This is a genomic window from Falsiroseomonas sp. (genome assembly GCF_051859025.1).
Classification (GTDB): Bacteria; Pseudomonadota; Alphaproteobacteria; order Acetobacterales; family Acetobacteraceae; genus Falsiroseomonas.
This window is the reverse complement of record NZ_JBHYGL010000003.1, coordinates 1-55,801: the sequence shown is the minus strand read 5'-3', so window position 1 is coordinate 55,801 and position 55,801 is coordinate 1. Positions and strand designations below refer to the sequence as shown.

Genomic DNA, 55,801 nt, shown 5'->3' with positions numbered 1-55,801 from the left:
AGAGGCGGCGCATTGCCACATCGGGGCTGACGATCTGACCGTCAACAATGCCCTGTCGAACGTCGAGCATCACCTGCTCGCGCTGTCCCTTGATCGATGTCGGCACGGCCTTCTCTAACGGTTCACCTCGCCAATCCCGCAGTCCTCGCGCTTCTATGACTACAACCTTCTTCCGACTCTCCAGGCGGATGTCGCGGGCAATCAGTGCCACCCCGAGCAGGACGACGAGAGTGGCGATAAGGAATACGCCCCAGCTCAGCGCGGCCGAGCCGCCACTGGACGTGTCCCAGCTGAAGGCGAAGGGACCATTTGCTGTGGGGATGGTCACGCCGATGGTTAGGCCCAATAGCACCAGGCCGAAGAGCGGAAGACCTAGCTTAATGAGCGTGACGCCGACGGACCGACGCCTGAAGACCCAGTCGATGAACGAGCGAACGAAGTAGCTGAGCAAGTTCATTCTTCCAATATCTCGACGGGTGAGGGACGGAGGTCTCTGCGGAATAGCGTGCAAGAGCTGACGATCGTCCACCACCAGTGCAGCCTGACGATCAGAAGGACGGCAAAGTCGATGCCCCGTTCGCCATGGACGAGCTCGTCCATCGACGCGGCATCCTGGACACTCGGCATCACCGGAAAACCGGGGTGCGAATGCCACTCGCCGAGATAGTTGAATCGGCTGTATTCGTTGCCGGTGCGCTGGAAGAACGCGTCCAGCGCGCCGGCATGCGCCTCAGGACTGCGGACGAAATGGGCGCGGCCACCGGTATCCTTGTCGATCGACAGTTCGACGACGCGAAAGTGGCCGGGTTCGATCTGCTCGCCCATGAGCACACCGCCGATCTCACGGCGGCCGGCGGCACGCAATGCCCGCCGCAGCCTTGCTCGCACTTCCCCTGAGATCTCAACCCGCATCGATCTTTCCTGGAAGTAGATCGGCCAGAAGCTGCTTGAGCGCATCAACGTCGCCGGGCTTGGGTTCCGCGGTCCACGCGTCGCTTTCGCCAAGATCGATCGGGCGCACGTCGAACGGAGCGGTGAAGATCCACCTCTCGGCAAGACCGATCAAATAGGCCGAGTACGGGAAGATCGTCGCGCCCGGGCGCGCGAGAAGGTCGATGGCGAGGCGCGACAAATGCGAGGCGATGACTGAGACGTCGGCATCATCTGCGATGAGCGGTACTCCCGCACCGCTGGTCTCGGCATAGGGCTGCGAGGACCCGTCGTCGGGCCACTCTACCCCCTGCTCCGCGTACCAGCCCTCGATGCGCTGCCGGGCGGTGAGCGGGGTGGGGTCGACCTTGGGCCTCAGCCTGACGACGACGCCGCCGGCACCTCCGCCAAACACCTGCGCCCAGCACATCGCCCTTTCCGCCCGTCGTGCGATGGCCGCGCAGAGATTGAACACGCCAGCGTCTGCCGTCGCGTCGATGATAAGATCGCATTCCTCGATGGCGCTCATGGTCGCCGAGATCGTGCCGCTGCTCTCCTGGCCGCCCATGACGGTCGTTCGGGTGCTGACGGCGCAGTCCGAGCTGACCTCCTTGAGCCGGGCGCCGAGCGCGGGGGCCTTGTGGATTCCGACGGCTCGCCAGTCTAGCTCGTTGCGTACCAAGTTCCCCGAGGCTAACACGTCACCATCGACCAGCACGAAGCTGCCCACACCGGATCGGGCAAGCTGGACGGCCACCTTCGAGCCGACCGAGCCGCATCCGACAACCGCGACCTTGGCCCCGCGGAGCAGCGCATACTCAGGATCCAGGCGTACGCCATCGATCTCGGCGAACACGGCGTCGTAGCTGATCAGCGAACGCGACCCGCTTCCGCCGAACAACATTGGAACATGAAGATTGCTGCCATCGAATAGGATGACGCCGACCCAGTCGGAGGCGTTTGACAGATCCGTTGCGAGAGTGGCGAAACCGTGCGTCTGGAGTAGTACCTCGAGTTCGTTGAAGTTCTTGCACCTGCGGCTGGCCCCGGCGGGTAGGCGGACGATCACCGCCCTAAGCTTGCGTGGGTCGCCGCCGCGCTTCCTTCGTTCCGACCAGACCGGCCCGTCGGCAGGTCCGATGTGCGACAGTTGCGCGACGTAGAAGCCGGCGGCGTCGTGCTCCTGGAGCTCTGCACCGGCGCTCTGCCCCTCCTCGACCATGGACATGCCCGCCCAGGACTCGCGGGAATAGAGGAACCGCAGGCTTGCGCTACGCGACCGCTGCGACGGCAGGTCCCGATGGTCGGACGGCGCTGGCTGCCCGGTCTCCTGCTCGAACGAGAGCAAGCGGTGCGCACTCTCTATCATCATCGCGCCCGTGATGCCGGGCGTCCAGTTGTCGGGGCGATGCTCCAGACACAGTTCCCCCGCCGCACCATATTGGTGACCGGATAGGCGAACGCCGTCGCGCGGAAGGACAGAGGGTGGCGTGTCGGGGAAATAATCCGGATAGACTAGTGTCAAAGGAATCATTCGCCCATCGATCTCGATGTCGATATCGGCGGCGAGCTGTAGGTTCGCCGCCAGGCGCCAGGTTACGTTCACGAGCCATTCGTTGCGGTTGGCGAGATGCCCGATAGCATTGCGCTCAGACTGCGCCCTGGTGGGCTGGTCTGCCCACCAGATCAAGCGAAGCCCTTGGGCGAAGTCGGTTCACGTCGGGTGTTCGGAAAGGCGGGCGCGCTCGACGCGGCAGCGCCAACCGCCGCTGGCGCTGTGGGGGGACGCAACATGCTTCCAGGCGGTGGCCCGAGGCGGGCGGCGGCCCTGTCCGCCACGGCACCCATGCGGGGCTGGACACTCTCGACGAGCCGGCGGCGGTCGACTTGCCGCGCGAGTTCGCCGAAGTCGATGCGGGCCTGCGCCAACCATTGGAAGAACGCTCGTTGCCGTTCGGGATGCTGGGGCCACTTATCCGCAAAGTTCTCGAGCGGGTCGGACGGGTTGCGGATTATGCACCGTTGTCCGTCGTGCTCGATGAATTGATCCATGCGCGTGAGTATCGAGTATAGTGCATCCGCGATCTTCTCCTCGCCATTGTACGCATGGGCGGCGAGGGTGGTGATGATGACGGAGATCGGGCGCTCGTCGTACCGGTTGACGAACATACCGTCGCGGTGCCGCTTCAGGATCATGATGGCGGACTGGAGCGGGGTCCTCACGCGATAGTCGGGGATGTCCTCGACACTAGCCTTGATAGCTTCGGCGAGAGCGCGCCTGCGCCGCTCGAACACCGCGCCCATCCGCAGTCTGAACCACTCGGCGTAACCTTTTGGATTTGACCGCTGCCAGTCGTCCGAGATGTACTCATATACAGGCGAACGGATGTCCGTGATGACGATTGCCGTGTCCGACCACCGGAGGTCGAGCCCACGGGCCTCTAGCATTAGGCGCTGCCGCGCAGCGTTGGGAACGGCCGGCACGATATCCATGTGGAACATGGCGCCATCGGCATAGGAGAGCACCCAGCACCGACGCCCCTCGCGGACGGGCTTCACCATATTCTGGGCGCGGCGGTAGGCCTTGATCTCATCGCCCACGAGCGTCTTCAGCTGCTTCTGACTAAGCTCGCTCGTGCCGAGGCTACGAAGCACACAGACCGAGTCGACATCGTACTCCTCCTCGTCGCTTAGGGGGCGGATGGCGGTGCCCAGGCGAAAGGAACCCTGAACATAGATCTGCGGATCATATTCAAGAACATCAGAATCGGGTCGGTTCAGCCACGCGCCCAGAGACGCGTAGCTGCGGCACGCCTCGTCATATCGCGTCTCGCTGATTGTGAGTTCTTCAGCCAGCGCAGCTAGATAATCTTCGGCGGTCTTCGTAGGCATCATCGATAGCCCCGGCTTTCCCTATTTTTTGTGCAAGCACTCTGACGCTACAGATCTGCGCAGAATATGCTGTCGACACGAAGTAAGGGCAGTTTCTGTGTTCGGTGGCCTGAAAACAGCCCGACAGCCACCGGCCAGACCCGCCGAACAACGCCAGTGGCGAGGCAAGAGTCGCATATTGATACATGGATTGGGGTCAGCAGCAAAACTACGTTCTCCGGTTTCCTCCGCCCGAGCGGTTGGATTCCTGAAATGTCCCAAGCTTGGCCCGGCTTAAATCAAGAAAAATCAATGGGATAAAGCTTGAGGGTCAAATCGGGCTACTCCCGAGCTTCGGAGACGTTTGGTCGTCCGGAGAGAATTCCTTGGAGTCGTTGCGCTCTCCAACCATCAAGCCGAATCGGCGGAACCCCAGGAAACCTGCGGTTCACGGCGCCGTCGACGAGGTAGAAATGTGAGGTTGGGAAACCGACTGGAGCAGCGGTGGGGACCGGGGAACGAATTTCTCTGGGCGCACGAGACAGCCAACAGGGAGTAGACCGAACGGCCGCACGCCTAGGATGCTGCCGCTTCGCTCTTGGCGACAGAGCCCCGCCAGGATGGGCATGGCAGCGAACTTGTCCGGATAGGAATATGTCGGCAGCATCGGCGGCGGAACGTCCGGGAAAGACACATGCTGCCGCTGAACGGGCTCACGCCTCTGCTCGCGCCCTCCGCGAGGGTTTGGCAGGGATCGGGCTTGCTGGCGCGCGCGGGTGAGGTCGCGCGGGCGGCGGGTTGGCGGCGCGTACTGATCGTCACCGATCCCGGCCTGGCGCGTCTGCCCCTGCTGGCACGGCTGCGGGGTTCGCTGCAGGCTGTCGACTTGAATACCGACCTGTTCGCAAGCGTCGTCGCCGATCCGCCGGTCGCAACGGTCGAGGCAGCGCTCGCCCGGTTTGGTACGCCGGAAGCCGTGGTGAGCCTTGGTGGCGGCTCCTCCATCGACACCGCGAAGGCCTTGGCCGCTTGCTTCGCCGAGGATCGTAGCCCGACGAGCCTCACTGAGATGCCGCCGAAGCGCGCGCTGCCGCATCTCGCCGTGCCGACCACGGCAGGCACGGGGGCGGAGGCATCGAATAGCGCGATCCTGACGGATGCGGCAGGACGCAAGCGCGCCATTATCGCGGAGTGTCTGCCGCCCGGCTTCGTGCTGCTCGATCCTGATGTACTCACGGGGCAGCCGCGTGAGCTGCTGGTGGCCTGCGGGCTGGATGCGCTGAGCCACGGGCTGGAATCGCTGGTCTCGAAGCAGGCCGGCGCGGCCAGCCGCATGTTCTCGCGGGAGTGCATCCGCCTCGTCGCGCAGGCGTTGCCGCGCGTGCTGGCATCGCCCGACGATGCGGAGGCGCGGTCGTCCCTGCAACTTGGCGCGCATCTCGGCGGTGCGGCTCTGCGCTTGGCTCGTCTTGGCTACATGCATGCGATCGCCCACGCCGTCGCCGAGTTCCGGCACCTGCCTCACGGCCTCCTAATCGCCCGCGCGCTGCCGGCGGTCGTCGCATTTAATACGCCCGTCGCCAGGGCGCTCTACGACGAGGCGGCACAAATGGCAGGGCACGCCGGCATGCCCGCTTTGATCACCGACCTCATAGGGGAATGCGGCGTCACGCCCGGCTATGCGGACCTCGCCCTCACGGCCGACGAGCGCGCAGCGATCGTCGCGCGCTGCGTTGGCGGTCCGTTCCACACCTGGAACCCGCGCCGCGCTGAAGCCGCCGACTTCGCGCGCCTGCTCGATGCAACCTGACACGACGGGGAGAAACGACGATGCGATTCACGCGCCGCACAGCCCTTGCACTGGTGGCCGCGCCGGGCCTCGCCCGGGCCCAGCCCCTTCCCGCGCGGCCGGTCCGCATCGTCGTCCCGTTCCCGCCGGGCGGCCCGACGGATTTCGCCGCGCGCCTGGTCGGCGATGGCATGCAAACCGCGCTGGGCCAGCCCGTCGTTATCGACAATCGTCCCGGCGGTGCTGGCAACATCGCGGCCGAATACGTGGTGCGGAGCACGCCAGACGGAACGACGCTCCTGTTCTCGGGCTCCGGTCTCGGCATCAATGCCGCGCTGATGGACCGCCTGCCGTTCGACGCCGGGCGCGACCTGGCGCCCGTGGTGCTGGTCTCCTCTTCACCCAACCTGCTGACCGCAGGGCCACGGCTTAACATTGCCGATATCGCCGGCCTGATCGCCGAGGCCAAGCGGCGGCCGGGCGAGATCAGCGTCGCCGTCGGCTCCCTCGGCACGACGCAGCACATGGCGGTCGAGCTACTGAAGATGCGCGCCGGCGTGGATGTGACAATCGTGCCCTACCGGGGCGCCGCCCAGGCCATGAACGACCTACTGGCCGGCACCGTAGATGCACTATCGGACGGGATCACCTCCTCCCTCCCGCAGGTGCGGCAGGGTCGGGTCAAGGCTCTAGGTGTGACCTCGCTCCAGCGCAGCAGTTCCGCCCCCGAGATACCCGCCATCGCCGAGACCTTGCCGGGCTTCGACGCCGTCGCCTGGTTCGGGCTGCACGCCCCGGCCGGGACGCCCGAGCCTGCGCTGGCGGCGCTGAACGCCGCGGCCAACGCGGCCTTGGCGCGTGAGGACGTCCGTGGGCGCTTCGCCGATGGCGGCGCGCGCGTCCTCGGCGGCAGCGTGGCGGAGGCGCGGGCCCATCTGGCGAACGATGTCGGCCGCTGGACTGAGGTCGTGCGCCGCACCGGCGCCAGGGTCCAGTGACCGCCGACAGCCTCGTCGAACCGCCGCGCCGCACGCCGATCCTGGCGCGGCCGGAGGTGCTTGTGGTTGGCGGCGGCATCGCCGGCCTCGCGGCGGCGGCCGCTGCCGCGAGGGAGGGCGCGGAGACGCTCCTGGTCGAGAAGCTCGGCTTCCTTGGTGGCACGGTGTCGGCGGTGACGCTGGGCGGCCTGTGCGGCGCGTTCCGCCATGTCGGGCCCGAGCAGGAACTGCGCCCTGTGGTAGGCGGGCTGTGGAATGAGCTGCGCGAGCGGCTCCTCGCGCGCGACGCGCTCGGCCCGCCGCGCAGGTCCGTCCTGGTGCGCGGGGTTCACGGCCTGCCCTACGATCCCGAGCGCTTCAAGATCGTCGCCGACGAGATGCTGGCGGCATGCGGCGTGCGTGTGCTGACCGGTGCCACCGTGGCGGGCACGACCCGGGAGGGATCACGCGTCACGGCGGTGTTCGTGGAGACGGTGGGCGGGCGGTACGCAATCGTGCCGAAGCAGATCGTCGATGCGTCCGGTGATGCCGAGATCGTGGCTCGTTCGGGCGGCGCCTTTCATGTCTCGCCGCAGGTGCAGGCCCCCTCCGCCATGGTGCGGATGGCGCCCGTGGACCGTGCGACATTCAGCACCGTCCCCCGCGCGGCCGTGAACGCCGCCCTTGAAGGGGCGGTGGAAGCCGGCTTCGAGTTGCCGCGCACGATGGTGGCCGTGTTCCCCTACCTCGCCGACCACGAAGTGCATGTGAACGCCACGCGCGTATTCAAACCTGGCGGCACGCCCTTCGACACCTCCGACCCCTGGGATCGCGCCGCGGCCGAGGCGGAGGGCCGTCGCCAGGCCTTCCTCTACGAAGCTGCGATGCGTGCCAGCCTGCCCGGCTTCGATCGGGCGCGCGTCGCCGGGATCGGCCCGGTGCTCGGCGTGCGGGAAAGCCGGCTCATCGCCGGGCAGGCCGTGCTGCGTGAAGCCGACGTGATGGCCGGGGTGGCACCGGTGGACACCATCGCGTGTTGCGCTTGGCCAATCGAAGACCATGCACCCGGTCGCGCCACGATCTGGCGGCCCCTGCCCGATGGCGCCTGGTACGGGATCCCGTTTGGCAGCCTGGTACCGCTAGGCTTCGAGAACCTTCTGGTCGCCGGGCGATGCCTGTCCGCAGAGCACGGTGCCCAGGCTTCCGCGCGAATCTCTCTCGCCTGTCTTGCGATGGGGGAGGCAGCAGGCATGGCAGCGGCGACGGGCATGCCGCAAGTCGCTGTGTTGCAGGCGAGGCTGCGCGAGCGAGGCGTCATCTTGCATGCGGGATGAAAGATGCGATCGCACGCTGACGACCCGATCAGCTGGAGGGAGTGCTCCCGGATTCGAACCGTCGCTGGCAGGCTGTGAAGTGCGGTGGACGTGCGCTCGGATTCGAGCCTTCGTCCCATTGATCCGCCGTTTGCTGGCGTGCCACGCTTGTCTTGGACCTCGAAGAAGCAGTCGGCGAGCCATGGCGGCGTATCGCCGCTTCTTGGGCGAGAGCCAGGTGAAGCTGCCTAGCATTCGCCAGACGCACACCCACACGGTGATGGAGGAGGTCAAAAGCAGCAGCGACCTGCCGATCTGAGGTCCTACCCGGCCCTGCCTCGGCCCAGCCGCCGATTGAGTGCCGCCACCTGCGAACGCCCAGCTGTCGCCACCAGGCCGGCAAAGGCCTGCACGATGCGGGACCGGGTCTGCCACACCGGAAACAGCAGTCCGTAGGGCAAGGGAATGGCGGGCCGGAAGCGCCGCATCACATATCCGGTGGCCCCGCTGGACAGGGCGACAAAAGGGTCGGCCACGGCAATGCCCAAGCCCATGGCAGCCAGCTGGCAGGCAACGGCGCCGCTGCTGGTTTCCAGCCGAACCATCGGCTTCAGCCCGGCGTCGCGGCATAGCTGGTCGAGATGCTGGCGGATCAATGACCTTGGGTGGGTGACCACCAGGTCCTGCCCGGCCAAATCAGCCAGGCTCACGCTGGCCCGATCGGCCAGGGGATGGCCATGGTGCATGACCACCACGGCGTCGGTGCGGCAGAATTCCTCCACCTCTACCGCCGGATGCGTCAGCGGCAACACGGTGACACCGAGGTCGAAGGCCTCCTGCCCGAGCCAGCTCTCGATATCGAGCCGCACGCGCGGTTCGATGGCCGCGGTGAACCCCGGCGTATTGAGGACCATGCGGGCCAGCGGGGCGCCCAGCAGCGCGCCGATGCTCTGCGGCGCGACCAGCACGCGCAGGTGGCTGTCCTGGCGTTTCGCGCGGATCTCGCTCGCCAAGCGTTCCAGCCCGGCGTGGCCCGCGAGGATGCGTTCCACCTGGGCGTAGAACCGGGCTCCATCGGCGGTCAGCGTCAGGCGGCGGTTGCGGCGATCGAACAGCGGAAAACCCACCTCGTTCTCGAGCGCCGCCAGCAGCCGCCCCACCTGGGGCTGGGTGCGGCCGAGCCGCACGGCCGCCTCCGAAACCGATCCGCCTTCCATGAAGGCGCGCAGCACTTCGAGAGACCGCGAATGCAGCATCGCCACCCCCAATAATATGCGAAAAGCGCACAGAAACCACCCGATTAAGCATTTGACGCAGGAAAGGCCGCGGCCGCAACGTCCTGCGTGTCACGCAGCGCCGAGATCGTCGGCGCCACGCAAGGGATTGAGGGCAGGATGGCGGACAGCGATGGCGACAGCCCGGCTTGGCAGGTGGCCCCCGGCGACTACATGGCGCGCCGCGAGGCCGACTTCACGCTGCCGCCCGTCCCGCAATCACGCTACCTGAGGATGCGCGACGGGTGCCGCATCGCTGTCGACCTGTGGCTGCCGCATGAACCGGAAGGCGCGCCGGCGGCGGGCCCGGTGCCAACCGTCCTGATCCTGACCCCCTACTACCGGCGCTTCAGCCTGCGCCCCGGCGGCAGTGGCGACGCCACGCCGAATGCTGGCAAGTTCATCAACCTTCTGGTCCCGCGCGGCTACGCGGTGGTGGTGGTGGATGTGCGCGGTACAGGCGCCAGCTTCGGCACCCGCGACAGCTTCCGCTCGCCCAAGGAACGGGAGGACAGCCGGGAGATCGCGGACTGGATCGTGGCGCAGCCCTGGTCCGATGGCCGCATCGGCGCCACAGGCATCTCCTACCCCGGCGCGGCGTCCGACTTCCTCGCCAGCACAGGGCACCCCGCCGTGCGCGCCATCGCGCCCTTGTTCGCGGTGTGGGACACCTATGCCGACAACTACTACCCCGGCGGCATCCTACTGAAGCAGCTGGCGAAGTCCTACGACGACCTGATGCTCGCCATGGACCATGACCGCCGCGACCTGCTTCGGAACTACATCTACTACGCCAACCCCGACCTCGCCGGGCCGCATCCCGTCGATGAGGATGCGGACGGCGCGCTGCTGGGGCAGGCGCTGGTGGAGCACCTCGGCAATTTCCGGCAGCCGGATTTCATGGGGGAATTCCGCTTCCGCGAAGACCCGCTGCCCTACGATGCGTCCTTCAGCTCCGCCTCCTTCAGCCCCTATTCCGTGCGGGACGGGATCGCGAAGGACGTCGCGGTGCTGGCCTGTTCCGGCTGGATGGACGGGGCGGGCTATGCCAATGGCGCGATCGCCCGGTTCCTGACGCTGCGCGAAAACCCCGTGCATCTGCTGCTCGGCCCCTGGGACCATGGCGCGCGCTGCAACGTCTCCCCCTGGCGCAATCAGGTGGCGCCGGAATTCGCCTTGATGGGGGAGGTGCTGCGCTTCTTCGACCACTACCTCATGGGCCGCGCCACCGGGCTGGGTCAGGAAGCGCGCGTCCACTACTTCAGCCTGCATGGGGAGGCCTGGCGCGCCGCCGCCGCCTGGCCGCCAGTGGCGGAAACGCAGCGCCTCCATCTCGCGCCCGATGCCGTGCTGGCGCCGGCTGTGCCGGCCGAAGCCGGGCGGGATACGGTACGTGCGGATTTCGCCGCGGGCACCGGCAATGGCACACGCTACGAACGCATCGCCGGCATCAACAGCACCGACTACCACGCCGATTGGGGCGACCGGCAGGCGCGCCTCATCGGCTGGACTTCCGCGCCGCTGGCGGAGGCGATGGAGATGACCGGCCACGCCATCGCGGACCTCTGGATCGCGTCGAGCGAGCCGGATGCCGCGATCTTCGCCTATCTCTCGGAGGTCGAGGCCGATGGCACGGTGCGCTACGTCACCGAAGGCCTGCTGCGCGCCCTGCATCGCAAGGAGAGCCCCGCGCCCGACGCCTACCGCACCACCTGGCCCTTCCGCAGCTTCCGGCGGGAAGACGCCGCGCCGCTGGTGCCTGGCCAGGCCGAGCGCATTCGCATCCCGCTGCTGCCGACCTCCTGGGTGTTCAGCGCCGGCAGCCGCATCCGCCTTTCCATCGCGGGTGCGGATGCCGACCATTGCGTGCAGGTGCCGCATGGCAGGCCGCCGCTGCTGACGCTGCTGCGCGGCGGAGACCATGCCTCCGCGCTCAATCTGCCGCTGCGGCCGTTGCGATGAGCGGGACGTCGCCCGACCTGTTCGCGCCCCTGGCGGCGGCGCTGGCGCAACCCGACCAGCCGGAGGCCACTTTCGTGGCGCTGGACCAGGTGCTCGCCCAGGCCATCGGCCACCGCTTCCTCTCCATGCTGGTCTATCGCTGGCAGGAAGGCGTGGCGGAGCGCATCTACAGCAGCCGGCCGGAGGTCTATCCCCGCCACGGCCGCAAGGCCTTCACGGAAGCGCCTACGCAGCGCCGGGTGGCGGAGGGCATGCAGCCCTATATCGGCCGGGACGCCGCCGACATCCGCCGCGACTTTCCCGACCACGACAGGATCTTCGCCCTGGGCTGCGAGAGCATCCTGAACATGCCCGTCATCTGGGCGGGGCGCGCGATCGGCCAGGTGAACCTGCTGCATGAGGCCCGCCATTACGGGCCCGACCATCTGCCGCTGGTGCGGTGCCTGGCGCAGATGGCCATCCCCGCCTTCCTCGCTGCCGCATCCCAGAACGGAGAGACCAGCCCATGAGCCTGTTCCGCACCGGCCGTCGCCGGCTGCTCGCCTCCGGCCTTGGCCTGCTGCCCGCGGCGGGTGCCGCGGCCCAGACTGCTCCCGCCTGGCCGCGCCAGGGGCCTATCCGCCTCATCGTGCCCTTCGGCAGCGGCGGGGCCACGGACATCGTCTCCCGCGTCGTGGCGGAGGCGATGTCCCGCCAGCTTGGCCAGACCATCGTGGTGGACAACCGCCCGGGCGCGGGTGCGACCATCGGCACCACCGCCGCGGCGCGGTCGCCGGCGGATGGCTATACGCTGGTGGTTGCCACCATCAGCGGCATGGCGGTGGGGCAGACGCTCTACCGGGATCGCATCAATTGGGACGCCGATCGCGACTTCGCCCATATCGGCATGATCCTGCAGACGCCCTGGATGCTCTGCGTGAAGCCGGGCGGTGCCACGCGGACGCTGGCGGATTGGCTGGCGGAAGCGCGACGCACCAACGGGCTCGCCTATGGCACCACTGGCGTCGGCTCCGTCGCGCATCTCGTCGGCGTGCTGCTGGCGCAGGCCGCCGGGGTGCCGATGGAGCACGTGCCCTATCGCAGCCTGACGCAATCCGGCGCCGACCTGATGAGCGGCACCATCCCCGGCATCATCGAGAGCCTGACCGCCACCAGTAGCTTCATCCGCGCCGGCACCATGCTGCCCCTCGCCAGTTCCGCCGCCGAACGGTCGCCGCTGTTCCCCGATGTGCCCACCTTCCGGGAGCTTGGATTCCCCACGGTGGTCGCGGATGGCTGGGCGGGGCTCGCGGCGCCCGCGGGCACGCCCTCGCCCATCCTTGATGCCCTGGCCGCCGCGCTGCGGGCCGCGCAGGCGGAGCCGGGGGTGCAGCGGCGCCTGGCGGAGCTGTCCAGCACGCCGGGGCTTCTCTACCGCGCCGATGCCCAGGCCTTCGTGCGCCAGCAGGTGGTGGATTGGGCGCAGGTGGTGCGCGCATCCGGCGCCACGCCCGACTGATCGCCGCCCAGCGCCTTCATGGAACGAAACCGATGACGCATGCTTCCATCGGCCGCCGCGCGGCCGCTGTCCTGGCCTTCAACCTCGTCGCGCTGGGTGCCGGAAGGGCGGGCGCGCAGGCCGGGTTTCCCAGCCAGCCGGTCCGGCTGGTGGTGCCGCAATCCGCGGGCTCGGGCGGCGACGTCGTCGCCCGGCTTCTGGCGGAACCGATGGGCCAGGCGCTCGGCCAGCCCATCATCGTTGACAACCGGCCCGGCGCCAATGGCGTGACCGCCACCGGCTACCTGAAGCAGCAGCGCGCGGACGGGTACACGCTGATGCTGCCGGGCGTGTCGATGATGAGCTTCAACCCGCATCTATACCGCGGCCTGCCCTATGACCCGTTGCGTGACTTCACCTACATCTCGCCCGTGGTCGATACGCCATTCGTGGTGGTCGCGAGCCGCAGGAGCGGCATCGCGAGCCTTGCCCAGTTTATCGAGCGGGCGAAGGCGCGGCCGGGCGAGCTCACCTTCGCCAGCGCAGGGGTCGGCAACTCCACCCATCTCTCGACCGAGATGATGGCGGACCGCGCAGGGATCCGCCTGCTGCACGTGCCCTACAACGGCTCGGGCCCGGCGCTGACCAGCGTGGTGTCCGGCGAGACAGACCTGATGACCAGCGTGCTCGGCACCGCTTTGCCGCTGATCCGCGGCGGCCAGGTGACCGCGCTCGCGGTGGTGCGGCGCGAGCGGGCGTCACAATTGCCCACGGTGCCGACCCTGCAGGAAGCGGGCATCGACGCGCCCATCATGCCGGGCTGGTTCGCCCTGGTCGGGCCGGCCGACCTGCCGGAAGCCGTCGTGGCGCGGCTGAACGGGGCCATGCGCGCGGCGCTGGCAGCACCCGCCGTGCAGCGCCGCCTGGCGGAGATGGATCTCGAGCCGGTGGCCGGCAGCCCCGCGAGTATCCGACAGAGCGTGGAGCAGGACAGTACGGTCTGGGGCGACTTCATCCAGCAGCGCAATCTGCGTCTGGAGTGACGCGCTGCCCGGTCCCGAACTGGACCGGCGTTCCCTTCGCTCCTTCTGTCGGTTTCAAAGTAGCGCTCAGGCCTGCCAAGCGTAGGCATGGTTCAACGTACATTCGACCTGTCAGCCAAAGGTTAGCGGGACTTGCGGCCACTGTTAGCGAGGCTTGAGCTGACCCTTGGTAAGCGCTCAGCTTTAACCAACCGACCAGGTCACGGCACGCGCCGCTTCACGACGCCCACCAAAAGCGTCGCGGCCACCAAATCGTATGTCGAGACCGAGATGTTGCGCGCCATCACCCGGACCGTGTTGTTCGACCACACGGCAGCGTCGAGCTCGATGAACCGCGTCGACGATACCAGTGACGCCTTCGCCATGTTGCCTGCAACAAAAGCCGCCATGTAATTCCAGACTTCGCTTGGCTACCGCGCGCCGTAGAGCGAAGTGTCCGTTACGCGGAAAGCGAGACGGAGACGGTGGTGACGAAGCAGGAAGCCAACCAGCAGCGCAGCCTGGACGCCTTCATGGCGAGGAAGGCTGAGTTCGACGCGATGCTCACCGAACTGCAGCAGGCCAGTGCCGAGCACTTCGGCGCCGACCCTGATGCGGTGCTCTGGGGCGAGGCGGTCTGGCTCGGCAACGCCACCGCGAAGCTCAAGGACATCGCGGACCAGCACTTCCGGCGCGGTGAATACGCGCCCTGAAGCGGCGCTGATCCCGCCACGCCCCGACAGGCCAGGCCTGCGGGGCTCGGGCTCGTAGCACCCGGATGGTCGGGTGCGGCACGAGGACCGAGACGATGAAGCTCTCCGATACGCAGATGCAGATCCTGGCCGCGGCGGCGGCGCACCCGCTGCGGCTTGTAGTCCCGCCCGCCAAGCTGCCCGTCGCCGCCCGCGAGGCGGTGCGCAAGAGCCTCCTGGCCAAGGGGCTGATCGAGGCGGCGGAGGTCGATGCTGCCGATGCGCATGAGGCCTGGGCGACCGACGCCGGGCCGGCGACCTACCGCTCGGTGGCGCAGGAGCCCGCAGAAGGCGCTACGGCAGCCGTGGAGGCCGGTGAGGCCGCCGGCGGCCGCAACGGTGCGGCGGACGCGACACCGCCCCACACGGCGCCCACAGAGTCGCTGGAAGCCTCCCTGCCGCAGCGCCGCCCCGGTGGTCTGCGCTACGCCACCACGGCCGTCCTGGCCGCCTGGGCGGCCCGCAGCGAGGACCCCAACGCGCTGAAGGTCGCCATCGCTTCGCTGCACGCGGCCCTGGCCGGCAAGGCTGCCCGACCGGCCCGCGAGCCGGGCGCTTCCCGCCCACCGCGTCAAGGCACGAAGCAGGAGCAGGTGCTGGCCCTGCTGCGCCGACCTGAGGGCGCCACGGTCGCGCAGGTGATGGAGGCCACCGGCTGGCAGCAGCACACGGTCCGCGGATTCTTCGCCGGCCTGAAGAAGCGCCAGGGCATCGCGGTGGAGGTCATGGAGCGGGTGCGCCAGGTGGGACCGAACAACACCGGCGCCAAGGGCTCCTACAGCATCTACCGCATCGCCGAGGCCGGCTGATGCGGCATGGTCCTGCGCCGCCGCGCTACGCGGTCGGGCTCTACCGGGTCTCGACCGCTGAGCAGGGGCAGAGCGGGCTCGGGCTCGAGGCGCAGGCCGCCTCCGTCCGGGCCTTCGCGGCGAGCCAGGGCTGGTCCCTGGTCGCAGAGTATTCCGACATCGCCAGCGGCAAGGACGATCGCCGGCCGGGCTTCCAGGCAGCGCTGACCCGTTGCCGGCAGCTGGGCGCGGCGCTGGTGGCGGCGCGGCTCGATCGGATCACCCGGCGCGCCCACACGCTGTCGCAGCTGCTGGAGGACGGCGTCTCCATCCGTGCGGCGGACATGCCGGGCGCCGACGACCTGATGATGCGGGTCTATGCAGCGATGGCGCAGAAGGAGAGGGAGCTGATCGCCGAGCGAACCAGGGCGGCGCTGGCGGCCGCCAAGGCGCGTGGGCGGCTGCTGGGCGGCGACCGGGGCTACCGGCCTGCCGCGGGACCGGACGCCGCTGCGGCGGCCCTGGCGCGGCGTGAGGCGGCGGAACGAGCTGCGCATCGGCTGGTGCTGGAGGTGGAGCGGCTGCGGGCCGAGGGTGTCGAAGGCCAAGCCGCCATGGCGCGGGCGCTGAACGAGCGCGGGGTGCCGACGCCGCAGGGGAAGGGCGCCTGGACGCACACGACGGTGGCGCGGGTGATGGCGCGGAGCGGCTGTGCGTAGGTCACCACGCCGTGCTTGCCATCGGCGACGAGTTCTGTTTTTGTTCCTGTGCTGCCTGAACCGCAGGAAGACCTGGCATGCCGGACCCATCGACCCCACCGGCCCACAGAGTGCCGCCGCTCATCTCGCCCGTCGTATGGCATGCCATCCGGGCCGCGCGCGACGCTGCCCTGGCCGCCGGCGCCAGCCCGCCAGATGCTCTCGAGGCAGCCCGCCAGCTGGCCCTGGCCGTGTTTCCTGCGCTGCCGAGACCGCACCTGCGTCAGGCGCTCGACGCGCTGGCCGCAGCGCCCTCTGTGCCCGCGGGGACGGGACGCCTTGGCCATGGCGCGGGGCAGCCAGTGACGTTCCGCCTCACACCGCACCCTGATCGACGCTGGCATGCTGATTGGCTCGCCAGCCGCTACGCCGGTCCCTGCTTCGTCAGCGCCGCCGATGAGGATGGCGCACGGGGCCTCGCGGCCAGACACTTCCGTGCGTCGCGAGAGACGCCCTTAGGCGGTGATCCGTGGCGGCGCTGGGACCTCGTGGATGCTGCGGTCGGCGGGAAGCTGCCGCCGCTGCCGTATGGGATGGTGGTGCCTATGGCGGGACGGCTGGGCGGAGGAGAGCGGCCGTCCGTGTGACCCAGCCTCGCCCTACTTCAGCTGGCTGTCCTTGCTGCCCCTGCGATTGATGCCGAAAGCTGCTGGGCGACGATCCCGCGCGGCCTGGCACCCGACACAGGTGAGGACACCGGGAACAGCACGGCGCCGCGCTTCCGGGATCTCGTCGCCGCATTCGACGCAGTGCGTTTCGCCGGCACCGGCGGGCATGGCGGCGCGAGCGCGCAGGACGCCATCTGCAACGGTGTCGTCGATCTGATCTTGCACAGCTCCATCCGGAGCCCAGCCGCTTGCCATTGACGCTGCCCTGTTGACCTTCGCTCGTCCCTCCGGAGAGATGGGAGTTTGCGCTGCCCGTTCCAAGCGCAGGGCGGTGGACGCCGAGCCGTGCGCGCGGGACGTGCCCTTCGGCGGTCATTCGTTGCAGCGGCCAGACCTGACGGACGCTTCGGTAGAGGGGAAGTGGCCGCCGTTGCCGTATAAGATGGTGGTGCCGATGGCTTGGCAGCTGGGCGCGGCCCGCCCTGGTTCACGCAGACTGCTACGTCGATCCATGTTCATGTTGCCTCAAGCTCATCGAGACAAATCGACATGCGGCGGCGTCGCCGGGTAACGCGCGTGAGGAATTGCGAACCGCAGCAACGCTGTCATACGACGATGAAGGCGAATAAAGGAGCGGAGCGCGTCGCTGCCTGAAGCCGAGGCGTCATGAGAGTTGAGCGGCAGCGCGATCGAAGGATACGCGATTCCAGCTTGCTCAGACACAGTGTAGAGAAGCCAACACGCGTTTGACGAGGAGCCAAGTGGCCGTTTGTGGAGGAAAGTGTTTCGGTAATCAGTCAACTCTTTTAGCCACGGGTCCAGGTCCGCAGGGTCGTATGCGCGTAGCACCGCTGCTACGAGGGGAGCAGTTCGTAGGTGTGCCCGACTTGGGGCGTCCAGCCATTCGGCGAAGCGGTTCATCGCGTCGATTTTTTCCGGAGCGCCAAGGCAGTAAGCAAGCAGGGCAGCCAAATAGTCTCGGGCGCTGGCAAGCTCCGAGAGGACTGAGTGGAATGCCAACTGCAAGTCACTCAAAGGGATATTGCTGAATCGGAGTCCAGGCGTTCTCTTATCAGCTATCGCCGAAAGTAGCTGGTCGCGGTAGTGATCGGACGCGTCGCGTAGGCGAATGCCGGCCGCGCGCAAACTGAAAGCCATGTGTTCTGAGAATTCGGCGTAGCGTTGATCGCCTGCCCTAGTGCTACTGTGTCATAAAGAACGACGTTGGGTGAGGCGTTGGCAGCACGGACATCGTGGCATGGCGCGCGCGAGTTCACGGGCGATGCGCATGCGCAGGGTGGCGATGGAGTTTTCGACGTGGCGTTCAGGCCGGATCGGCGGTGCCTCGCGGTCGGTAGTTGTCGGGAACGCCAGGTGCTTGGAGGAATGGCGTACGGGGTTCTGCTGAGGGGGGAATCGTCGCCCGTTCGGCGATCAGGAACCCGTAGGCGGCGATGCAAAGGGTGGCGTGGTGATGGAATCCGCGCCAGCCGCGGCCCTCGTAGTGGCCGAGCCCGATCGCTTGCTTCATCTCCTGGTAGTCGCGTTCGATGCGCCAGCGCAGCATGGCGTGGCGGACGAGGCTGGTGCGACTTGTGGTGGCAGGCAGGGTGGAGAGCCAGAACTTGGTGGGCTCGGTCTCCCCGGTCGGCCAGTCGACGAGGCACCACTCCTCGGGCCTTGGCGTGGCGGCGTTGTAGTCCCGGTGGGCGGGGCGGACGCGGATGGCGGCAAAGCGCGAGCTCAGCGGCGCATTCGTCCCCTGGCGCCAGGTGACCCGGCGCCAGGCGTCCCTGGGCAGACTGGCGGCGAGGTCCTTGGCCGATACCGGCTTGTGGTCGGCGCTGCGCCCGACACGGCTCGTCGGGCGCCCCCGCCCGCTCCAGGGCTTGACCGGTAGCGGCTCCTGGCCCGGCGGCCAGAGGCTGGCGGATGACTGGATGCCGACGACATAGGTCAGGCCGAGCGCGGTGATGCCGTCGCGGAAATCGGTATCCACGCCATAGCCCGCATCGGCCAGCACGGTGCCGGGCGGGATGCCATCCCTCTGCGCGTGGCGGATCTGCTCGAGGGCAATCTGCGGCTTGGTGGCGAAGCGCAGATCCTCCGGCACGCCGGCCTTGGCGCGCCGCGCCGCATCCTCGGCCCAGACCTTCGGCAGATACAGTCTGTAGGCCACGGGCAGGCTGGCATGTTGGTTGGCGACCGAGAGGCTGACGGCGACCTGGCAGTTCTCCTGCTTGCCGAGCTGGCCGCAGTACTGGCGTGCGACGCCGACGGAGTGCACGCCCTTCTTGGGGAAGCCGGTGTCGTCGATGATCCACGCCTGGATCGGGCCGCGTTGCTGTATCGCCGGCAAGACTTCGGCGCGGATGGCGGCCAGCACCGCCGCGTCGGACCAGTCGGCCTTGGCAATTAGGTGGTGCAGTGACTGGTGAGCTGCCTGGACCCGACCAGGCTCAACGCGGGCGGCCATGGGCTCAATGCTCTTGCGGTCGCCCGGCAGCAGCAAGCCGGCGCAGTAGTTGCGAAGCGGGACGATGCGGTCAGCATGGCCCAGAGCCACGCCAAGCGCCTCGACATAGGCTGCGAAGCGCGATTCACTGTCGCCCGATGAGGATGAACGAGCCACCCGGCCCCTCCGTGCGCGAGAATCTCCATGCATACGAAAACGCTGCCGAATCGCTCAAGCTTTTTATGACACAGTAGTACTAAGAGGCTGCGGAAATTCGCCGCTACGGGCCTGATTTGTCGTTGTTGTGATGGCGGTCATGTAGCGGAGGCAGAGTCTTTGTGCTGGGTTTGCGGCGGCTATCTGCCGCAAACTATGGTTCCCTGCCTCTATTCTGCGGCCGTCAGGCTGGCGCGGCCAGCAGCTTCGGCAGGCGGATCAGGTTGTAGGCCGCCACCCGCAGCGTGAAGCTCCATCCGACCCGCTCGAGGCCGCGCAGCAAGGTCCGGCGCATGCCACCGATCTCCTTGCCCCAACCGAACACCTCCTCGATCCGCTTACGGATGCGCTGGCTGACCGCATAGCCGGGGTGGCGTGGGGTCCGACCGTCAATCGCTGAGCGGCGGCCATTCGCGTGCTGGGCCACATGCGGCGTCACGCCCAGGCCGCGCATCGCCGCCACGAAGTCCCGCGTGTCGTAGTTCTTGTCAGCGCCCAGCGTGCTCCGCGGTGCGCGATCCAGCTCCGCCATCATCGCCTCGCCAGCATCTCGCTCGGCGGTGCCGGTCGCCCGCGTTGTGGTTGCCGCCACGGCCAGGCCGTGCCGGTTCTCCATGACCACATGCCCGGCATAACAGAGCTTCGAGGCCTGTCCGTTCGACTGCCGCGCCAGCCGCGCATCGGGATCGGTCTTCGAGGCGTGGGTGTCGTTGCTGCGCTTCTCGCCGTGGAAGTCACGCTCACCGTTGCGGCCGGGGCCAGGCGGCGCGCCCGAGCCGTCCTTGGGCCGAAAGCTCTTCATCGAGGCCCAGGCCTCGATCAGCGTGCCATCCACGGAGAAATGCTCGCGCGACAGCAGCGGCTTGACCTGCGGGTCGGCCAGCACGGCCGCGAAGAACTTGGCCGCCACCTCGCCCCGCAGCAGTCGGTCCCGGTTCTTCGTGAACACCGTCACGTCCCAGACCGGGGCATCCATCGACAGCCCGATGAACCAGCGGAACAGCATGTTGTAGGTCGCCTGCTCCATCAGCCGCCGCTCGGACCGGACCGAGTAGAAGGCCTGCAACAGCAGTGCCCGAAGCAGCTTCTCCGGCGCAATCGAGTCGCGCCCGCCGGCGGCGTAGAGCGCATCGAAGTCGCCCGACAGCCGCTCCAGCGCTGCATTCACCAGCAGCCGGATCGCCCGCAGCGGATGATCCGGCGGCACCAGCGCCTCCGGGCTCACATAGCTGAACATCGACCCCGTCTGCCGATCCGACCCACGCATTGCCCAACCCGCCGCCGCCCAACGCCGACACAGCGAATCAGGTCACAGCCGGTCTGAACAGCCAAATTTCCGCAGCCTGCTAAAGCCGTCTCGCGCGCCCATGCGCCATAGGTGAGGTCGCCGAGGCTGCCATCGGCTGCTACGTCGATGGCTTCCACAATCCCGTCCGGCGCCATTCCGCGCTCGACTTCACAAGCCCAGCGCAGTTCGATAGAATGCCGATACGTGATTCAATGCCCCTCGACAAAAGCAGGGCAAGTCCAAGTCCAGGGAGACATCCGCGCTGGCGGCATCACCCAACCCGAAAGCCTCAGGCCAACTCGGGGCGGTTCACTCCGTGGCATCGCTCTTTGCCTGCCGCGTGACGCGGTCGCGCTGCCGAGCAACGAGTGCGGTAGCCGCCCGAGTTCGCTCGATCTCGCGGTGCATCAGCAGATCACGAATTGCCAAGAAGGTGTCCACGTCCCAGAGGCCGCGATACTCGTCAAGCTTGACGAGGGCGTCGCGAACGGTAATTGCGGTATCGATCTCTCGAGCCGCTACCACCCTTGCACCAGCAACCTTCGCCTGCGCCTCAGCAGCGCGGTGCCGCCAGGCACCGAAAGGCCGAGCCGGCGGCGTCCCGTTAGCCAGCGTTGAAGCGAAAGGGCACGGGGGCGTTCGCCAGTTCCTCCTGGCCCATCCACTCGACGATCGGAAGAAGAGCCTCCGCGGCACCGACCGCGAAGCGACGAATGCGTTCCATGGAACGGGCCGCCTCGCCCCAGGTAAAGCCGTAGACCTCAATTAGCTGGTCGTCGGTGATCCTCGACAACGTCGACAAGGGATGCTCGGTGATGCGAGCCGCCGCCTTATGCTTCAACGCGGGCACCTGGATGACCTGAACATCAGATCGCTTACGTAACTCATGGTAGCTGGACGGCGCCGCGACGAACTCGCCGTCCCGCAGGTTCTCGATCAACCAGATCTTCGCCTGGGGGAACGCCTGTCGGATTGCCTCAACAGTTCCTGGCGCTGCCTTGGCGGCATACTGTTCCGCCGTGGCCACCACAGCGAAGCCCAGGTCCTTACCACCATCCAGTCGCTTCGCCGCCAAGCTGACATGCCATGCATCAACGGCCTGACTCATGACGTTCGCCGCGGTGTCGAAGAGGACGCCTCCCTCGATCAGATCCTCCTGGAACACACTGTCCCAGAACTTCGCAGCATCAAAATCGTCGTTTCGGTAATCCTCAGCACGATACCCAGACGCGCGATGATCGATCTGCCCCCGCGGCACCACGCCTTCCAAAATGTCAGCCAACCGCGCCACATGCTCGTATTCGACGATCCGGGGAATCATCCCCAGTTCCCGAAAAACGGTAGCCAAAGCGGCGGTGACGAACGTCTTGCCGCTACCGCCACGATCGGCGCCAACAATGACCGACCGACGACGCTTCTTCACATTCATCTCGCTTCTCCGTTAGTCCCTAGCGCCGCTCCACCCGGAGGCAACGCCGACATGTCTCGCTGAAGAATTCGGCGCTCGCGCGCCCTCCGCTCCGCATCTTCCTGATCAGCCCGTTGTCGGATCTCGTCGGCAGACGACAGAGTGCGCACCTGGACAGGCCTCAACGGCGGCGGCGGTCTCCATCCCTCCATGTACGCAGGGACAGTCCCCGGCACTGCTGGCACATCGGAGATCGCCGGCGCGATCTCGCGAGCCGAAGTCACTCGAAGCGGCGTTGCCGCAGCCGCCGACTTTCTCACTGGCGCTGACACACTCTGACGGGCCACCCTCGCCAGAACGGAAAGACGCGAGCGAGCCAATGCGCGGATGGGCTTCAGCCGATCGAGCACTCGGCCCAGCATTCCCGGCACCGGCGCCTCGCCGCAAACCCCGGATCGGGCGAGCGCACGCTCTAGCGCTGCGGCCGCGACTGGCCTCCTGCCATCGCGACCCACCGCGCCAGGCGCGGCACGGAGATGCCCGTGATCCACACCGTCCACCAGCGCCACCCGCTCGCGAGCTCCAGCGCCCAACAAACGTGACGTCTGGCACCTATAGTTCCGGACGGTCTGATAAGCGAGCTTAATGCCGCGTCGCGCCAGCGGGGCCGTCAAGGCCGCAACAATTGCCCGCTGGCCCACACCAGCCGCGATCATCCGGTCAAGCCAATCCGTCAGTGCAGCGTAAGCGTCCGGTGATGAGGCGATCGACCGTCAGGTTGCCGCGGCTTTTGCGTCCCTTGGCAAGTTCCAGGGCAGGAGCTCGGCGACCCGGCTGACGGGATGGTCGGCGATGCGCTCCAGCACGCGGCGGAGATAGGCTTCCGGATCGAGACCGTTGAGCTTGGCGGTGGCGATCAGCGAGGCGATCGCCGCGGCACGCTGGCCGCCGGTGTTGGAGCCCGCGAACAGCCAGTTCTTCCGGCCGAGGGCGAGCGGCCGGATCGCCCGCTCGACCGGGTTGTTGTCGATCTCCAGCCGCCCGTCGGCGACGTAGCGCGTCAGCGCCTCCCACCGCGACAGCGCATAGCGGATGGCCACGGCCAGATCGCTGCGGCCGGAGACCCGGGCGAGGGTCTCGTCGAGCCAGGCGCGCAGGTTCTCGAGGATCGGCCCGGCCCTGGCCCGGCGCTGCTTGGCTCGCGTGTCGGGCGGCTGGCCGCGGATGTCCGGCTCGATGGCATAGAGCAGGCCGATGCGGCGCACCGCCTCGGTTGCCAGCGGCGCCTGGCCGGTGGCGTGCAACTCGAAGAAGTAGCGCCGGACATGCGCCCAGCACGCTGCCTCCCGCACCTGGCCGCCGTCGTACAGGCCGTCGAACCCGCTGTAGCCGTCGGCCTGCAGCACGCCGCGGAACCCGGCGAGATGCGCCTTGGGATGCTCGGCCCGGCGGTCCGGGCTGTAGCGATAGAGCACGGCGGGTGGGATTGTGCTGCCGTGCGGCCGCTCGTCGCGCAGATAGGCCCAGAGCCTGCCGGTGCTGGTCTTGCCGAGGCCGGGCGCGAGGACCGGCACCGGGGTGTCGTCGGCATGCAGGACGGCGCCCGCCAGGACATGCCGGGCCAGCGCATCGATCAGCGGCCGCAGCAGCGCCGCCGACTGGCCGACCCAATCGGCGAGCGTCGAGCGCTGCAGTTCGAGGCCTGCCCGGGCATAGATCTCGCTCTGGCGGTACAGCGGCAGGTGGTCGGCGTACTTGGCCACCAGGACATGCGCGAGCAGCCCCGCCGTGGCGCGGCCGCGGCGGATCGGCAGGCTCGGCGCCGGGGCCTGGGTGACGGCCTCGCAGCCGCGGCAGGAGAACTTGGGCCGGACATGCCGGAGCACGCGAAACCGGCCCGGCAGGTAGTCCAGCACCTCGGTCACGTCCTCGCCGAGGCGGCGCAGCGTACCCCCGCAGGCCGCGCATCCCTGCGCCCCGGCGCCGTGCTCGACCACCTCGCGCGGCAGGTGCTCCGGCAGCGGGCGGCGGGCAGGCTTGCGGCGCTCCGGCCTGGCCGCGGTATCCGTGGGATCCTCGGCGGGTGCAGGGAGGGGCGCCTCGGTTTCCAACTCCTCGAGCGCCAACTCGAGCTGATCGGCCTCGGCCGCCAGCCGCTCCGATGAACGGCCGAACTGCATTCGCCGCAGCCGGGCCAGCTGCCGCCGGAGCCGCTCGATCAGCGCGCGTTGGTCGGACAGCGCCGCGGCCTGCGCCAGCACTATGGCGCGCAGCGCTTGGGCGTCGTCAGGCAGGGCGGCGAGATCGATGACCACGACGGCATGATCCTCGAGCCGACGAAGCACCTGGGGACCAAGGCCGCAGCCCTGGAAGCCCAGGGCTATGCCACCGCGGCCGGCCAAACCAATTCCGGCGCGGTGCTGCGGAACCTTCTCCGCGCTGGCGAGAGCGAAGGCGAGATCCGCCTCAGGTCCGCCACCGAAGCGGCAACGCGCCGCGCCACCTGGGCCACCCTGGAGGCTGGAAACGCACGTGCCGCGGGCCGGATGGACAGAGCCGACCACTGGGATGCCGAAGGGCGGGCAGCCACCTCTCTCGTCGCGGCCATCGAGCGGCGCCTCGCAGCAGAGGCCGCTCCCCAGATGGCGGACGCAGTCTTCGCCGGCGACCTGCGATCCATCCTCAAGATGCGCTCGGCGCTTCCTGAGGAGCTACCCGAGCCGACGTCCCTCGAGCCAGCTGCGATCTCGACACGCCACCTGGTAGCCGCGCTGCTGCCGCTCGTCGCCAAAGCGGAGGCGGAAGACCAATCTGCCACGCCCGCATCTGCGCCAACGGCAACACCGACCGCCCCGCCGTCGCACGCCGAAGGACAGACTTCCACAGGAACACCAACCAACGGGCTGCGGAACCCGCAGAAACAGGCGACCACTTCCATAGCCGGCAACCCCACAGCTTCACGGAAGCCGTCGCCTGCCGACGTCACTTCCACGGCGCCGCCCCCCGCCGTTCTGAGGAACACCCCTGCAGCGGCGGAGGCGCAGACCACGACTTCCACAGGATCGGCAGACCGCGTCCCGAAGAAGTTGGCGCCGACACCGCACGCCGCAACGGCAGCGCAGCTTCCCATCTTCCGGCTGCGCCCCGGCGCAACAGCGAACGAGCGCACCTTCATGTCAACATTGCTGGCAGACCGCCCGCTGACGAGGCTGTACGCAAGCGCTCGGGCCAACTCAGCCGCCCTGCAGGCGTCGGACACCTCCTCTTACGTGGCAGCGGCCCTCCGCGGAGGCTCCGAGCTACTGCGGGAGGCAATTGCACTTGCCGAAGCAAGGCCCTCGGAGCGGCCCAAGATTAAGGCCAAAATCTCGCTTCGGGATGCGATGCGCTCGATCGCCTCCTCCAGCGAAGCTGTCATCGTCGCCGCGGCAGGACTGGACGAGGCCTTGCCGGCAGTCCGCCCAGAAGTAGCCAAGAGAGTCGCAACGGGCCTGGCCCCAGAGGCTGCAGCCGAGACCATGGCCCTGTCGTTCGGCCGAGCCGTAGTGATACGACCAGCCGCTGGAGCCGCCGCAGCAGCACTACAAGCGTCCCTCGGCCGCCTTGCCGACGACCGGACAGCGCTGGCGGACGCCGCATCGCTGGCTGGCGGGCTCGGTCCATCCCGAAGGCTCGCGCTGGAGACGATGCGCGACCGAGTGCTACGGGCGACGGACTGGATCCCCCGGATGCCGGGCGACGACGCCGCCCCGGTCTTCCGCGCCGAGGCGCTTCTCGACCCAAGAGGCCTCCTGAAAAAGAAAGTCACTCCTCGACCGGAGAAGGTTCGCGCCGAGGCGGCAAAGGCAAAGCGCATGCACCACGCCCACCGAATGGAAGCTCGCCGGACCGCCAATGCAGCCCGCCGCGCCAAGGTGGAAATCCATCTGCGAAATCGCGAGAAGTAAGATACAGGAGACCGGCGCATGAACGACGACCAAAATATCGACAAGGACGAGCCACCTACCCCCACGCCATGCCGCAGCTGCATCTTCTTCGATCGCCCACCAGCTGGACTAACACCCCCAGTCGGGAGCACCGAACGCGACCGGGTTACCTACCTGAACGCCGGACGCTGCCGCAGCGGCACCCCCGCGCCGAGCCCAACCCAAAGCGGCTTCACCCACTGGCCGCTCGTCATGCGGCACAGCAGTTGCGGAAACGGGAAAGCCCCATCCGCGGACGATGAAGAACGTCCTAAGTGCCAGGACTGCCGCTTCTTCTATCGCCCCCCGCTCGGAATCCTGCCGCCTCCAAACGCATCAGACGCCGTGCGTCAGAGATATGAAGGAGCCGGCTTCTGCCACAATCAGTCGCCCGGCGTTGCCACGTCCGACCACGAATTCCCTAGATGGCCAATGGTTCGTCGGACAGACTGGTGCTCGTCAGCCCAACGGGGAGATCTCCTCCCGATCGGCCTTCCATCGAAGCCGATCTCGTGATTCCCCCGAGAAGGTGAAACCGCTAACAGGCTTCGGGCATTGCCCTCGGTAAACCAGGGGCCCACGCGATAGGGTGAGGACCGGCGTGGTGCCGAGGAAGCACTCCAGCCGGTCGTCGTGGTGGCGCACGCGCAGGCGGTGGCCGATGAGGGTGGAGGGGACGGTGACGAGGGCCTCCTCGGCGGCGTCGCGGGTGAGGTTGCGGAAGGCGGCGGCGAGGCTGTCGGATCGGTGCTCCAGCGGCGCGCCGCCGAGCACCACGCAGACATGTTGCCAGCCGGAGAAGGCGAGGCGGAGTGGTAGAGCCGGTGATCGAGCGGCTGGACGGCGATGCTGATGCCGAGCGAAGCGGCCTCGGTGAAGTCGGACAGTCCCTGCCGCCCTGGCGGGTGGTCCTGGCGGAAGATCACCTCGCATCGCGGGCCGGCCAGCGCCTGCCAGTGGCGAACCCGTCGCTCCAGCGTGTGGTCGAACCAGATCGTCAGCGAGCCGCGTCGCTTGAGCCCCTCGTTGTAGGCGGGCCAGTTCCTGGTCTTGTACGTCGGCCGTGTCGGTCTGCTCATGCTGTCCAGCTATCACGCTGGATTCACGAGATGAATCCCCCTTCCGGCCATTTGTGCAACAGAGCCTTGCGGCTCACCTACTCCAATATCATTAAGCCGACGCCTCGCAAGTAGATTGCAGCCAACCAACAAATCTGGTTGGTATACGATTTCCGCAGACACCAACCTTCGAGCGACATGCCGACACCGTCCCGCAATCCCTATCTCGTTCTCGGTCTGTCGCGCTACGCAAGCGCAACGGCCATCCAATTCGCCTTCGACTGGCTCTCATCTGGAATTCCTATAAATATCGACGGTTGCTATCCTCAAGAAGAGGCCGAACAGGAGGAGCTTCGTACTGCCTACGAGGCACTGATGGACCAGCACAGACGCGCAGACATAGACCACGAGTCATCCGATCTAGAAAACTTGATCGAAAACAATAAAATTTGGCAAAATATCCTTTATATTGATGATTACCTTGATAGCAGCATGCGAGCTGAGCGTCGATCGAGACTAAGCCGCCCACGTCTGCGAGGTTTGATGTATTGGGACGAACGGGAATCTCTACATGACACCGACGGCTTCGTGTCATGAATTTGCCTGGCTGCTGATTACGAGGATGGTGACGTGGTCGGCCCTGAGATAGAGGAATTCCGAGCATTATTTCTCAGTTTGGTCGAGCGCCGTTTCTCTTTCCCGGCCATACCCATACAGGGCGTCGCGCGCAGCCTGGGTTGAGGCTGGCCGAATGCCAACGGCGCAGCCGGCGCCCAGCGGCCTTGAAGCCGGCGAGCACGACCGCACCGTCATCGAATCGGGCGCCCTACCTCCTAGCGCTGATGCGGCTTGCCCAGTGGGATGTAGTGCAGCCCAAGCCGTGCTTCTGTGCCCAGGCCAGGATCGCGATGCTGGTCGGCTCCGTCTCGTTGTCGTTCACCACCGCCTTAGGGTAGCCGAGCTCGGCCGCGACCGCGTCCAGCTCGGGCAGCAATCACAGCCCAGACAACGATGTGTTCGCCACCACAGCTCAATTCTCCCGCGTGCAGTTATCTACCACGCACAACACGCGGAACCGCCACCCGCCCGACAGCACATCCGATACGATATCCAGTGACAACCTGCAGTTCGGCCCCGCCGTCTAGACCAGGGGCGCGCGCGTGCCGGGCGCGCTTGCGCCCGACACGACGTCGCACCTGCAGCTGCTCAAGCCTAAACAGGCGCCGCAGCTTCTCGTTGTTCAACACCACTCCCTTGAGCGAAATCGTCGGTGCTCCGCCTCTAGCACCAGCAGGCGCCGCGCCTCGGAAACCTGCAACCCGCCGTACTGCGCTTTCCACTTGTAAACCGTCGTAAACTTGCTCCAAGGGTAAGCGCGGCGACGAGGCCCGTCTTCCGGCGCGGTGAGTAGATGTGGTGGGTCGGCGTGGAGCATGGAGCTTCGGGCCGGCATTATGGTCGACATTAGCGATGACGCGAAGGACAGCGGCTATCGGCGTGTAGAGGTTTTGACGGGGCCTGGCCGACGTCGGAAGTGGTCCGACGACGACAAGGCGCGCATCGTGGCGGAGACGCTGCGGCCCGGCACGGTGGTGGCCGATGTGGCGCGACGCTGGCAGGTCAGCTCGCAGCAGGTGTTCACGTGGCGCCGGGAGATGCGACGCGCGGCGGTGGCGCCGCTGGGCTTCGTGCCGATCGTGGCGGAGACGCCGGCGAGCGCGCCCGATACGACTTCGCCATCGCCATCGCCATCGCCATCGCCATCGCCTTCACCGCCGTCAATCGAGGTCGAGGTGGCTGGCGCGGTTCTGCGCGTCACGGCTGGCACTGACGCCGACCTGCTGACGACAGTCTTGCGCGCGATCCGGGTCTCGGCGGCATGATCGCGCCGCCCGCCGGTGCGCGGATCCTGCTGGTGACGAAGCCCGTCGACTTTCGCAAGGGCGCGCATGGCCTAGCGGCGTTGGCTGCCGACGCGCTGGGCGCCGATCCCTTCTCGGGCGCGGTGCTGGTGTTCCGCTCGCGTCGCGCCGACCGCATCAAGATCCTGCTCTGGGATGGCAGCGGCCTGGTGTTGGTCTGGAAACAGCTGGAGGCTGCGGCGTTCCGTTGGCCGGCGATCGTGGATGGCGTGGTGCGACTGACGCCGCTGGAGTTCGCCGCGCTGTTCGACGGCATCGATTGGCGACGTGTCGGGGCGGTGCGGGAGATTCCCACGCCGAGCGTCCCTGCCTAGACTCGGCGACACGATGCGCGCCACGGATGACGACACGCCGAGCCTGCCGGAGGACGCTGCGGCGTTGCGTGTGGTGCTGCTGGAGACGCTGGCGGCCGTCGATACGCTGACCGCCGAACGTGACGCGCTGGCGAGCCGGAATGAGCGGCTCCAGCACCTGCTGCTGAAGCTCAAGCGCCGTCAGTTCGGGACGAAGTCGGAGAAGCTCCCCGAGGAGCAGCTGCTGTTCGCGTTCGAGGAGATCGAGGCGACGCTGGCGGAGAACGCGGCCGAGGCGGGCAAGGCCTCGCCGACGCTGCGCGACAACCAGGCGAAACGTCGCCGTGCCGGCCGCGGCCGCCTGCCGGCGCACCTGCCGCGCATCGAGGTCGTGCTGGCGCCGGAGGCGATATCCTGTCCCTGCTGCCAGGGCCCTCTGGTCGAGATCGGCGTTGATGCCGCGGAGCGGCTGGACGTGATCCCTGCCCAGTTCCGCGTCGTCGTGACGAAGCGGCCGAAGCTTGCCTGCCGGGCCTGTCCCGGCGTGGTCCTGCAGGAGCCGGCACCTGCCCGCCTGGTCGAGGGCGGCGTGCCGACCGAGGCGACGGTCGCCCATGTCCTGGTCTCGCGCTACGCCGACCACCTGCCGCTGTATCGGCAGTCGCAGATCCTGGCCCGCCAGGGCATCGAGCTCGGCCGCGAGGTGCTGGCCGACTGGGCCGGCACGGGTGCGATGGAGGTCCTGCCCGTGGTCCGGCGCATGCGGGAGATCCTGCTGGGTTCGGCGCGGCTGTTCGCCGACGAGACCACCATGCCGGTGCTGGACCCCGGCCGCGGCAGGACGAAGAAGGGCTATGCCTGGGCGATCGCGCGGGACGACCGGCCCTGCGGCGGGGCCGACCCGCCGGCGGTGGTGTTCCACTACGCGCCAGGGCGCGGCGCCGAGCACGCGAAGGCGCTGCTTGGCGGCTACCGGGGCATCCTGCAATGCGACGGCTACGCCGCCTACAAGGCGCTGGCCGCAGCGGAGGACGGCATCGCGCTGGCATTCTGCTGGAGCCATGTGCGGCGGGAGTTCATCGAGCTGGCGCGCGGCAAGAATGCGCCGATCGCCCAGGAGGCCTTGAAGCGCATCGCCGGGCTCTATGAGGTAGAGGCGAAGCTGCGCGGGCTGTCGCCCGCTCTGCGCCGTGCCGGGCGCCAGGCGCAGAGCGGCCCGCTCGTCGAGGCATTGTTCACCTGGCTCTCTGAGGAACTCGCGCGGCTGCCGGGCGGCAGCCCGACGGCAGGCGCCATCCGCTACGCGATCAACCATCGCGAGGGCCTGGTGCGGTTCCTCGACGATGGCCGGATCGAGCTGGACAACAACACCGTCGAGCGGGCCATCCGCCCGATCTGCCTCAGCAGGAAGAACGCGCTGTTCGCCTCGGGCGACGATGGCGGAGCAAGGTGGGCGGCCGTGGCCTCCCTGGTGGAGACCTGCAAGCTCAACGGCGTCGATCCCCAGCGATACTTCACCGAGGTCCTGACCCGCCTCGTCAACGGCTGGCCCAAAAGCCGCATCGACGAACTCATGCCCTGGTGCTGGGCGACCGCCGAACACACCTGAGCGTCAAGCCGAATACACCACGGGCCTCGTCGCCGCGCTTACCTCCAAGGAGCGATTTTCGGGATGCAGACTCGCGCCTCCGCTCTGGTCGAAACCCAGATATTCGATACAAAATAGAAACGAAATTCGCCCGCCGCCTGCGGCGGCGACGGGGTCGTGTTATTTGCAGGCGGAAACGCTCTACCCTGCGACTGGCAAGAGCGCCGCTACGCGGCGGTTACGCCGGCTCCGCCGGCGGGTTTTCTTTTTGAGTTTCAGCGAAGAAGGAGCGCGGCTATCCGCGGTCTCACCTTGCCCTTTTAACAAGAGCCTTCCAGCTAAGGGGGAAGACCCCCAGGGCTTCGCAGAGATAGATTTAGGGACAGACCCTATACACCAGTGTTAGCGGGAGTCCGGGCCAAGCTCTGGACGTACGGACAGACCCTACGCAGTCTTGGCGAGCCGTTGTGCCTCGCCATGGCTGATCCCGAGTTCGGCGCCGATCGCGCGCCAGCTACGCCCAACCGCGCGAAGCTCCACGACCCGGCGGCGCCTATGGGCAGCCCGGGCCTCGTAGACAGTGCGTTCCTGAACGCCGGCGGCACGACGGGCGGCGGTCGTCGCTTCGCGGTCCCGGCGCCGCTTCTCGTCGTCGGTGATGAGCCTGGTGAGAATGCGTTCCTCCGCCGGCTCGACCTGCAGCATCTCGATCAAGCGCGTTTTGCTGTAGGTCCAGATTGGCGAGCGCTCGCGACCGGCGACGATCGTCCGTTCCCCGTTGGCAGCGCGGCGAGCGCGGTCGAGGAGGGAGGAGGCGTGGCCAGCAAGGTCATTGGAAACGTAGTCGGTCGGCAGCAGGATGCGGGCCCAGGCCTGGATCTCCGGCCAGAGGACATGCTCAGGCACGACCATTCCCAGTTGGCAGGCCCCGAGGTGGCCGATCGTATCCCGCCAGCCCTCAGGAACGCCCTTAGGCCAGCGCTTCTCGACGATCGTCCGGATGTCCTCGAGGACGCCCCAGTGCCAATCCTCGCGGCAAAAGACGCGCTGCACGCCGCGGGCCTGCTGTGCAGCCGCGCGACGGACCTTCTCATGGGAGCGGATTCGAAGCTCTGTCTTGCGCGCCTGAGCGGCGTCCCTGTAACCGCGGATCTGCTCGAGTGTATGCGGCAGGACGTCGTCGGCAAAGCAATCGAAGTCGTAGGTCAGGACGTCGGCTGAGGGCGATTGCTCCAGGTGGAGTAGGCGGACGACCTCGCCGCTTTTCGAGTTCACCGTCCCGATCACACGCAGGATGCGGCTCATGTCGATGGCTCGTGGGTCGGCGCCAAGTTCGTTGAACCGCGCTGCCAGAGCGCGGTTCACGGCGACGGCACGGCCCGCGGCCGCGCGCGGGATCGCGTGCTGCCAGTACCATTTAAGGTAAAGGCCGCGGCCACTGGAGATGATCGCGGATGGCTGCGGAATCCCTTCGTCGCGGCAGTAAAGCCGCACTAGGCCGCCGAGCTGATCTGCGGTGAGGCTGCGGAGCCGATCCACGTTGTAGGTGTCGAGATCGACCTGGGCATGTGTTGCGGCGAGCAGATGAATGGCGCGACGCGTCGGCCGAGCGAACAGCCCCTGGCTCATATACGTGTCACGGTCGCGCCGGCAGTGGGCCAGCACGAACGGCAGTTGGTCGAGCCGATAGATGCGCTGCTGCAGGCGGCCAGCGTCGCTGGCGACGTTGAGCGTCCAGAAACCCCAGCGCGGGACTTGGCGCGGCTCTACCGGCTCAACGGGGTCGAAGCCGAGGGTGAGTTGGGCTCTATGGGCGACCATTGCAGCCGCCTCCGCGCATGGCGCGGTCAAGGGCGGCGGCTGACTGGCGTGGATCTGAGTGCGCGCGAATTCCCACAGCGCCGAGGTTCTGGACGAACCGGCGAGCGGCGCATATAGTAACGCCTACGAGGGGCCTCGGGCGCACTGATTACTCCAGATCCAGTGTTATTCTGTCCTTCCGAGACGCCGCCAAGCAAACTCGGAGGATTCCCTCGGCACTCAAGTACCTAAGGCGCCGGTTCGGGGGCGGTAGCCCGGACCGGCTCGCACTTTAGTGGGCCTGTGAGGGCGCACGCAAGCGGATCGCAATCTCCCTGCCATCTAAATCGTTGAACCGATTTGATTGTCTATCGATTAGGGCTCTGTCGCCCTAGCCGAATCGAAGAATATGGTCGGCGCGATGACGATCGGCGTGCGCTCGCGGTCTTTTGGGGGCCCGGGGTCGGTGGCTCCGGGACCGTAGTCGGCGCCGACGCCGGCGAGGCCTTGTCGAGCACGCGGTATACCGAACTGCGCGCGACCCCGAGTTGCCTCGCGATGTTCGTCGGCCGAACGCCCTCCTCTTTCAGCCGCAGAATCTCGGCAGACTGCCGCATCACCGTCGGCGCACGCCCGCGGTATTTCCGCTCGGCCTTCGCCTTCGCGATGCCCTCTCGCTGTCGCTCAAGCATCAGTGCCCGCTCAAACTCTGCGACCGCGCCAAGCATGGTCAGCATGAGCCGGCCAGTTGGCGTCGCAGTATCGACCTCGCTGCCTCCCATGGAGAGCACGCGAAGGCCGACGCGCTTCGCCTCAAGGCGACCGACGATGGCGAGAAGGTCTGCGACAGAGCGGGCCGGCCGGTCGGGTTTGGTGATGATGAGGGTGTCGCCTTGGCAGACGAAGAGCAGCGCCGCTTCGAGCTCGGTTCGCATAGCGACCGACGAGATACGCTCAGAGAAGACACGCTCACAGCCGGCAGCCTCCAGGTCGCAAACCTGAGCCGCAAGGCCGGCCTCCTGCTCGACGGTCGACGTCCGGGCGTACCCGACCAGCATCACCCAGTCCTCTCACGCAATTCGCCCTGCAAAGATCAAAGACTATGTAGGACATTTGTCCGAAAAATGAAAGTCTCATTTTTGTGGGACATTCTTGACTGTCTGGTCTGTGTTTCGCGTGGGCAGGCCCTAATCGGCCAGCGGCGATATGGAGGCTTTGGTATTATTGTGTTACAGCAACGGTCTTAGTGACCTCCACGAGAGCCTCCGCGACAAGTGCGTCGACCTGATCTAAAGCGGAACCAGCATCAGCGTGGACTGTACAAACGGAGTAAAGGGGAAATGCAGCCCGTCGTTCTCGATCTATGCCTGCCTAACGTGCCGACTTCATAACGACGATGAGTGCCCTCAAGAGCATTGCGATGCCGCGCAGCCCCGTTGCACCGGCTCCTGCCGAGCGGCTCGTGCCGGAGTTGGCGCAGGCCTGCGTGGCCGCTGCGCCGGTCATCGTACTGGGTAGCGGCGCTTCGATCCCGTACGGGCTGCCCGGAATGGGTGCGTTGTCAGATCATCTGATCTCCAGCAACCCGCCGCTTCCTGACACCGAGCACTCGGACGCCTGGTGCACGTTTATGACCGAGGCGAGACGCGCGGATCTGGAAACTGTCCTGACGAGCGTGCGACTGCCTGAAGCGCTGACGCGCCATGTCGTGAACGCGACTTGGGACCTGATCGCGGCGGCGGACCTGCATGCCTTCGAGGCGGTCGTACGCGATCAGCAGCACTTGGCCCTGACACGATTCTTGCGATACTTGCTGACGAGCACGCACGCTGAACTAGACGTGGTCACGACCAACTACGACCGGCTTGCGGAGTACGCGGCGGATGCGGGCGAGCTCTGCCACTGCACCGGATTCGGGCACGGCTACCTACGCTTCCGACAGAAAGATCCCCCGCTACGCTTCATGCAGAGCAAAAAGCCTGCCCGCACTGTCAATATCTGGAAAGTGCATGGCTCGCTGGACTGGTTCCATGGACCAACTGGCACCACGCCCCTGGGCTTGCCTCTCATGCCGACACGGCTGACCGGGTACTCGCCCCTCATCGTCACGCCCGGCATTGAGAAGTACCGGATCACCCACGACGAGCCGTTCCGGACGATCCTGGCCAACGCCGATCGTGCCTTGCAGCAGGCCAGGGGATACGTGTGCATCGGTTACGGCTTTAACGACCGACATATCCAGCCGAAACTCATCGAGCGGTGCATCGCCGAGGCCGTGCCGCTTACTCTTCTCACGCGTACCATGACCTCAGCTGCGCGCGACTTCCTGCTTGGCGGGCGGTGCCGGCGGTTCCTCGTGCTGGAGCAGGGCACGGCGGGTACGCGGGCCTACTGCCCCGACTACCCCGACGGCGTTGAACTTCCGGAGCCCGATCTCTGGACGCTCTCCGGCTTCCTCTCACTCGTGACGTAGGTGCCACCATGCGCATCTTCGATTTCGACGACGGCGAGGCCCTGGGCTCAGTGCTGTCGGTGGACACCGCAACCGTCGTAGTGCGCGTCGACGATCTGGAGCGGCTTCGGCAGCTCCAAGTGAACCGGCTAGCGATGCTGCAAAGCAGCCGGCCAGGCCAGCATCTGATTGGCGTCATCCAAAAGATTACGCGCAGTGTTGTCGAACCGAAGGCTCATACACGCGCCGATGCGGGCGAAACGGACGAGGAAGCGCTACCCGAGGCGAGCCTAGCGCGCATTGCCCTCATCGGAACGCTGATCGACCGCATAGGAGCGGAGCGCAACGTGTTCCGGCGGACGCTGGAAACGGTGCCGGAGATCGAGGCGCGCTGCTTTGCAATTGAAGGCGAGCGCCTGACGCGCTTTATGCGCGTGATCTCCAGTATCTCTGGCGACGGCCACAAACTCCTGCTGGGACACTACACGCTCGACGACAGGGCGGAGGCCTACCTCAACGGCAACAAGTTCTTCCAACGGCACGCGGTCGTCGTCGGCAGTACGGGTTCCGGCAAATCCTGGGCGACGGCGCGCATCCTTGAGCAGGTCGCGGAGTTGCCCAACGCAAACGCGGTGGTGTTCGACATCCACGGCGAGTACGGCCCACTCTCAGGCACCGGGTTTCGGCACTACCGGGTCGCGGGCCCGGCCGACCTCGACAGCGCAGGCGCGGCGCGGCGGGATGTTCTCTTCCTGCCCTACTGGCTGCTCGGCTACGAGGCACTCATCTCTATGTTCGTTGACAGAAGTGACCAGAACGCGCCGAACCAGGCGATGGTCATGGCGCGGACGATCCTGGAGGCGAAAAGGGCGCACCTGACTTCGACGGGTCAGCGCGAGTTGCTCGACAACTTCACGATCGATAGCCCCATCCCGTTCAGGATCGAGGATGTCATCGAGAAACTAACAGGCCTGAATACCGAGGTGGTAGAAGGCGCGCGCGCGGGCTCGACGAAGCAAGGCGACTTCCACGGCAAGCTCAGCCGGATGATCCAGCGCCTGGAGAGCAGGCAGTCCGACCGCCGGCTCGCGTTCCTCTTCGGAGCGGGGGAGGCGTCCTTCGAAGTCGGCTGGCTGGAGGGGCTTGTCTCCAAACTCTTCGCCAGCGCGGCGAGCCAACCTGACAAGGGGGGCGGCATTAAGATCATCGACTTCTCAGAGGTCCCGTCGGACGTGCTGCCCGTCATCGTCAGCCTCGTCGCGAAGCTGGGGCTCTCGGTGCAGCAGTGGGCGCTGCCGACCGCGCGCCACCCGGTGGCGTTATTCTGTGACGAGGCGCACCTCTACGTGCCCGACAGGTCCGGGGGCAGCGCCGCGGACGAGGTCTCTGTCGGCATCTTTGAGCGGATCGCCAAGGAAGGCCGTAAGTACGGCGTCGGGTTGGTGGTGATCAGCCAGAGACCCTCGGAGGTGAACCGGACGGTGTTGAGCCAGTGCAACAACCTGGTTGCGATGCGGCTCACGAACGGCGAGGACCAGAATGTCATCCGCAGGCTCCTGCCGGACAGCCTCGGAGGCTACGGCGACCTGCTGCCCGTGCTGGACACCGGCGAGGCGCTCGTCGTGGGCGATGCCAGCCTGCTCCCGAGCCGCATCCGTTTGGCGAAGCCGACGCACAAGCCCAACAGCGGGACGGTGGATTTCTGGGACCGTTGGGCGAGCAGCGATGTGCCAGAGAGCTTGGCACCCGCCGTGTCGAGTTGGCAGCGTCAAACGTTCCGGGCTCCGTAGCCACGACGCAGCAGGCTCCGCCTACACCAGTCAGGGGGTGTAGAGGCCGAAAAATAGGTCGCCGACGGCCCATCGCCGGCGGAGGGTCTTCCAACGCTGGGCGCGGTGGTAGGCGCGGTCGTGCAGTAGATGACAGCGCTGACAGAGGGCATGAAGGTTGCGCAAGCGGTTGTCGCGCGGGTCGTGGTTGAGGTGAGCCGCGGCGAGGACTGCCTTCGTGGTGCGCACCTGTGCCGCGTCCAGCAGGTTGGGCCAGCGTGCGGGACGGTTTCGCCCGTCGCGCCAGGTGCCCGTGCGCTCGCAGAACCAGCGCCCGTCGGGCAGGCAGCGCAGCACGGCCTTGTGTGGCCGGCCGCAGCGCTCGCAGCGTCCGCCGGCTCGGCCAAAACGCACCGTTGCGCTCAGCGCACGCCAGTGCGGCGGGTAAAGGGGGCGAAGCTCACGGCGGATTGGCACGGCGCTGATTGTATCTTGGAGATTGAAAATGAGAATCCGCCCAAGCCCCGCCGGCGCCACTGTTCCGGCTCCCCCGGTCATGGGTGTCCCCCGGGATGCTTGAAATTGGAGGGCGGGTGGGGCTATATGAACCCTAGCGGGGTGACGGACCGGCTGAGGTAGCACCCCCCGGCGGAACTTCTGGTTCCGTGCCCGTGCAATGCGGGCCGAGGCGCAAGCTGAAGCGGTTGCCGGACAATACTACCCATGGGGCGCCTCCGGGCGCCCCTTCCTTTTTCAGCGGCGCGTGGTGACGCGCTTGCCGAGGAAGGTGGAGCCGGCAAGCAGCGCGAAGCCAACGGGGCCGAGGATGTTCGGCTCCGGCCGGGCTGGGTCGGCCGGGTAGGCACTCTCCACGACGAGCTCCAGGTCGCTCAATTTGCGGCGTTCCTCCGGCGTACGGCGGAGTTCGAAGAAGACCCCATAGCGTGTGCCCTCGGCCGGGATTTCCACGACCGCCGAGTACATCCAGTTCCGGCGCGCGCCTGTCTCGTGCACCTTCGCCCGCGGGTCCGCCAGGCCGCGGATCAACGCAGGCAGACGATGGGAGAGGGTGTAGCGGTCCGGCGCGAAGGCTCGGCGCCGGACGCCGTCCATGATCGCTGGCTCGTCGGCCGGGTGTCGGGCCGGGTCGAAGGCCTCTGTGTAGCAGTGGCTGGTGAAGCGCACGTTCACCAGGAGCGGCCGGGGGACCTTGTTGCTCGCCACCTCGAAGGTAAAAGGGTCGAGGTGCACAAGATCGAAGGCCACCCCACGGATGACGAGGGGCGCGCTGTATGCGGCGGCGGTGGGGGCGGCGGGCGTCATTGTCGTCAAACCCCGGAAGCGCGGGTCCCCCCGACGGGGGTGGAGGCCCGCCGCAGACCGCGACCGGCGGCGGCGCGGTTCCGCTCCCTGCTCTCCGCGTAGGCCGCCGCAACCTCGGGGGCGATCCGCTGAAGCGCAGCTACCAAGCCATCGAAGTCGTAGTAATTGCTGAGCTGCCCGCGGTGAACCGCTTTACGCTCGCGACGCCGGACATAGCCGGCCGCCTCCAGGGCAGCGATGTGCCGCTGGACCTGCCGCGGGCTCATGTCGAGCCGGTGGGCGATCGTCTCCTTGCTGGGGTAGGGCGCCCGATCGGCCTCCCACCAGTGCTCCAGCAACTGCAGCAGCACCGCCATTTGAAGAGGCGTGATGTTGAGCTTGCGCTGGGCCCGGAAGAGCAGGGACGGCAGCAGGCACCAGCCGAGACGCAGTACGTCGAGGCCCCATTTCTTCTCGCTCGCCTTCAGCGCGACCTTCGGCTGGAAGGCCACTACCGTCTGTTCGGGGTCCGGGGTAGGTTCCTCGCTCATGTCGTTGCTCCGCATCTTGTGAGAGCACGACATAGGCCGTGTAGGGGGGTGATCTCAACGGCGTACCGGGCGTCATTCGTGACTGGGAGGGATAGTCATCAGTGACGCGGGAGAGGCAGTCGCCGGTGTCCGACGAAGTAGAATGCACGTAGCCCACGCAGGATGCATTCGGCCAGAATGCAGTAGCGACCATGGACCCCCGGTCACCAGTGACGTGGGGTGCCCCCCTGAAAAAGCAAAGCGGTGACACGCGGTGGACGGCAGCCCGGGATCAGAAACGTCACCCGGGACCCACTCGGGTCGACGCCACCCGTCGAGGACCCGGAGATCAGGCAGGTCCTCAGCGTCAGGACCGGCCTGTTCCATGACGCGCCGGCGCTGATTGGCCGGCTGCGCTGGGCCGAGCACGTCCGCCTCCGCGCCCAAATCCTGGAGGCCATGCGGGACGGCGCGCCGCGATTGCTCTGTGCCCTCTGCGCGGTCCCCGTCTACTTCGCTTCCTCGCCGGATAAGCGGGTCTTCTTCCGCCACCAGCGGGAGGACGGCCGTTGTACGGCGGTCACCCGACAGGGCCTTACGCAAGACGACCTGCGGGAGATGATCTACCGGGGCCGGCAGGAGAGCTGGCAGCATCGCGACACGAAGCGGCTCATCGCCGAAGGCCTTGAGGTCGACCCCGACTTCTTCGGGGTCGCCGTAGAGGCGACTTGGCGCGCAGCCGACGGCTTCTCCCGGCGCCGGCCAGACGTGGCGGCGACCTGGCGGGGCGATCTCCGCGTCGTCTTCGAGGCGCAGCTCACCACCACCTTCCTCGACGTCGTGGTCCGGCGGCGGGCCTTCTACCGCGGCGAGGGCGGCCTCCTGGTGTGGGTGCTCCGGCGCTTCGACCCGTCCGACCGTCGGATGACCGAGGACGACCTGCTGTTCTCCAACAACTCGAACGTGCTGGTTGTCGACAGCGCGACGGCGGCTGCCTCGCGGGAGGCCGGGCGCTTCATGGTGCGGGTCCACCACCGCACGATGTCCCTCGCCGGCGAGCACGGCTGGACCGACGCGCTCGTCCCCTTCGCCGACCTCGTGCTGGACCAGGCCGGGCAGCGGGCCTTCCTCTACGACTACGAGGCTGCGGAGCGCCTCGCCGTTGAGGAGGCGCGACGCCGTGCCGAGGCGGAGGAGAGGGCTCTGGCCGAGGAGAAGGCTCGGCAGCGCGAGGCCGGGCGCGCGCGGCTCCGTCGGCGGGTGCTCGCCTTCTTCGCGGACCGGGATACGCGGACAAACGACGCGTGGCAGCACCTGCGTGGGGCGCTCGGCGACGAGGGCGTGCCGACCCCGGGCATTGCAGGAGACGTCTGGCGCGTCGAGGGCCTGGTCTGCGGCCTCGCGAGCGGCGAGGCGGGCGCGGCCGTCGGCTTCGGCTACACGCGGCTCGTCGAGGTCGCGAACTACCTCTACGACCACCACCGTGGCGCGGTGTGTGCCTTCCTGGCTTTGGTCGAGGCAGGCGGCCACCGCGCGGCCCTGGCAGCCGCGCGTGATCCCGCGAGGTGGGCAGCGCGCGAGAGAGAGGTGACGGCCGCCCGAGAGCGTGGCGACCCCTCAACGCGGCTGCCCCGGGACGTGCGACCTCTGGTCGCCTTCCTCTTCCCTACGCTGCGGCGACCGAGCCGCGTCGAGCATGTAGCGGACGCGGGCGACGCCGGCTGAGGATGGGCTCCACTTTGGGGCAACGCTGGACGGTAGCGGCTCAGATGCCGAAGGCGATCTGGTCAAGCGTGAGCAGCGCCTGGAGGGCGCGCGTCTGCGTGTAAGCTTCCGCTTCGGCAGCACCATGACCGACAGCGTGCCGGGACACAGACGACCCTGCACCGGTGAGCGGGTCGAAGCTAGCGAAGGTGTGCGCTTTCAGGTAGCGGGCGAACGCCGCCGGGAGGAAGAGCGTGTCGCCCCCTCCCGCCTTTTGCTCGGCTGCCTGTACCGCGAACTCCAGCAACGCTGGCAGTTTTGCACCCCGCCCCGTTGCGGCGCGATGAGCGCTTGCCAGGATCCCCTCGATCTCCGTGAGGATAATCTTCAGTACGGCGATAGGATCGTCCGCCTTAAAGGCGTTCACCGCCGACCGAAGAATGCGCTCCTTGGGCTTGAAGTGGGGATTGGAGATCCGACGGTCGAACATGCGCTCCAACCTCGCGGCGTCGAATTTGGCGAGAAGCTCCCTCTCCGCCTCATCGAAACTGAAGGCTGCCTCAGCAGCGTTCGCCAGCGCCTTGAACTCGGCCCCGACAATCTCGGCGAAGGGGAACCAGCCAGCTTCTACCAGGCGCCCGAAAACCGCGGCGTCCGCTACGATATCATAGAGGTGCCGGTATCTGAGCTTTCGGAAGAGGGTCCCGAGGGTCCGCTCGAAGTCATCGAGGGAGAGGGCGCCGTCAGGATTGAAGTCGAAGCACAGCGCGAAGCGCCAAGCTTCGCGGAACAAGCAGAGGACGCGGTCGCGCGGTCCGATCTCGACGAGCGGAAAGCGCATCGCGGTGACGTCCGCGATGTCGTTCTCAAACACGACGGTGCCCGCCAGCATTGCCCGCTTGACGCGAACGTCCAGCGCAACGGCGGCGGTGTCGACCCAGAGGTCCGCCGTGTCGTCTGGCCGGGCGACCAGGAGCACAGTGCTCGTGCGCGCGAGGTTCAGGCCCTGGCCCGCCTGCTGAACGAGGTGGGTCAGCGCCCCGTCAAGGTTCTCGGCGAGGCGATGGAAGAGGGCCTCGTCGGAGGTCAGCGCCAGCTTCGTCCACACCTTGACGGTATCGCTGCCGCGCGCGGCTTCCGCCGAGAAGCCGCACAGATTCACACCCGTCAGCCGAATCGGCTCCCCCAAGTTCCCGACCAGAATGCCGGACCGCGACTGCGCATCGCCAGCGGCGCTCGCTGGGATTGGATCTGGCGTCGTCTCCGGTGCCCCGCTCACATGTCAGCTCCGCTCGCGCGCCGAAAAGCCTCAATGTCGAGCTCCAGCCTGGTCCTACATGCGGCTTGGAACACCCGCCGCACTTGTGCTGGCGCCCACCTGTGTCCTCCCCTCGGCGCGGACACGCCGCGGGCCATCAGCGCCTCCGCAATCTCCGCAAGCGTGCCGGCGCCGGCGCGTTGCGCCTGCTCGATGTAGGGGATCACGGCGGCGGCTCGGGTGCGCGCCTTCTCGACCTGCATCGCGTTCGCACGCGCGGCGAGCGCCGGGTCGCGCGCGAGGAGATGCGGGTTGCCGAGCTTCACGCCTCTTGCCTTCGCCGCGGCGAGCGCGGCCTTCGTGCGCGCGCTGATCATGCGCGCCTCCTCCTCGGCGACGGCTGCGAGGATGTGCACGGTGAGGCGGTTCACGGTCGGCATGTCGGCCGCGACGAACTCGACGCCGCTCTCCATGAGGTTCGACACGAAGGCGACGTTGCGCGCCAGGCGGTCGAGCTTGGCGATGACGAGCGTAGCGCGTAGCGCCCGACAGGCCTCGAGCGCCGCGGCGAGCTGCGGTCGGTCCTTCCGCCGGCCGCTCTCCACCTCGACATGCTCGGCGACGATGCGGCCGCCGGCCGCGCCGGCATGCGCGGAGACGGCAGCGCGCTGCGCCTCCAGCCCGAGCCCGGAGCGGCCCTGCTTGTCAGTGGAGACACGGAGGTAAGCGACGAAGCGCGGCTCGGGCCTGGTCATCGGGGCCGGAGTGGACCCCGGCGGGGCATGTTTTTCAACCCCAAACGTCCGTTCCACAGGTTGAAAATTCGCCCACCCTTCGGGACGAACAAGCCCACCACAGGTGTCACGTCCTGACATTGGATTTTTTGTTTGACACGGGTGTTTGGTGCGCCTAAATTTCGTTTCGAAGGAGATAATCCGGCCATGGCGAAGACCCGACACTTCAAGGCTCGCGCATCCCAGCGAGGGATTCGCCAGGACCTTGTGGACCTCACCCTTCGCTTCGGCGAAGACGACCAGGACCGCCGCGTCCTGGGCGAAAAAGCGCTTCAACGGATGCTCGATGAACTGCGGGCCCTTGAGCGCCAGGTCATCAAGGCGCTCGACAAAGGCGGTATCGTTGTCGTCGAGGCTGATGGAGCACTCATCACTACCTATCGTGCCGAAGCCTCCAGCCGCGGCCGGGCGTGCCGCCGCTAACATGACCGAGCGCGAGAAGGCTCAGGCCGTCACCTTCAAGGCGGCCTTCCTCGACACTGTCCGGTTCAGCGCCGTACGCCCCGGGGACACTGTGCATGTCCTTGCCCAGATGCTGGCAGTTGCCCGTCGGTTTCCGCGAGCGACCCCCGGAATGCCGGTAGGCTTCTTCGACGCCGAGCGGGAGCTCACCTCCCATGAGTGGCACGGCCTCGTTTCCGCGCTGCAGGCCAGCGAGAACAATGCTGCTCAGCTGCCTGCGCTACACCGTCGCGGATCCCCACAGGGCGGCTTTCGGTATCCGGAAATCGAACTTGAGAAGCGTAACGGCGAACTGGTGATCGTGGACGCGAAGAAGCCGGTCGTCGAACTTGAGCCTGGGGTCCTGGAGCGCCTTCGGCGCCTTCTGATCGGCATCTTCCCTTCACCCACTGCGGAAGGAAGGGCGGTCAGCCCTCCCACCTGGCTGATCGGCGTGGTCCTCGAACTGGCCACGGACATCCGTTCCGGCGAGCTCTTTCTGCCGCAGGATGCGGTCCAGGATCTACTCTGTCGGCTAGCCTCACAGGGCAACCCGCGGACTTTCTATTGCGCGTTTGACAGTACGGCTGAGATCGCACTCCGGCTGGCGATGAACGGTGCAGATCGCGTCGACTTTGACGTCCCCAGCGAGATGGTAGCCGAGTTCGCCTACTGCTTGGCTGTGGCGTATGACCTCCCGATCTCGGTACAGGTTTTCCATCCCGTTCGTGACGTTAAACGCGACAACGAGACCCTGTGTGAGGCTGCGGTCGCCGTGCCGCCCATGGGGATACGCTATGAAGCGAGTCTCATCTCTCCCTACCTGCCCAAGGATCATTCGGCCGACGCGCTCCACCTCACCGCGCTCTTGCGCCGGACTAAGGGTCCGATGGCGTGCCTCATGGCGGACGGCTTTCTCTTCAGAAGCAGTTCCCTGGACCGCTACACGAAGGAGCTCTTCACCTCAGCGGGAAACATATCCGCGGTCGTGAGCCTCCCGCGCGGCGCCCTCCCGCGGTTGAGCGTCAACGCCTCCATTATTTTCCGGGCCAAGCCTGGATCTCACCCGGTAGGCGAGGTCCTCTTCGTCGACGCCAGGCAGGACGATGTGCCAAGGCGGCATGCTTTCAGCCTTGCGACAGCCGACTTGGCCCGGACGGTGCTGGGGCGCTGGCTGGGCGAGCGCTCAGCCATCGTCGGCCAACGGGATCTCCGCGAAAACGACTTCAGCTTGGCTGTTGACCGCTACGTGCTCGACCCTGGCACTCGCGAGGCTCGCGCGGCGCTGAGCCAAGTGCGGACGGTCGCCCTCGGCGACATCGCCGAGATCGTCCGCCCACAGGCCGTCACCTTACCAAAGGGGCAGGACGCCGTTCGGGAAGGCCTGCACGCTGAAACTGAGGATGATGCCGACAGCGCGATCTTCCGCGAGGTCACGGCAGGTAACATCAATCAGGGGGACGGTGTCGTCATGAAGCCGGACAAGGCGTTCGCCCTGCCCCCGCAGATGGCGGCCAAGGCCCGCCGTGCAGCCCTCGAAGCCGGAGACATCCTCCTCTCCATCAAGGGCCGGATCGGCGTCGTAGGCCTCGTCGCGCAGCAGCCGCCTGAGAATGAGACGTGGCTTCCAGGGCAAAGCTTTGCCGTCGTGCGTCTGCGCCGCTCGTCGGCCATCGAGAACCCTGAGGTCCTGCAACGCTATCTGTCCTCTCCATTGGGACAGAAGGCGCTTCAGACAGTCGCCGGAGGGACCGCGGTACCCTTCGTGCAGATCGCCGACGTCCGACGGCTGGAGGTACCCATTCCATCAGCGGAGGACCTGGAGCGCCTTGCCGAAGGGCGGAGAGTGCTTGAAGAGCTCTGGGACCAGATAATTGCCGCGCAGGAACGAATGGGCGAGATAGAAGACTCGCTTTGGCCGATGAACCTCGCCCAGAGCCTAAACTCAGACCGGAGGCCGGGGGGCGGCGAGTGAACAAGAAGGATCTGAGCGAGCGCGACATCTGCTCGAAGTTCATCACGCCGGCCGTGCGCCAAGCGGGGTGGGACGAACTTCAGCAGATCCGTGAAGAGGTGAGCTTCACCAAGGGGCGCATCATCGTCCGCGGTAAGCTGGTCACCCGCGGTAAGGCCAAGCGCGCCGACTACGTCCTCTATCACAAGCCCAACCTGCCCATCGCCATCATCGAGGCGAAGGACAACACACACGCCGTCGGCGACGGCCTGCAGCAGGCCCTCGAGTACGCCGAGATCCTCGGCATCCCCTTCGTCTTCGCGTCGAACGGGGACGGCTTCGTCTTCCACGACCGCACAGGGCTAGCGGCGGTGAAAGAGGAGACGTTGGCGCTCGATGCCTTTCCGTCCCCTGCTGAACTCTGGGCACGCTACGTCGCCTGGAAGGGCCTGACGCCGGAGGCGGAGCGAATCGTCCAGCAGGACTACTTCGAAGACGGCAGCGGCAAGGCGCCGCGCTACTACCAGGTCAATGCGGTCAACGCCGCCGTCGAGGCCATCGCCAAGGGCCAGGACCGCGCCCTGCTGGTCATGGCAACCGGCACGGGCAAGACCTACACCGCCTTCCAGATCATCTGGCGGCTGTGGAAGGCAGGCATCAAGAAGCGTATCCTGTTCCTCGCCGACCGGAACATCCTCGTCGACCAGACCATGGTCAACGACTTCCGTCCCTTCGGGCCGGCCATGGCCAAGCTGAGCACCGATGCCAAGACGATCGAGCGCGACGATGGCTCGACGACCGACATCGTCACGGCCATCGACCGCAAGCGCCGGATCGACACCTCGTACGAGGTGTATCTCGGCCTTTACCAAGCTATCACCGGCCCCGATGAGCGCCAGAAGCTCTTCCGTGAGTTCTCGCCCGGCTTCTTCGACCTCATCATCATCGACGAGTGCCACCGTGGCAGCGCCGCCGCCGATTCCGCCTGGCGCGAAATCCTAGAGCACTTCTCCAGCGCGACGCAGGTCGGCCTCACCGCGACGCCGAAGGAGACGAAGTACGTCTCCAACATCGATTACTTCGGTAAGCCGGTCTTCTCCTACTCCCTGAAGCAGGGCATCCGCGACGGCTTCCTCGCGCCCTACAAGGTCATCAAGGTCCATATCGACCGTGACGTGGAGGGCTACCGCCCTGCCAAGGGCACCCTCGACAGGGAGGGCAACGAGGTTGAGGACCGCATCTACAACACCAAGGATTTCGACCGCACCCTGGTCATCGACGATCGTACCAAGCTGGTCGCGAAGAAGGTCTCCGACTTCCTGAAGGAGAGCGGCGACCGCTTCCAGAAGACCATCGTCTTCTGCGTGGATGAGGAGCATGCCGCCCGCATGCGCCAGGCCCTCGTCAACGAGAACGCCGACCTCTGTGACGCGAACCCGCGCTATGTCATGCGCATCACCGGCAGCGACGCCGAGGGGCAGTCGCAACTCGGCAACTTCATCGACCCGGAATCCCGCCAGCCGATCATCGTCACCACCTCGCGGCTTCTCTCGACAGGCGTGGATGCCCAGACCTGTCGGCTAATCGTGCTCGACCGCTCCGTCGGCTCCATGACCGAGTTCAAGCAGATCGTCGGCCGGGGTACCCGCGTCCACGAGGACAGCCGGAAGTTCTACTTCACCCTCATGGACTTCCGCGGCGCGACCAATCACTTCGCCGACCCCGATTTCGACGGCGAGCCAGTCCAGATCTACGAGCCTGGCGAAGGCGACCCAATGACCCCGCCAGAGGGCGCCCCGGTAACCGACGAGGATGGGGAGGAATTGCCCTCGGAGCCGAGCACCGAGGAGACGGTCGTGGACGGGGACACGCCCGACATCTCTATTCCGGCAGGTGGCCCGAAGCGCCAAAAGGTCTACGTGGACGGGGTCGGCGCGACGATCGTGACCGAGCGTGTCGAGTACCTCGACGAGGACGGGAAGCTCGTCACCGAGAGCCTGAGGGACTTCACCAAGAAGGCCCTGCAGAAGCACTTCACCAGCCTCGACGCCTTCCTCCGGCGCTGGAAGGGCGAGGACCGGAAGCGGGCCGTCATCGAGGAGCTGGAGGCCGAGGGGCTGCCCCTCGAGCCGCTGGCGGAGGAGTTCGGGAAGGACCTCGACCCCTTCGACCTCATCTGCCACGTCGCCTTCGACCGCCCTCCCCTCACCCGGCGGGAGCGGGCCGCGAACGTCCAGAAGCGGGACGTCTTCACCAAATTCGGTCCCCAGGCACGCGCGGTCCTGGACGCGCTGCTCGCCAAGTACGCCGACGAGGGCCTGATCGACCTTGCTGACGCGGCAGTCCTCCGCCTGCCGCCGCTCAACACGCTGGGCACCCCGGTACAGCTTATCCGTGCCTTCGGCGGCAAGGAGGCCTTTGAGCAGGCGATGCGCGAGGTCCAGTCGGGCCTCTACCAGGAGAGCGCCTGACATGCGTTCTCGTGTCGCCGGCACCGACCGCCGCTTCGAGCGGCTCTGGATACCCTCGGACGATTTCCCGCATTGGCTCCGGAAGCATCGCGAGAGCGACCCGGACACGCCCATGGTGGAGCAGCTCGGTGTGGAGCTCATCGCCTCGGATTTCGCCCCCGACCGGGTGCCGGAGTTCGTCCGCCGCGTCTGTGGCTGGGGCAACTACGCCGGGGTCGGCGGCCGCGTGCTGAGACGCAACATGCCCGGGCAGCTCGCCAAAGCCTTCCGTGAGGCCCATCAACTGTCGGTCGGCCCGACGCCAGAGGATGCTCTCCAGCCGATTCTTAGCCTGAAGGGGCTGAATGTCTCCTTCGGTTCCAAGCACCTCAAGTTCCTAAATCCTGAGCGCGCCGTGGTGCTCGACAGCATCATCAGCGAGAAGCTCGGATATCCCCGCGATCTCTTGGGTTACGGCGACCTCCTGGCTGACTGCTTTGCCTTGCTTGAGCAACTCCGCCAGGACGCCACGCCCTATCCCTTCCCGCCCGGGACGTGGCGGGTCAGCGACGTCGAAATGGCCATCTATCAGCGTTGGAAGTGACCGTATGTCCGTTCGCAACACCGTCAAATCCATCCAGGACATCATGCGCCAGGACAGCGGCGTCGATGGCGACGCGCAGCGCCTGTCGCAGCTCTGCTGGATGTTCTTCCTCAAGATCATCGACGATCAGGATCAGGAGCTGGAGCTGATGCAGCCCGGCTACCGGTCCCCCATTCCGGAGCGCTTCCAGTGGCGCACATGGGCGGCGGACCCGGAGGGCATCACCGGCGACGCGCTCCTCGCCTTCATCAACGGCGAGCTTTTCCCGGCCCTGAAGGAGCTGCCCGTCACCGACCGGCCCGGCGACCGGCGTCGAGTGGTCCGGGGCGTCTTCGAGGACGCCTACAACTACATGAAGTCCGGCCAGCTCATGCGGCAGGTGGTCAACAGGATCACCAGCGTGGACTTCAACGACTTGGCTGAGCGCCGCCACTTCGGCGAGATCTATGAGCAGCTCCTCAACGACCTGCAGAGCGCGGGCAACGCCGGTGAGTACTACACTCCCCGTGCCGTCACCGCCTTCATGGTGGATCGCATCGACCCCAAGCCGGGCGACACCCTCTTCGACCCGGCCTGCGGCACCGGCGGCTTTCTCACCTGCTCCATCCGCCACATGCGCGACCGCTACGTGAAACGGCCGGAGGACGAGCGACAGATGCAGGCCGCGCTTCGCGCAGTGGAGAAGAAGCAGTTGCCGCACATGCTCTGCGTCACCAACATGCTGCTCCACGGCGTCGAGGATCCGGGCTTTGTCCGCCACGACAACACCCTCGCACGCCCCTACATCGGCTGGACCCAGGCCGAACGCGTGGACATCGTCCTGACCAACCCACCCTTTGGCGGGCGGGAGGAGGACGGGATCGAGAGCAACTTCCCGGTCCACTTCCGGACGCGGGAGACGGCGGACCTCTTCCTCGCCCTCATCATCCGTCTGCTGAGGCCTGGTGGCCGCGCCGCCGTGGTGCTGCCGGACGGCACGCTGTTCGGCGAGGGCGTGAAAACCCGACTGAAGGAACACCTGATGGAGGAGTGCAACCTGCACACCATCGTGCGCCTGCCTAACAGCGTCTTCCGCCCCTACGCCTCCATCGGCACCAACCTGCTGTTCTTCGAAAAGGGCACGCCGACGCGGGAAACCTGGTTCTGGGAACACCGCGTGCCGGAGGGCCAGAAGGCCTACTCCATGACGAAGCCCATCCGGCTGGAGCACCTGCAGGACTGCGCCGCCTGGTGGGGCGGGCCGACCCGCGAAGGCCGGCAAGAGACGGAGCGCGCCTGGCGCGTGACGGCGGAGGAGGTGAAGGCGCGCGGCTGGAACCTCGACATCAAGAACCCGCATGCGGTGGAGGAGGACCACGGCGACCCTGAGACGCTGCTGGTCGAGCTGGACGCCGCCGAGGCCGAGACGGCGCGGCTGCGCGACCAGTTCCGGGCGATCCTGGCCGAGGCGCTGGCGCGATGAACGCCGAGGTCCTGCTGGCGCATTATGAGCGGATCGCCGAGACGCCGGACGCCATCATGCGGCTGCGGCGCTTCGTGCTGAACCTCGCGGTGCGGGGGAAACTAGTGCCTCAGAGTGCGAGTGAAAATCGCGTCCCCCTTGCGTCCCATAGCGCCGAGCAGACACCGTCCGAGCTTCCGGCTTCCTGGCAGTACGCGCCCCTTGGCGCTCTTCTCCGTGAAGACACCCGTAACGGCTTCTCTCGGCGGCCCGATGAGGCGAACCACGGCGTGCCCATCCTCCGCATCAGCGCGGGAACAATGCGCCGAGACGGGCTCGTGGCCGAAGAGGAACACAAGCTGATTAGCGGTATCGATGAGAGGACGCGACGCGAGTACGGGCTGGAAGCAGGTGACCTGCTCGCCTGCCGCTTCAACGGCAACAAGGCGTTCGTGGGTCGACTCACGCTGTTCACGGACTACCTCGGACTGCGCCCCATCTACCCCGACAAGCTCATCCGGGTGCGCGTAAATCCTAATATCGCCTTGCCGGAGTTCCTGCGCGCAGCCGGCGAAAGCGATCTGGTCCGTGGTGAGGTCGAGGCTCATTGCGCGACCACGGTCGGTAACTGGGGGATCAGTGCCTCCAACCTGAAAGAGGTTCGCTTTCCCGTCCCCCCCCTCGCCGAACAGCGCCGCATCGTCGCCAAGGTGAATGAGTTGATGTCGCTGTGCGACCGGCTGGAGGCGGCTCGGACGGCGCGGGAGGCGACGCGCGACCGGCTGGCGGCGGCGAGCCTCGCCCGCCTCAACACCCCCGATCCCGAGACGTTCCCCTCCGACGCCCGCTTCGCCATCGCCGCTCTCCCCGCCCTCACCACCCGCCCCGACCAGATCAAGCAACTTCGCCAGACCATCCTGAACCTCGCGGTGTGCGGAAAGCTGGTGCCGCAAGATGCAGCTGATGGTCCTGCACCAGCCTTCGACCGCGTAACTCTAGAAGGCTCAGCCTTACCATTCGTCCTTCCTACCAGTTGGTGTTGGTCGCGGCTCAGCGCCCTCGGACAGCTCAAGGGCGGAGGGACACCGTCAAAAACCCGCGATGACTTTTGGAACGGCGACATTCCCTGGGTTTCGCCGAAGGACATGAAGGTGAGTTACATTGAGGCGGCACAGCTCTCGATCACTGCCGCCGCCATCGATGATTCGGCTGTCAACTTGCTGCCCTCGGGCGCGGTGCTTTTCGTCGTGCGCGGGATGATCCTTGCCCACAGCTTCCCAGTCGCATTGACGCGCGTTCCTGTCACGGTGAACCAGGATATGAAGGCTTTGGTGCTCAAGAATCCTGATATGGCCGAGTATCTCCTACGTGCGCTGAAGGGTCTCAAGCCGCAGATGTTGGCAAAGGTTCAGCGATCTACGCATGGCACGTGTCGGCTTGAAGGCGCCGACTACAGTGACTTCCCCATTCCGATCCCGCCCCTCGCAGAGCAGCGCCGCATCGTCGCCAAGGTCGACGAGTTGATGGCCCTCTGCGACGCCCTCGAAGCCAGCCTCACTGCGGCGCAGGATACGCGCGCCCGCCTCCTCCAGGCCACGCTCCAGGCCGCCCTCGACACGTCCGGAACGCAGCACGACCTTGCCGCATGACCAGTCCCAATGACGCCTTCATCGGCCTCTTCGAACGGTTCTCCGCTACGCTGAACCGCCTAGCAGACCTGCCGGAGTCTCGAAAATGCGAGATCGACGAGGCCTGCCGCCGGCATCCCCGCCTCGAACAGCATCGCCGGCGGCTGCTCTATATCCGGGACCTGCGCCACCTCCTCCAACACCCGCAAACCCGCGGCGGCGGTGCTCCCTTCCAGATCGGCCCGGCCTTTGTGGAGGAAACCGCCGAGTTGCTTCGCCGCATCGAGAACCCGCCCACGGCCATGAAGCTCGGGGTCTCCCGCGCGCAGATCCGCACCGCCTCGCCCGAGGAGCGCATCGGCGACCTCGCTGCGGAGATGAAGGAGAAGGGCTACAGCCACCTGCCAATCCTCGATGAGCGCGACGTCGTCCGGGGCGTGTTCAACGAGGCCGCGGTCTTCGACAGCCTATGGGCACCGCATGAGCCGATAATCGAGCGCAGCATGCGGCTGGGAGAGATCATGGCGCATTGCAGCCTGGATGCTCAGCACACCGAGACCTTCCGCTTCATCGATCCACGCCAACCGCTCGACGCGGTGCTGGCCCTGTTCCTGGCCGTGGCCACGCCCACCACACGGGTCGGCGTGGTCTTCGTCACCGCCTCAGGCAAACGATCCGAGCCGCTCCAGCGCCTGATCACGCCCTGGGACGTCATGGTGATGTCCCGCGATTGGTCGGGGCAGGACAGCACGGAGCGTCGGCCCGCATGACCCTCCACCACGCCATCTGGACCGTCGGCCAGAAGCCCGAACTTCTCGCCCGCGCTGTGTTGCCGAGCGAGAAGCAACTCGAGGACATGATCGTCGCCGCGCCGCAGATCCTGTCGGATTCCTGGATGCTGATCGGCCGGCAGGAGAGGACGGCCCATGGTGGCATCATCGACCTGCTTGCCATCCAGCCCGACGGTGCCCTCGTCCTCATTGAGCTAAAGCGGGACCGTACACCGCGGGACGTCATCGCCCAGGCACTCGACTACGCGAGCTGGGTGGAGGTGCTGAAGCCTGAAGATATCGCTGCGATCTACGGGCGCTTCGCCCCGGGGCGGAACCTCGCCGGGGACTTCCTTGCCCGCTTCGGTGCCGAGCTCGACGAAGAGGCTCTGAACCACACGCATGAGGTCGTCATTGTCGCGGCCGAACTGGATGCGGATTCCGAGCGCATCGTCGGTTACCTCGCCGACCGCGGCATTGCCATCAACGTCCTCTGCTTCCAGGTCTTCACGCAGGGCGGCCAGCAGCTCCTGAGCCGCGCCTGGCTGAAGGACCGCGTCGAGGCACCACCAGAGCCTCCCAGCGGCCCCAAGGGCCCTAAGGAGCCCTGGAACGGCGAGTTCTATGCCTCCTTCGGCGTCGGCCCGAACCGCTCCTGGGATGACGCGGTGCGCCACGGCTTCATCAGCGCCGGCGGGGCAAGCTGGTACAGCAAGACCCTTGGCCTTCTGAAGCCTGGTGACCGGGTCTGGGTAAAGTCACCCAACCACGGCTTTGTCGGCGTCGGCCAGGTGATAGGCGCGGCCGAGCCTGCAGAAGCTTTCAAGCTCAAGAACGAGGCGGGCGAGGAAGTGACGGCTCTGGAGGCGCTGAAGGGCGCCAACTACCATAGGGACTTGGCTGACGACCCCGATCGCTGCGAGTGGTTCGTACCGGTGAGGTGGGCGGCTACGGTCCCTCTGGACAAGGCGATCAAGGAGATAGGCCTCTTCGGCAACCAGAACACCGTTTGCCGACCGACGGCACCGAAGTGGCGGACGACGGTTGAGCGGCTGAAGACCCACTTTCCAGGTTTCGACGGATGAGTGCGGCAGCTATCCAACCGCACCAAGGAGCACGGCGGGATGCAGACTGACGTCCCATGGATCCGCCGCGGCGTGCGCGTCATCCGCATGGTCTCGGAGCTGCACCGAATGGGCCACCAGATCCTCCGCATCCAGCCCTACGAGTACCCGCTGGCATGGCGGTGCACGGTTGCGCCGAAGGAGGCTTTCTCGGAACTCAATGGCGCCTTCGTGCCCGAGGACATGGGGCAGTGGCCAACCTACAGCTCTGCCAGCGAGAATGAGTACTTCGGCTGGACCGACGCCAAGTCCGACGACGCACGCGCCATGGCCGCAAAGTTCGTTGCCCGCTTCCCGGAGGTAGCAGCCGCTGGAAAGGGTCGCGACTGGGCATACGCAGGGTGGCTTCTGGAACTCATCGGCACGCTAGAGAGACACCATGGGATGGTGCCCATCGTCGTTGCAGAGAATCTTGGTACCCCACCACAGCGGCTCGATCACCTTCCCCTCCGGCACTATGGCTCAGGGGCCAGGGAGACTTCCGCGCCTGCTTCCTTCCCCCTTCCGCCAGGTGGCCTCGCAGTTGATCGGCTACCGGCACGCAAAGTGGGCAGGCTGTGAACACGCGCGCGAGTGGGACCCGATGCCGACCTGGAGTCCCGTAGCGCGCCGATTGACGCATCATCTCCCTGGATTACGCATGACAACCCACGCGCGTCTCCTGATACTCCTATCTGGCCTTATCATTGCCAGCATCACGAACGCCTCGGCTCAGCCAACCGTCGATATCCGAGACTGGGTGCAAGCGGGCTCACGAGAAGCCGCAATGGAAATTTACCATCCGCGGAACTGGATCCGCGTGGATCACACTGCACTAGGCCTTCAGATCTCCATAGCCAGAGATATCAGCGAAAGCGGAGCGCTGGCCTGCAACGCTTGGGTGCAGCCCCATCCCAATACCCAAGGTATGACGCAAGCTCAGGTAGACCGAATCTTCTCCGCCCAGCCAAGCCTCGAGGACGCAGATAAAGCACTTCGTGAAATGGGGATGGCCGGCATCCGCGCCACACATGTCACGCTTGAGCGTATCAGCGGCCGGCCGGCGCCGATGATTCAAGCATCCGGCTCGATTCAGCGCGGTGCCACAACGTACCAAGTCAAGATGGCCATGGCGGGGATTTATCTCCCTGACCGTGTCCATACCACACAGTGCATGGCCATCGGTACAACACACGAGGAAGCCGAGCGCCTCTACCGCGCTTGGGGGCGGACGCTTGGGACTATCATTGGATCCACCATCGTCTCGGCTGCTCCGTTACGATAAATTTGCGGTCGCCAACGCATTCTAGTCTATTCCATCTCCTCTCTCGGGACGAGGCACAGTGCAGCAGCAATCGTGATTCTCGACATGCATCAGGCTGTGCCAGCCTGCTAAAGGTGTCGCACTCTGATACCACGCAAGGGGACACGATCGGGATAACTGTGATAGGAGCGACAGTTAGGCTCGAAATGTGGTTCTGGGTCGCATACACACTGTTTGGACGGAGTGCGAGAAGACATTGGATACCCAGCATCAATCCCAAATGCGGCACCAACTTCTAAGTGCATGGGGGAAGGGAAAGGGGAACGCTAGCCAAGCGAGGCTCCAAGCACGAATTATTCGCCAGCACATTCGCCAGAATGACGAAGTAGCACGCTTCCATTTACCCGTCATTCTGAAGATCGCTGATGGCCCTATGCCAGTGCCCGAGGCCAACATGATCCTCTACGATTGCTACAAGAACGGCTACGGCGTCTCCGTGGATCTCGCCAAAGCGCTCGAACGTCTGGAATTGGCCGTGAGCCAGGGCCTAGAAATGGCAGAGTGGTATCTCGCTAGCCTGCTCCTGGACAACACGGGAATGCCGGTCGTTACACAGGATCCCGACCGCGCGCTTGCTATTTTGCGACGTTTGGCCCGGAAGTCGGATGACGTTTCCGCGATGTCTCTCGCCAGAAACACTTTCTCTTCATATGTTGCCCAGCACTTCAGCATCCACGATGTGTCCTCGAGTGATCTGGAACTGATTACGTGGCACACCAATGACCGCCGCAATATTAGGAGCACGGATCTATTGCCTTTAGCTCGCTTCTTCGCCGCGGGGGAATCGAGCAAAGACTATGCGTGTTCACGCTATCGGCTCCCGCGTGAACTCCTCATCGCAGGCTCACAGTCTGGAAATACCCAGGTTCGCGAGGCTTGCGACGCACAGCTTGAAGCTTGGGGCGTAAAGCCATCCCCCGAGGTAGCGCCCACCACGGCTCAAAAGGCCGTCGAAACCGTCAAAATGGCCGGGATATTCGGCGGTATCTCCATCGTGCTTATCTTCTGGTCGGCTGTGGGCCTGTTTCTCATGTCGGTCGCCGCCGCGATCAACGCATTCACGATCCCAATCATGCTAGGCGCCCTGATAGTGGCATTCATTGTCTCACGGCTACGCAGGTAGACGCCAATGGATCACCTCATCCGATTGACCTGCCTCTGATTGGGGGTTGAACCGCCCCAGGTTGGCCGAAGGCTGCGCAGCTTGAGTCCTGTTTGAGGATCGCGGATCTACAGCCTGATCCGCTCGACCTCGTCGAGGCTGATCTCATCACGCCGTCGGTCGTAGAGTTGGGTGGTGCGCGTGCTGGCGTGGTTGGCCATGGCGGCCGCGTTCTCGAGCGTCCCACCGTTCTTCAGGTAGGCAGTGATGCCGGTCGCTCGAAAGCTGTGGTTGCCGATCCTGGTGCCGATGCCAGCCGCCCCAGCGCGCCGGCGCACCATGGCGTAGGCGTTGGCCTGCGGCAGCGCCGTGCGAGTCAGCGCCTTTGTGCCGCGGCCGATCGTCCGGAACAGCGGCCCCTTCGGATCAATGCCGATGCCGACGCCGTCGATATAGGCGTGCAGGTATTCCTCGAGCGTGTGGTGGCAGGGCATCTCGTGCCGCTTGCCCCCCTTCTCGTGCAGCCGCACCCAGAGCCGCCGATTTTGCACGAACACGTCCGCCACCGTCATGCCCAGCGCCGCGCCGATGCGGGCGAAGCTGTAGGGGGTCACGACACGAAAGTGCGCTGAGTGTCCGGCTCGCGCGAACGGACGGGCAA

48 protein-coding genes and 3 pseudogenes (1 of these 51 cut by a window edge) are annotated in these 55,801 nt (G+C 66.5%); 30 read left to right on the top strand and 21 right to left on the bottom strand.

The features are described 5' to 3' along the window. The 4 genes in view from ACTIE5_RS06410 to ACTIE5_RS06395 are tightly spaced (each overlapping or abutting the next) and all read right to left on the bottom strand, a layout consistent with a single transcriptional unit that may run on beyond the window. Positions 1-457, bottom strand: the beginning of a protein-coding gene (locus tag ACTIE5_RS06410) for an SAVED domain-containing protein (protein ID WP_439548873.1). Its footprint begins 644 nt before the window's first position; 457 of the gene's 1,101 nt are visible here — the first part of the coding sequence; the start codon lies at positions 455-457; the stop codon falls past the left edge of the window. Beyond that, complete coding sequence (locus ACTIE5_RS06405) at positions 454-912, bottom strand: Mov34/MPN/PAD-1 family protein (protein WP_439548872.1); 459 nt, start codon at positions 910-912, stop codon at positions 454-456. Before ACTIE5_RS06405 ends, ACTIE5_RS06410 begins: the two co-directional genes overlap by 4 nt. Beyond that, positions 902-2,620: a ThiF family adenylyltransferase gene (locus ACTIE5_RS06400; protein WP_439548871.1), complete on the bottom strand. Its 1,719-nt coding sequence runs from the start codon at positions 2,618-2,620 to the stop codon at positions 902-904. The genes ACTIE5_RS06405 and ACTIE5_RS06400 overlap by 11 nt, the downstream gene beginning before the upstream one ends. Beyond that, positions 2,617-3,825 (bottom strand): nucleotidyltransferase domain-containing protein, encoded by a 1,209-nt coding sequence (locus tag ACTIE5_RS06395; protein ID WP_439548870.1) that lies wholly within the window; start codon positions 3,823-3,825, stop codon positions 2,617-2,619. The genes ACTIE5_RS06400 and ACTIE5_RS06395 overlap by 4 nt, the downstream gene beginning before the upstream one ends. 670 nt (positions 3,826-4,495) lie before the next feature. Here ACTIE5_RS06395 and ACTIE5_RS06390 point away from each other — a divergent pair. The 3 genes from ACTIE5_RS06390 to ACTIE5_RS06380 are packed head-to-tail and all read left to right on the top strand — an operon-like array spanning position 4,496 to position 7,901. Then, the gene (locus ACTIE5_RS06390) at positions 4,496-5,611 is read left to right on the top strand and encodes an iron-containing alcohol dehydrogenase family protein (protein WP_439548869.1); all 1,116 of its coding nucleotides are present in this window, start codon (positions 4,496-4,498) and stop codon (positions 5,609-5,611) included. Between the two features lie 20 nt (positions 5,612-5,631). Beyond that, positions 5,632-6,588 carry a Bug family tripartite tricarboxylate transporter substrate binding protein gene (locus tag ACTIE5_RS06385; RefSeq protein ID WP_439548868.1) on the top strand — a complete coding sequence of 319 codons (957 nt, stop codon included), beginning with the start codon at positions 5,632-5,634 and terminating at the stop codon, positions 6,586-6,588. Further along, complete coding sequence (locus ACTIE5_RS06380; protein ID WP_439548867.1) at positions 6,585-7,901, top strand: FAD-dependent oxidoreductase; 1,317 nt, start codon at positions 6,585-6,587, stop codon at positions 7,899-7,901. Before ACTIE5_RS06385 ends, ACTIE5_RS06380 begins: the two co-directional genes overlap by 4 nt. Positions 7,902-8,203: 302 nt before the next feature. Here ACTIE5_RS06380 and ACTIE5_RS06375 read toward each other — a convergent pair whose 3' ends face one another. Next, positions 8,204-9,136: a LysR family transcriptional regulator gene (locus ACTIE5_RS06375; protein ID WP_439548960.1), complete on the bottom strand. Its 933-nt coding sequence runs from the start codon at positions 9,134-9,136 to the stop codon at positions 8,204-8,206. Positions 9,137-9,274: 138 nt separating this feature from the next. On the opposite strand from ACTIE5_RS06375, the gene ACTIE5_RS06370 reads away from it, so the two are divergent. Genes ACTIE5_RS06370 through ACTIE5_RS06355 form a run of 4 tightly spaced genes read left to right on the top strand, consistent with a single transcriptional unit; the run spans position 9,275 to position 13,636 of the window. After that, positions 9,275-11,116, top strand: a complete 1,842-nt coding sequence (locus ACTIE5_RS06370; protein WP_439548866.1) for a CocE/NonD family hydrolase — start codon at positions 9,275-9,277, stop codon at positions 11,114-11,116. After that, positions 11,113-11,625: a GAF domain-containing protein gene (locus tag ACTIE5_RS06365; RefSeq protein ID WP_439548865.1), complete on the top strand. Its 513-nt coding sequence runs from the start codon at positions 11,113-11,115 to the stop codon at positions 11,623-11,625. Before ACTIE5_RS06370 ends, ACTIE5_RS06365 begins: the two co-directional genes overlap by 4 nt. Beyond that, a complete protein-coding gene (locus ACTIE5_RS06360) occupies positions 11,622-12,614 on the top strand; it encodes a Bug family tripartite tricarboxylate transporter substrate binding protein (protein WP_439548864.1) in 993 nt (330 codons plus the stop codon). The genes ACTIE5_RS06365 and ACTIE5_RS06360 overlap by 4 nt, the downstream gene beginning before the upstream one ends. A 32-nt stretch (positions 12,615-12,646) precedes the next feature. Further along, positions 12,647-13,636, top strand: coding sequence for a Bug family tripartite tricarboxylate transporter substrate binding protein (locus ACTIE5_RS06355; RefSeq protein WP_439548863.1), 990 nt, complete (start codon positions 12,647-12,649; stop codon positions 13,634-13,636). Positions 13,637-13,836: 200 nt separating this feature from the next. Here ACTIE5_RS06355 and ACTIE5_RS06350 read toward each other — a convergent pair whose 3' ends face one another. Continuing rightward, on the bottom strand, positions 13,837-14,025 hold the full coding sequence (locus ACTIE5_RS06350; protein ID WP_439548862.1) for a hypothetical protein: 189 nt from the start codon (positions 14,023-14,025) through the stop codon (positions 13,837-13,839). 78 nt (positions 14,026-14,103) lie between these two features. On the opposite strand from ACTIE5_RS06350, the gene ACTIE5_RS06345 reads away from it, so the two are divergent. The 3 genes from ACTIE5_RS06345 to ACTIE5_RS06335 all read left to right on the top strand — a co-directional run bounded on the left by ACTIE5_RS06345 (position 14,104) and on the right by ACTIE5_RS06335 (position 15,874). Then, a complete protein-coding gene (locus tag ACTIE5_RS06345) occupies positions 14,104-14,328 on the top strand; it encodes a hypothetical protein (RefSeq protein ID WP_439548861.1) in 225 nt (74 codons plus the stop codon). Positions 14,329-14,423: 95 nt separating this feature from the next. After that, positions 14,424-15,176 (top strand): DUF3489 domain-containing protein, encoded by a 753-nt coding sequence (locus ACTIE5_RS06340; RefSeq protein WP_439548860.1) that lies wholly within the window; start codon positions 14,424-14,426, stop codon positions 15,174-15,176. Continuing rightward, positions 15,176-15,874, top strand: coding sequence for a recombinase family protein (locus ACTIE5_RS06335; protein WP_439548859.1), 699 nt, complete (start codon positions 15,176-15,178; stop codon positions 15,872-15,874). The genes ACTIE5_RS06340 and ACTIE5_RS06335 overlap by 1 nt, the downstream gene beginning before the upstream one ends. 638 nt (positions 15,875-16,512) lie before the next feature. Here ACTIE5_RS06335 and ACTIE5_RS06330 read toward each other — a convergent pair. The 3 genes from ACTIE5_RS06330 to ACTIE5_RS06320 all read right to left on the bottom strand — a co-directional run bounded on the left by ACTIE5_RS06330 (position 16,513) and on the right by ACTIE5_RS06320 (position 20,459). After that, positions 16,513-16,776 carry a DksA/TraR family C4-type zinc finger protein gene (locus tag ACTIE5_RS06330; RefSeq protein WP_439548858.1) on the bottom strand — a complete coding sequence of 88 codons (264 nt, stop codon included), beginning with the start codon at positions 16,774-16,776 and terminating at the stop codon, positions 16,513-16,515. Positions 16,777-17,845: 1,069 nt separating this feature from the next. After that, the gene (locus ACTIE5_RS06325) at positions 17,846-19,186 is read right to left on the bottom strand and encodes an IS701 family transposase (RefSeq protein ID WP_439548857.1); all 1,341 of its coding nucleotides are present in this window, start codon (positions 19,184-19,186) and stop codon (positions 17,846-17,848) included. Positions 19,187-19,376: 190 nt separating this feature from the next. After that, positions 19,377-20,459, bottom strand: coding sequence for an IS5 family transposase (locus ACTIE5_RS06320; protein ID WP_439548856.1), 1,083 nt, complete (start codon positions 20,457-20,459; stop codon positions 19,377-19,379). Between the two features lie 83 nt (positions 20,460-20,542). Here ACTIE5_RS06320 and ACTIE5_RS06315 point away from each other — a divergent pair. After that, positions 20,543-20,674: pseudogene (locus ACTIE5_RS06315) on the top strand (IS3 family transposase); the annotation flags it as partial. A 410-nt stretch (positions 20,675-21,084) separates the two neighbouring features. Here ACTIE5_RS06315 and ACTIE5_RS06310 read toward each other — a convergent pair. Next, positions 21,085-21,909, bottom strand: a complete 825-nt coding sequence (locus ACTIE5_RS06310; RefSeq protein WP_439548855.1) for a hypothetical protein — start codon at positions 21,907-21,909, stop codon at positions 21,085-21,087. 752 nt (positions 21,910-22,661) lie between these two features. Next, positions 22,662-24,203, bottom strand: coding sequence for an IS66 family transposase (gene tnpC, locus ACTIE5_RS06305; RefSeq protein WP_439548854.1), 1,542 nt, complete (start codon positions 24,201-24,203; stop codon positions 22,662-22,664). Between the two features lie 6 nt (positions 24,204-24,209). Here tnpC (ACTIE5_RS06305) and ACTIE5_RS06300 point away from each other — a divergent pair, with 6 nt between their 5' ends. Further along, positions 24,210-25,835 carry a hypothetical protein gene (locus ACTIE5_RS06300; protein ID WP_439548853.1) on the top strand — a complete coding sequence of 542 codons (1,626 nt, stop codon included), beginning with the start codon at positions 24,210-24,212 and terminating at the stop codon, positions 25,833-25,835. A 708-nt stretch (positions 25,836-26,543) separates the two neighbouring features. On the opposite strand, the pseudogene ACTIE5_RS06295 reads toward ACTIE5_RS06300, so the two are convergent. Beyond that, positions 26,544-26,833: pseudogene (locus ACTIE5_RS06295) on the bottom strand (IS21 family transposase); the annotation flags it as partial. A gap of 3 nt (positions 26,834-26,836) precedes the next feature. Continuing rightward, positions 26,837-26,932 (bottom strand): annotated as a pseudogene (locus tag ACTIE5_RS06290) (IS5/IS1182 family transposase); the annotation flags it as partial. A 177-nt stretch (positions 26,933-27,109) separates the two neighbouring features. Between ACTIE5_RS06290 and ACTIE5_RS06285 the strand changes: the two are divergent. The 4 genes from ACTIE5_RS06285 to tnpC (ACTIE5_RS06270) all read left to right on the top strand — a co-directional run bounded on the left by ACTIE5_RS06285 (position 27,110) and on the right by tnpC (ACTIE5_RS06270) (position 30,735). Further along, a complete protein-coding gene (locus ACTIE5_RS06285) occupies positions 27,110-27,508 on the top strand; it encodes a hypothetical protein (RefSeq protein ID WP_439548852.1) in 399 nt (132 codons plus the stop codon). A gap of 836 nt (positions 27,509-28,344) precedes the next feature. Beyond that, the gene (gene tnpA / locus ACTIE5_RS06280; RefSeq protein WP_439548851.1) at positions 28,345-28,794 is read left to right on the top strand and encodes an IS66-like element accessory protein TnpA; all 450 of its coding nucleotides are present in this window, start codon (positions 28,345-28,347) and stop codon (positions 28,792-28,794) included. Then, a complete protein-coding gene (gene tnpB, locus ACTIE5_RS06275; protein WP_439548850.1) occupies positions 28,791-29,147 on the top strand; it encodes an IS66 family insertion sequence element accessory protein TnpB in 357 nt (118 codons plus the stop codon). The genes tnpA and tnpB overlap by 4 nt, the downstream gene beginning before the upstream one ends. Positions 29,148-29,160: 13 nt before the next feature. Then, entirely contained in the window at positions 29,161-30,735 is a 1,575-nt protein-coding gene (gene tnpC / locus ACTIE5_RS06270; protein WP_439548849.1) for an IS66 family transposase, read from the top strand. A gap of 423 nt (positions 30,736-31,158) precedes the next feature. Here tnpC (ACTIE5_RS06270) and ACTIE5_RS06265 read toward each other — a convergent pair whose 3' ends face one another. Then, on the bottom strand, positions 31,159-32,535 hold the full coding sequence (locus ACTIE5_RS06265; RefSeq protein ID WP_439548848.1) for a hypothetical protein: 1,377 nt from the start codon (positions 32,533-32,535) through the stop codon (positions 31,159-31,161). 347 nt (positions 32,536-32,882) lie between these two features. Then, the gene (locus ACTIE5_RS06260) at positions 32,883-33,572 is read right to left on the bottom strand and encodes a recombinase family protein (RefSeq protein WP_439548847.1); all 690 of its coding nucleotides are present in this window, start codon (positions 33,570-33,572) and stop codon (positions 32,883-32,885) included. 338 nt (positions 33,573-33,910) lie between these two features. Here ACTIE5_RS06260 and ACTIE5_RS06255 point away from each other — a divergent pair, with 338 nt between their 5' ends. Further along, a complete protein-coding gene (locus ACTIE5_RS06255; RefSeq protein WP_439548846.1) occupies positions 33,911-34,987 on the top strand; it encodes an SIR2 family protein in 1,077 nt (358 codons plus the stop codon). Positions 34,988-34,995: 8 nt separating this feature from the next. After that, on the top strand, positions 34,996-36,756 hold the full coding sequence (locus ACTIE5_RS06250) for an ATP-binding protein (protein ID WP_439548845.1): 1,761 nt from the start codon (positions 34,996-34,998) through the stop codon (positions 36,754-36,756). Between the two features lie 30 nt (positions 36,757-36,786). Here ACTIE5_RS06250 and ACTIE5_RS06245 read toward each other — a convergent pair whose 3' ends face one another. From ACTIE5_RS06245 to ACTIE5_RS06235, 3 genes are all read right to left on the bottom strand, one after another. After that, positions 36,787-37,293: a hypothetical protein gene (locus ACTIE5_RS06245; RefSeq protein ID WP_439548844.1), complete on the bottom strand. Its 507-nt coding sequence runs from the start codon at positions 37,291-37,293 to the stop codon at positions 36,787-36,789. A 195-nt stretch (positions 37,294-37,488) separates the two neighbouring features. Further along, entirely contained in the window at positions 37,489-38,058 is a 570-nt protein-coding gene (locus ACTIE5_RS06240; RefSeq protein ID WP_439548843.1) for a hypothetical protein, read from the bottom strand. Between the two features lie 5 nt (positions 38,059-38,063). Further along, positions 38,064-38,588, bottom strand: coding sequence for a helix-turn-helix domain-containing protein (locus ACTIE5_RS06235; protein WP_439548842.1), 525 nt, complete (start codon positions 38,586-38,588; stop codon positions 38,064-38,066). 243 nt (positions 38,589-38,831) lie between these two features. Here ACTIE5_RS06235 and ACTIE5_RS06230 point away from each other — a divergent pair, with 243 nt between their 5' ends. Beyond that, a complete protein-coding gene (locus tag ACTIE5_RS06230) occupies positions 38,832-40,292 on the top strand; it encodes a DUF6035 family protein (protein WP_439548841.1) in 1,461 nt (486 codons plus the stop codon). A gap of 40 nt (positions 40,293-40,332) precedes the next feature. Here ACTIE5_RS06230 and ACTIE5_RS06225 read toward each other — a convergent pair whose 3' ends face one another. Together ACTIE5_RS06225 and ACTIE5_RS06220 are read right to left on the bottom strand one after the other, a co-directional pair. Next, complete coding sequence (locus ACTIE5_RS06225) at positions 40,333-41,550, bottom strand: hypothetical protein (protein WP_439548840.1); 1,218 nt, start codon at positions 41,548-41,550, stop codon at positions 40,333-40,335. Beyond that, positions 41,547-42,284, bottom strand: a complete 738-nt coding sequence (locus ACTIE5_RS06220) for a recombinase family protein (protein WP_439548839.1) — start codon at positions 42,282-42,284, stop codon at positions 41,547-41,549. The genes ACTIE5_RS06225 and ACTIE5_RS06220 overlap by 4 nt, the downstream gene beginning before the upstream one ends. A gap of 186 nt (positions 42,285-42,470) precedes the next feature. On the opposite strand from ACTIE5_RS06220, the gene ACTIE5_RS06215 reads away from it, so the two are divergent. The 11 genes from ACTIE5_RS06215 (at position 42,471) to ACTIE5_RS06165 (ending at position 55,161) form a co-directional block, all read left to right on the top strand. After that, complete coding sequence (locus ACTIE5_RS06215; RefSeq protein ID WP_439548838.1) at positions 42,471-42,746, top strand: hypothetical protein; 276 nt, start codon at positions 42,471-42,473, stop codon at positions 42,744-42,746. Position 42,747: 1 nt separating this feature from the next. Next, on the top strand, positions 42,748-44,739 hold the full coding sequence (locus tag ACTIE5_RS06210) for an N-6 DNA methylase (protein ID WP_439548837.1): 1,992 nt from the start codon (positions 42,748-42,750) through the stop codon (positions 44,737-44,739). Beyond that, entirely contained in the window at positions 44,736-47,189 is a 2,454-nt protein-coding gene (hsdR, locus tag ACTIE5_RS06205; protein WP_439548836.1) for an EcoAI/FtnUII family type I restriction enzme subunit R, read from the top strand. Before ACTIE5_RS06210 ends, hsdR begins: the two co-directional genes overlap by 4 nt. 1 nt (position 47,190) lies before the next feature. Beyond that, complete coding sequence (locus ACTIE5_RS06200; RefSeq protein ID WP_439548835.1) at positions 47,191-47,772, top strand: hypothetical protein; 582 nt, start codon at positions 47,191-47,193, stop codon at positions 47,770-47,772. A gap of 4 nt (positions 47,773-47,776) precedes the next feature. Next, on the top strand, positions 47,777-49,234 hold the full coding sequence (locus tag ACTIE5_RS06195; RefSeq protein ID WP_439548834.1) for a type I restriction-modification system subunit M: 1,458 nt from the start codon (positions 47,777-47,779) through the stop codon (positions 49,232-49,234). Continuing rightward, positions 49,231-50,862 carry a restriction endonuclease subunit S gene (locus tag ACTIE5_RS06190; RefSeq protein WP_439548833.1) on the top strand — a complete coding sequence of 544 codons (1,632 nt, stop codon included), beginning with the start codon at positions 49,231-49,233 and terminating at the stop codon, positions 50,860-50,862. The genes ACTIE5_RS06195 and ACTIE5_RS06190 overlap by 4 nt, the downstream gene beginning before the upstream one ends. Next, positions 50,859-51,611, top strand: coding sequence for a CBS domain-containing protein (locus tag ACTIE5_RS06185; RefSeq protein WP_439548832.1), 753 nt, complete (start codon positions 50,859-50,861; stop codon positions 51,609-51,611). Before ACTIE5_RS06190 ends, ACTIE5_RS06185 begins: the two co-directional genes overlap by 4 nt. After that, positions 51,608-52,696 (top strand): endonuclease NucS domain-containing protein, encoded by a 1,089-nt coding sequence (locus tag ACTIE5_RS06180; protein ID WP_439548831.1) that lies wholly within the window; start codon positions 51,608-51,610, stop codon positions 52,694-52,696. Before ACTIE5_RS06185 ends, ACTIE5_RS06180 begins: the two co-directional genes overlap by 4 nt. 39 nt (positions 52,697-52,735) lie before the next feature. Further along, positions 52,736-53,296, top strand: coding sequence for a hypothetical protein (locus tag ACTIE5_RS06175; protein WP_439548830.1), 561 nt, complete (start codon positions 52,736-52,738; stop codon positions 53,294-53,296). Between the two features lie 79 nt (positions 53,297-53,375). Next, complete coding sequence (locus ACTIE5_RS06170) at positions 53,376-53,999, top strand: hypothetical protein (RefSeq protein WP_439548829.1); 624 nt, start codon at positions 53,376-53,378, stop codon at positions 53,997-53,999. A 433-nt stretch (positions 54,000-54,432) separates the two neighbouring features. After that, positions 54,433-55,161 (top strand): tetratricopeptide repeat protein, encoded by a 729-nt coding sequence (locus ACTIE5_RS06165; RefSeq protein ID WP_439548828.1) that lies wholly within the window; start codon positions 54,433-54,435, stop codon positions 55,159-55,161. 107 nt (positions 55,162-55,268) lie between these two features. Here ACTIE5_RS06165 and ACTIE5_RS06160 read toward each other — a convergent pair. After that, the coding region (locus ACTIE5_RS06160) for a tyrosine-type recombinase/integrase (protein ID WP_439548827.1) at positions 55,269-55,801 on the bottom strand (533 nt) is incomplete at its 5' end.

Excerpts from the sequence above, each read along its gene's own strand:
- ACTIE5_RS06405 (WP_439548872.1), bottom strand. The coding sequence starts at position 912 with ATGCGGGTTGAGATCTCAGGGGAAGTGCGAGCAAGGCTGCGGCGGGCA.
- ACTIE5_RS06395 (WP_439548870.1), bottom strand. The coding sequence starts at position 3,825 with ATGATGCCTACGAAGACCGCCGAAGATTATCTAGCTGCGCTGGCTGAA.
- ACTIE5_RS06390 (WP_439548869.1), top strand. The coding sequence starts at position 4,496 with ATGCTGCCGCTGAACGGGCTCACGCCTCTGCTCGCGCCCTCCGCGAGG.
- ACTIE5_RS06385 (WP_439548868.1), top strand. The coding sequence starts at position 5,632 with ATGCGATTCACGCGCCGCACAGCCCTTGCACTGGTGGCCGCGCCGGGC.
- ACTIE5_RS06375 (WP_439548960.1), bottom strand. The coding sequence starts at position 9,136 with ATGCTGCATTCGCGGTCTCTCGAAGTGCTGCGCGCCTTCATGGAAGGC.
- ACTIE5_RS06370 (WP_439548866.1), top strand. The coding sequence starts at position 9,275 with ATGGCGGACAGCGATGGCGACAGCCCGGCTTGGCAGGTGGCCCCCGGC.
- ACTIE5_RS06365 (WP_439548865.1), top strand. The coding sequence starts at position 11,113 with ATGAGCGGGACGTCGCCCGACCTGTTCGCGCCCCTGGCGGCGGCGCTG.
- ACTIE5_RS06360 (WP_439548864.1), top strand. The coding sequence starts at position 11,622 with ATGAGCCTGTTCCGCACCGGCCGTCGCCGGCTGCTCGCCTCCGGCCTT.
- ACTIE5_RS06355 (WP_439548863.1), top strand. The coding sequence starts at position 12,647 with ATGACGCATGCTTCCATCGGCCGCCGCGCGGCCGCTGTCCTGGCCTTC.
- ACTIE5_RS06350 (WP_439548862.1), bottom strand. The coding sequence starts at position 14,025 with ATGGCGGCTTTTGTTGCAGGCAACATGGCGAAGGCGTCACTGGTATCG.
- ACTIE5_RS06340 (WP_439548860.1), top strand. The coding sequence starts at position 14,424 with ATGAAGCTCTCCGATACGCAGATGCAGATCCTGGCCGCGGCGGCGGCG.
- ACTIE5_RS06335 (WP_439548859.1), top strand. The coding sequence starts at position 15,176 with ATGCGGCATGGTCCTGCGCCGCCGCGCTACGCGGTCGGGCTCTACCGG.
- ACTIE5_RS06330 (WP_439548858.1), bottom strand. The coding sequence starts at position 16,776 with ATGGCAAGCGGCTGGGCTCCGGATGGAGCTGTGCAAGATCAGATCGAC.
- ACTIE5_RS06325 (WP_439548857.1), bottom strand. The coding sequence starts at position 19,186 with ATGCATGGAGATTCTCGCGCACGGAGGGGCCGGGTGGCTCGTTCATCC.
- ACTIE5_RS06320 (WP_439548856.1), bottom strand. The coding sequence starts at position 20,459 with ATGCGTGGGTCGGATCGGCAGACGGGGTCGATGTTCAGCTATGTGAGC.
- ACTIE5_RS06310 (WP_439548855.1), bottom strand. The coding sequence starts at position 21,909 with ATGAATGTGAAGAAGCGTCGTCGGTCGGTCATTGTTGGCGCCGATCGT.
- ACTIE5_RS06300 (WP_439548853.1), top strand. The coding sequence starts at position 24,210 with ATGATCCTCGAGCCGACGAAGCACCTGGGGACCAAGGCCGCAGCCCTG.
- ACTIE5_RS06285 (WP_439548852.1), top strand. The coding sequence starts at position 27,110 with ATGCCGACACCGTCCCGCAATCCCTATCTCGTTCTCGGTCTGTCGCGC.
- tnpA (WP_439548851.1), top strand. The coding sequence starts at position 28,345 with ATGGAGCTTCGGGCCGGCATTATGGTCGACATTAGCGATGACGCGAAG.
- tnpB (WP_439548850.1), top strand. The coding sequence starts at position 28,791 with ATGATCGCGCCGCCCGCCGGTGCGCGGATCCTGCTGGTGACGAAGCCC.
- tnpC (WP_439548849.1), top strand. The coding sequence starts at position 29,161 with ATGCGCGCCACGGATGACGACACGCCGAGCCTGCCGGAGGACGCTGCG.
- ACTIE5_RS06265 (WP_439548848.1), bottom strand. The coding sequence starts at position 32,535 with ATGGTCGCCCATAGAGCCCAACTCACCCTCGGCTTCGACCCCGTTGAG.
- ACTIE5_RS06260 (WP_439548847.1), bottom strand. The coding sequence starts at position 33,572 with ATGCTGGTCGGGTACGCCCGGACGTCGACCGTCGAGCAGGAGGCCGGC.
- ACTIE5_RS06255 (WP_439548846.1), top strand. The coding sequence starts at position 33,911 with ATGAGTGCCCTCAAGAGCATTGCGATGCCGCGCAGCCCCGTTGCACCG.
- ACTIE5_RS06250 (WP_439548845.1), top strand. The coding sequence starts at position 34,996 with ATGCGCATCTTCGATTTCGACGACGGCGAGGCCCTGGGCTCAGTGCTG.
- ACTIE5_RS06245 (WP_439548844.1), bottom strand. The coding sequence starts at position 37,293 with ATGACCGGGGGAGCCGGAACAGTGGCGCCGGCGGGGCTTGGGCGGATT.
- ACTIE5_RS06240 (WP_439548843.1), bottom strand. The coding sequence starts at position 38,058 with ATGACGCCCGCCGCCCCCACCGCCGCCGCATACAGCGCGCCCCTCGTC.
- ACTIE5_RS06235 (WP_439548842.1), bottom strand. The coding sequence starts at position 38,588 with ATGAGCGAGGAACCTACCCCGGACCCCGAACAGACGGTAGTGGCCTTC.
- ACTIE5_RS06220 (WP_439548839.1), bottom strand. The coding sequence starts at position 42,284 with ATGACCAGGCCCGAGCCGCGCTTCGTCGCTTACCTCCGTGTCTCCACT.
- ACTIE5_RS06215 (WP_439548838.1), top strand. The coding sequence starts at position 42,471 with ATGGCGAAGACCCGACACTTCAAGGCTCGCGCATCCCAGCGAGGGATT.
- ACTIE5_RS06210 (WP_439548837.1), top strand. The coding sequence starts at position 42,748 with ATGACCGAGCGCGAGAAGGCTCAGGCCGTCACCTTCAAGGCGGCCTTC.
- ACTIE5_RS06200 (WP_439548835.1), top strand. The coding sequence starts at position 47,191 with ATGCGTTCTCGTGTCGCCGGCACCGACCGCCGCTTCGAGCGGCTCTGG.
- ACTIE5_RS06195 (WP_439548834.1), top strand. The coding sequence starts at position 47,777 with ATGTCCGTTCGCAACACCGTCAAATCCATCCAGGACATCATGCGCCAG.
- ACTIE5_RS06190 (WP_439548833.1), top strand. The coding sequence starts at position 49,231 with ATGAACGCCGAGGTCCTGCTGGCGCATTATGAGCGGATCGCCGAGACG.
- ACTIE5_RS06185 (WP_439548832.1), top strand. The coding sequence starts at position 50,859 with ATGACCAGTCCCAATGACGCCTTCATCGGCCTCTTCGAACGGTTCTCC.
- ACTIE5_RS06180 (WP_439548831.1), top strand. The coding sequence starts at position 51,608 with ATGACCCTCCACCACGCCATCTGGACCGTCGGCCAGAAGCCCGAACTT.
- ACTIE5_RS06175 (WP_439548830.1), top strand. The coding sequence starts at position 52,736 with ATGCAGACTGACGTCCCATGGATCCGCCGCGGCGTGCGCGTCATCCGC.
- ACTIE5_RS06170 (WP_439548829.1), top strand. The coding sequence starts at position 53,376 with ATGACAACCCACGCGCGTCTCCTGATACTCCTATCTGGCCTTATCATT.
- ACTIE5_RS06165 (WP_439548828.1), top strand. The coding sequence starts at position 54,433 with ATGATCCTCTACGATTGCTACAAGAACGGCTACGGCGTCTCCGTGGAT.